Annotated in this window: 57 protein-coding genes (1 of these 57 only partly in view); 32 read left to right on the top strand and 25 right to left on the bottom strand. The window is 67.8% G+C overall.

The features are described from left to right. Both AC4BGB_RS14190 and AC4BGB_RS14195 read left to right on the top strand, forming a co-directional pair. Positions 1-507 carry the 3' portion of a GAF and ANTAR domain-containing protein gene (locus AC4BGB_RS14190; RefSeq protein WP_490547525.1) on the top strand. 213 nt of this gene lie to the left of the window's left edge, so the window shows 507 of its 720 coding nt (coding positions 214-720); its start codon lies off the left edge, out of view; the stop codon is at positions 505-507. A gap of 139 nt (positions 508-646) precedes the next feature. Then, a complete protein-coding gene (locus AC4BGB_RS14195; RefSeq protein ID WP_490547526.1) occupies positions 647-1354 on the top strand; it encodes a GAF and ANTAR domain-containing protein in 708 nt (235 codons plus the stop codon). Positions 1355-1374: 20 nt separating this feature from the next. On the opposite strand, the gene AC4BGB_RS14200 is transcribed toward AC4BGB_RS14195, so the two are convergent. Further along, positions 1375-2286 (bottom strand): SDR family oxidoreductase, encoded by a 912-nt coding sequence (locus AC4BGB_RS14200; protein ID WP_490547527.1) that lies wholly within the window; start codon positions 2284-2286, stop codon positions 1375-1377. 339 nt (positions 2287-2625) lie between these two features. Here AC4BGB_RS14200 and AC4BGB_RS14205 point away from each other — a divergent pair, with 339 nt between their 5' ends. Genes AC4BGB_RS14205 through AC4BGB_RS14215 form a run of 3 tightly spaced genes read left to right on the top strand, consistent with a single transcriptional unit; the run spans position 2626 to position 5500 of the window. Continuing rightward, positions 2626-4023, top strand: coding sequence for a rhodanese-like domain-containing protein (locus tag AC4BGB_RS14205; RefSeq protein WP_490547528.1), 1398 nt, complete (start codon positions 2626-2628; stop codon positions 4021-4023). Continuing rightward, positions 4020-4859, top strand: coding sequence for a sulfite exporter TauE/SafE family protein (locus AC4BGB_RS14210; protein WP_490547529.1), 840 nt, complete (start codon positions 4020-4022; stop codon positions 4857-4859). Before AC4BGB_RS14205 ends, AC4BGB_RS14210 begins: the two co-directional genes overlap by 4 nt. Before the next feature lie 23 nt (positions 4860-4882). Beyond that, positions 4883-5500, top strand: coding sequence for a rhodanese-like domain-containing protein (locus AC4BGB_RS14215; RefSeq protein WP_490547530.1), 618 nt, complete (start codon positions 4883-4885; stop codon positions 5498-5500). Positions 5501-5528: 28 nt separating this feature from the next. Here the strand turns inward: AC4BGB_RS14215 and AC4BGB_RS14220 are convergent, their stop codons facing one another. The 3 genes from AC4BGB_RS14220 to AC4BGB_RS14230 form a co-directional block, all read right to left on the bottom strand. Further along, positions 5529-6821 (bottom strand): hemolysin family protein, encoded by a 1293-nt coding sequence (locus tag AC4BGB_RS14220; protein ID WP_490547531.1) that lies wholly within the window; start codon positions 6819-6821, stop codon positions 5529-5531. A 213-nt stretch (positions 6822-7034) separates the two neighbouring features. Continuing rightward, on the bottom strand, positions 7035-7682 hold the full coding sequence (locus tag AC4BGB_RS14225) for a hypothetical protein (RefSeq protein WP_490547532.1): 648 nt from the start codon (positions 7680-7682) through the stop codon (positions 7035-7037). A gap of 8 nt (positions 7683-7690) precedes the next feature. Continuing rightward, positions 7691-8221, bottom strand: coding sequence for a hypothetical protein (locus AC4BGB_RS14230; RefSeq protein ID WP_490547533.1), 531 nt, complete (start codon positions 8219-8221; stop codon positions 7691-7693). Positions 8222-8359: 138 nt separating this feature from the next. On the opposite strand from AC4BGB_RS14230, the gene AC4BGB_RS14235 reads away from it, so the two are divergent. Beyond that, entirely contained in the window at positions 8360-9040 is a 681-nt protein-coding gene (locus AC4BGB_RS14235) for a hypothetical protein (protein WP_490547534.1), read from the top strand. A gap of 9 nt (positions 9041-9049) precedes the next feature. Here AC4BGB_RS14235 and AC4BGB_RS14240 read toward each other — a convergent pair whose 3' ends face one another. Further along, complete coding sequence (locus AC4BGB_RS14240) at positions 9050-9448, bottom strand: hypothetical protein (protein WP_490547535.1); 399 nt, start codon at positions 9446-9448, stop codon at positions 9050-9052. Between AC4BGB_RS14240 and AC4BGB_RS14245 the strand changes: the two genes are divergently transcribed. From AC4BGB_RS14245 to AC4BGB_RS14265, 5 genes are all read left to right on the top strand, one after another. After that, positions 9420-9989 (top strand): hypothetical protein, encoded by a 570-nt coding sequence (locus tag AC4BGB_RS14245; protein WP_490547536.1) that lies wholly within the window; start codon positions 9420-9422, stop codon positions 9987-9989. The genes AC4BGB_RS14240 and AC4BGB_RS14245 overlap by 29 nt on opposite strands. A 582-nt stretch (positions 9990-10571) precedes the next feature. Then, complete coding sequence (locus AC4BGB_RS14250; RefSeq protein ID WP_091731833.1) at positions 10572-10775, top strand: cold-shock protein; 204 nt, start codon at positions 10572-10574, stop codon at positions 10773-10775. Between the two features lie 192 nt (positions 10776-10967). Next, entirely contained in the window at positions 10968-11129 is a 162-nt protein-coding gene (locus tag AC4BGB_RS14255) for a hypothetical protein (RefSeq protein ID WP_490547537.1), read from the top strand. A 152-nt stretch (positions 11130-11281) separates the two neighbouring features. Beyond that, the gene (locus tag AC4BGB_RS14260; RefSeq protein ID WP_490547538.1) at positions 11282-11899 is read left to right on the top strand and encodes a DUF47 domain-containing protein; all 618 of its coding nucleotides are present in this window, start codon (positions 11282-11284) and stop codon (positions 11897-11899) included. Positions 11900-11902: 3 nt separating this feature from the next. After that, positions 11903-12904, top strand: a complete 1002-nt coding sequence (locus AC4BGB_RS14265; RefSeq protein WP_490547539.1) for an inorganic phosphate transporter — start codon at positions 11903-11905, stop codon at positions 12902-12904. 7 nt (positions 12905-12911) lie between these two features. Here AC4BGB_RS14265 and AC4BGB_RS14270 read toward each other — a convergent pair whose 3' ends face one another. From AC4BGB_RS14270 to AC4BGB_RS14295, 6 genes are all read right to left on the bottom strand, one after another. Beyond that, positions 12912-13859 carry a glycoside hydrolase family 16 protein gene (locus tag AC4BGB_RS14270; RefSeq protein ID WP_490547540.1) on the bottom strand — a complete coding sequence of 316 codons (948 nt, stop codon included), beginning with the start codon at positions 13857-13859 and terminating at the stop codon, positions 12912-12914. Positions 13860-13966: 107 nt separating this feature from the next. Next, positions 13967-14746 carry a phosphate ABC transporter ATP-binding protein PstB gene (gene pstB / locus AC4BGB_RS14275; protein WP_490547541.1) on the bottom strand — a complete coding sequence of 260 codons (780 nt, stop codon included), beginning with the start codon at positions 14744-14746 and terminating at the stop codon, positions 13967-13969. A gap of 18 nt (positions 14747-14764) precedes the next feature. Next, on the bottom strand, positions 14765-15862 hold the full coding sequence (pstA, locus tag AC4BGB_RS14280) for a phosphate ABC transporter permease PstA (protein WP_490547542.1): 1098 nt from the start codon (positions 15860-15862) through the stop codon (positions 14765-14767). Continuing rightward, a complete protein-coding gene (pstC, locus tag AC4BGB_RS14285) occupies positions 15859-16800 on the bottom strand; it encodes a phosphate ABC transporter permease subunit PstC (RefSeq protein WP_490547543.1) in 942 nt (313 codons plus the stop codon). Before pstC ends, pstA begins: the two co-directional genes overlap by 4 nt. Before the next feature lie 8 nt (positions 16801-16808). After that, a complete protein-coding gene (gene pstS, locus AC4BGB_RS14290; RefSeq protein WP_490547544.1) occupies positions 16809-17927 on the bottom strand; it encodes a phosphate ABC transporter substrate-binding protein PstS in 1119 nt (372 codons plus the stop codon). A 104-nt stretch (positions 17928-18031) separates the two neighbouring features. Then, on the bottom strand, positions 18032-18946 hold the full coding sequence (locus AC4BGB_RS14295; protein WP_490547545.1) for an NUDIX hydrolase: 915 nt from the start codon (positions 18944-18946) through the stop codon (positions 18032-18034). A 147-nt stretch (positions 18947-19093) separates the two neighbouring features. Between AC4BGB_RS14295 and AC4BGB_RS14300 the strand changes: the two genes are divergently transcribed. Next, the gene (locus AC4BGB_RS14300; RefSeq protein ID WP_490547546.1) at positions 19094-20143 is read left to right on the top strand and encodes a hypothetical protein; all 1050 of its coding nucleotides are present in this window, start codon (positions 19094-19096) and stop codon (positions 20141-20143) included. A gap of 233 nt (positions 20144-20376) precedes the next feature. Here the strand turns inward: AC4BGB_RS14300 and AC4BGB_RS14305 are convergent, their stop codons facing one another. Beyond that, on the bottom strand, positions 20377-20676 hold the full coding sequence (locus tag AC4BGB_RS14305; RefSeq protein ID WP_490547547.1) for a GIY-YIG nuclease family protein: 300 nt from the start codon (positions 20674-20676) through the stop codon (positions 20377-20379). Between the two features lie 227 nt (positions 20677-20903). Beyond that, entirely contained in the window at positions 20904-23015 is a 2112-nt protein-coding gene (locus AC4BGB_RS14310; protein ID WP_490548445.1) for an RNA degradosome polyphosphate kinase, read from the bottom strand. A gap of 145 nt (positions 23016-23160) precedes the next feature. Between AC4BGB_RS14310 and AC4BGB_RS14315 the strand changes: the two genes are divergently transcribed. After that, positions 23161-24210 (top strand): alpha/beta hydrolase, encoded by a 1050-nt coding sequence (locus AC4BGB_RS14315; protein WP_490547548.1) that lies wholly within the window; start codon positions 23161-23163, stop codon positions 24208-24210. A 478-nt stretch (positions 24211-24688) separates the two neighbouring features. Here AC4BGB_RS14315 and AC4BGB_RS14320 read toward each other — a convergent pair whose 3' ends face one another. Then, positions 24689-25105: a hypothetical protein gene (locus tag AC4BGB_RS14320; protein WP_490547549.1), complete on the bottom strand. Its 417-nt coding sequence runs from the start codon at positions 25103-25105 to the stop codon at positions 24689-24691. Between AC4BGB_RS14320 and AC4BGB_RS14325 the strand changes: the two genes are divergently transcribed. Both AC4BGB_RS14325 and AC4BGB_RS14330 read left to right on the top strand, forming a co-directional pair. Beyond that, the gene (locus tag AC4BGB_RS14325) at positions 25098-26483 is read left to right on the top strand and encodes a DUF1800 domain-containing protein (RefSeq protein WP_490547550.1); all 1386 of its coding nucleotides are present in this window, start codon (positions 25098-25100) and stop codon (positions 26481-26483) included. The genes AC4BGB_RS14320 and AC4BGB_RS14325 overlap by 8 nt on opposite strands. 8 nt (positions 26484-26491) lie before the next feature. After that, the gene (locus tag AC4BGB_RS14330; RefSeq protein ID WP_490547551.1) at positions 26492-27763 is read left to right on the top strand and encodes a DUF1501 domain-containing protein; all 1272 of its coding nucleotides are present in this window, start codon (positions 26492-26494) and stop codon (positions 27761-27763) included. A 3-nt stretch (positions 27764-27766) separates the two neighbouring features. Here the strand turns inward: AC4BGB_RS14330 and mshD are convergent, their stop codons facing one another. After that, positions 27767-28702, bottom strand: a complete 936-nt coding sequence (gene mshD / locus AC4BGB_RS14335; RefSeq protein ID WP_490547552.1) for a mycothiol synthase — start codon at positions 28700-28702, stop codon at positions 27767-27769. 254 nt (positions 28703-28956) lie between these two features. Continuing rightward, entirely contained in the window at positions 28957-29688 is a 732-nt protein-coding gene (locus AC4BGB_RS14340; RefSeq protein ID WP_490547553.1) for a winged helix-turn-helix transcriptional regulator, read from the bottom strand. 86 nt (positions 29689-29774) lie between these two features. Between AC4BGB_RS14340 and AC4BGB_RS14345 the strand changes: the two genes are divergently transcribed. Next, positions 29775-30074: a MoaD/ThiS family protein gene (locus AC4BGB_RS14345; protein ID WP_490547554.1), complete on the top strand. Its 300-nt coding sequence runs from the start codon at positions 29775-29777 to the stop codon at positions 30072-30074. 43 nt (positions 30075-30117) lie between these two features. Next, positions 30118-30576 (top strand): thioredoxin family protein, encoded by a 459-nt coding sequence (locus tag AC4BGB_RS14350; RefSeq protein WP_490547555.1) that lies wholly within the window; start codon positions 30118-30120, stop codon positions 30574-30576. 334 nt (positions 30577-30910) lie between these two features. On the opposite strand, the gene AC4BGB_RS14355 is transcribed toward AC4BGB_RS14350, so the two are convergent. Together AC4BGB_RS14355 and gmd (AC4BGB_RS14360) are read right to left on the bottom strand one after the other, a co-directional pair. Next, positions 30911-32299 carry an SDR family NAD(P)-dependent oxidoreductase gene (locus tag AC4BGB_RS14355; RefSeq protein ID WP_490547556.1) on the bottom strand — a complete coding sequence of 463 codons (1389 nt, stop codon included), beginning with the start codon at positions 32297-32299 and terminating at the stop codon, positions 30911-30913. Positions 32300-32349: 50 nt separating this feature from the next. Beyond that, positions 32350-33324, bottom strand: coding sequence for a GDP-mannose 4,6-dehydratase (gene gmd / locus AC4BGB_RS14360; protein ID WP_490547557.1), 975 nt, complete (start codon positions 33322-33324; stop codon positions 32350-32352). A 294-nt stretch (positions 33325-33618) separates the two neighbouring features. Here gmd (AC4BGB_RS14360) and AC4BGB_RS14365 point away from each other — a divergent pair, with 294 nt between their 5' ends. From AC4BGB_RS14365 to AC4BGB_RS14375, 3 genes are read left to right on the top strand one after another with little or no spacing between them, the layout of a single operon-like run. After that, entirely contained in the window at positions 33619-34125 is a 507-nt protein-coding gene (locus AC4BGB_RS14365; protein ID WP_490547558.1) for a DUF4395 domain-containing protein, read from the top strand. Next, positions 34122-34970 (top strand): sulfurtransferase, encoded by an 849-nt coding sequence (locus AC4BGB_RS14370; protein WP_490547559.1) that lies wholly within the window; start codon positions 34122-34124, stop codon positions 34968-34970. Before AC4BGB_RS14365 ends, AC4BGB_RS14370 begins: the two co-directional genes overlap by 4 nt. Beyond that, positions 34970-35278 (top strand): DUF1416 domain-containing protein, encoded by a 309-nt coding sequence (locus AC4BGB_RS14375; RefSeq protein WP_490547560.1) that lies wholly within the window; start codon positions 34970-34972, stop codon positions 35276-35278. Before AC4BGB_RS14370 ends, AC4BGB_RS14375 begins: the two co-directional genes overlap by 1 nt. Before the next feature lie 60 nt (positions 35279-35338). Here AC4BGB_RS14375 and AC4BGB_RS14380 read toward each other — a convergent pair whose 3' ends face one another. The 3 genes from AC4BGB_RS14380 to AC4BGB_RS14390 all read right to left on the bottom strand — a co-directional run bounded on the left by AC4BGB_RS14380 (position 35339) and on the right by AC4BGB_RS14390 (position 38587). Then, the gene (locus AC4BGB_RS14380; RefSeq protein ID WP_490547561.1) at positions 35339-36070 is read right to left on the bottom strand and encodes a GNAT family protein; all 732 of its coding nucleotides are present in this window, start codon (positions 36068-36070) and stop codon (positions 35339-35341) included. 62 nt (positions 36071-36132) lie between these two features. Further along, the gene (locus AC4BGB_RS14385; RefSeq protein ID WP_490547562.1) at positions 36133-37326 is read right to left on the bottom strand and encodes a glycosyltransferase; all 1194 of its coding nucleotides are present in this window, start codon (positions 37324-37326) and stop codon (positions 36133-36135) included. Between the two features lie 34 nt (positions 37327-37360). Then, positions 37361-38587, bottom strand: a complete 1227-nt coding sequence (locus AC4BGB_RS14390; RefSeq protein ID WP_490547563.1) for a hypothetical protein — start codon at positions 38585-38587, stop codon at positions 37361-37363. A gap of 370 nt (positions 38588-38957) precedes the next feature. On the opposite strand from AC4BGB_RS14390, the gene AC4BGB_RS14395 reads away from it, so the two are divergent. The 9 genes from AC4BGB_RS14395 (at position 38958) to AC4BGB_RS14435 (ending at position 49493) form a co-directional block, all read left to right on the top strand. Beyond that, the gene (locus AC4BGB_RS14395; RefSeq protein ID WP_490547564.1) at positions 38958-39887 is read left to right on the top strand and encodes a lysophospholipid acyltransferase family protein; all 930 of its coding nucleotides are present in this window, start codon (positions 38958-38960) and stop codon (positions 39885-39887) included. Between the two features lie 54 nt (positions 39888-39941). Further along, positions 39942-41066, top strand: coding sequence for a glycosyltransferase (locus AC4BGB_RS14400; protein ID WP_490547565.1), 1125 nt, complete (start codon positions 39942-39944; stop codon positions 41064-41066). 50 nt (positions 41067-41116) lie between these two features. Further along, entirely contained in the window at positions 41117-42169 is a 1053-nt protein-coding gene (locus AC4BGB_RS14405) for a glycosyltransferase family 4 protein (RefSeq protein WP_490547566.1), read from the top strand. Then, positions 42166-43377, top strand: a complete 1212-nt coding sequence (locus tag AC4BGB_RS14410) for a hypothetical protein (RefSeq protein ID WP_490547567.1) — start codon at positions 42166-42168, stop codon at positions 43375-43377. The genes AC4BGB_RS14405 and AC4BGB_RS14410 overlap by 4 nt, the downstream gene beginning before the upstream one ends. A 52-nt stretch (positions 43378-43429) precedes the next feature. Next, positions 43430-45445 carry a hypothetical protein gene (locus AC4BGB_RS14415; RefSeq protein WP_490547568.1) on the top strand — a complete coding sequence of 672 codons (2016 nt, stop codon included), beginning with the start codon at positions 43430-43432 and terminating at the stop codon, positions 45443-45445. Between the two features lie 66 nt (positions 45446-45511). After that, on the top strand, positions 45512-46693 hold the full coding sequence (locus tag AC4BGB_RS14420) for a CDP-glycerol glycerophosphotransferase family protein (RefSeq protein WP_490547569.1): 1182 nt from the start codon (positions 45512-45514) through the stop codon (positions 46691-46693). Between the two features lie 234 nt (positions 46694-46927). Then, positions 46928-47974 (top strand): GDP-mannose 4,6-dehydratase, encoded by a 1047-nt coding sequence (gene gmd, locus AC4BGB_RS14425; RefSeq protein ID WP_490547570.1) that lies wholly within the window; start codon positions 46928-46930, stop codon positions 47972-47974. Beyond that, on the top strand, positions 47971-48939 hold the full coding sequence (locus AC4BGB_RS14430; RefSeq protein WP_490547571.1) for a GDP-L-fucose synthase family protein: 969 nt from the start codon (positions 47971-47973) through the stop codon (positions 48937-48939). Before gmd (AC4BGB_RS14425) ends, AC4BGB_RS14430 begins: the two co-directional genes overlap by 4 nt. 104 nt (positions 48940-49043) lie before the next feature. Next, complete coding sequence (locus tag AC4BGB_RS14435) at positions 49044-49493, top strand: VanZ family protein (protein WP_490547572.1); 450 nt, start codon at positions 49044-49046, stop codon at positions 49491-49493. Here AC4BGB_RS14435 and dtd read toward each other — a convergent pair. Further along, positions 49471-49896, bottom strand: coding sequence for a D-aminoacyl-tRNA deacylase (dtd, locus tag AC4BGB_RS14440; protein ID WP_490547573.1), 426 nt, complete (start codon positions 49894-49896; stop codon positions 49471-49473). The two genes, AC4BGB_RS14435 and dtd, sit on opposite strands and share 23 nt — an antisense overlap. Before the next feature lie 542 nt (positions 49897-50438). Here dtd and AC4BGB_RS14445 point away from each other — a divergent pair. Both AC4BGB_RS14445 and AC4BGB_RS14450 read left to right on the top strand, forming a co-directional pair. After that, positions 50439-51230, top strand: coding sequence for a class I SAM-dependent methyltransferase (locus tag AC4BGB_RS14445; protein WP_490547574.1), 792 nt, complete (start codon positions 50439-50441; stop codon positions 51228-51230). A gap of 73 nt (positions 51231-51303) precedes the next feature. Beyond that, a complete protein-coding gene (locus tag AC4BGB_RS14450; RefSeq protein ID WP_490547575.1) occupies positions 51304-52107 on the top strand; it encodes an SGNH/GDSL hydrolase family protein in 804 nt (267 codons plus the stop codon). On the opposite strand, the gene AC4BGB_RS14455 is transcribed toward AC4BGB_RS14450, so the two are convergent. The 3 genes from AC4BGB_RS14455 to AC4BGB_RS14465 form a co-directional block, all read right to left on the bottom strand. After that, entirely contained in the window at positions 52092-52322 is a 231-nt protein-coding gene (locus AC4BGB_RS14455) for a hypothetical protein (protein WP_490547576.1), read from the bottom strand. The two genes, AC4BGB_RS14450 and AC4BGB_RS14455, sit on opposite strands and share 16 nt — an antisense overlap. 11 nt (positions 52323-52333) lie before the next feature. After that, on the bottom strand, positions 52334-52639 hold the full coding sequence (locus AC4BGB_RS14460; protein WP_490547577.1) for a hypothetical protein: 306 nt from the start codon (positions 52637-52639) through the stop codon (positions 52334-52336). Positions 52640-52809: 170 nt separating this feature from the next. Then, a complete protein-coding gene (locus AC4BGB_RS14465) occupies positions 52810-53340 on the bottom strand; it encodes a hypothetical protein (protein ID WP_490547578.1) in 531 nt (176 codons plus the stop codon). 585 nt (positions 53341-53925) lie between these two features. Between AC4BGB_RS14465 and AC4BGB_RS14470 the strand changes: the two genes are divergently transcribed. Then, positions 53926-54750: a beta-keto acid cleavage family enzyme gene (locus AC4BGB_RS14470; RefSeq protein WP_490547579.1), complete on the top strand. Its 825-nt coding sequence runs from the start codon at positions 53926-53928 to the stop codon at positions 54748-54750. The last annotated feature ends 97 nt before the right edge of the window (positions 54751-54847 follow it).

Raw genomic sequence — 54847 nt, forward strand, 5'->3', positions numbered from 1 at the left:
CAGGCCGAAGAAGGGCCGTGCCAGGACTGCTACCGCACGGGCGAGCCTGTGATCAACACCGACCTCGAGGTGGCCCACGACAGGTGGCCCACGTTCGCACCGTGGGCCGTCGCCGCCGGGTACCGGGCAGTCCACGCGTTCCCCATGCGACTACGGGGTCAGGTCATCGGGGCGTTGAACATGTTCGGTGACGACACCGGGTCGATGGAGCCGGCTGATGTCCGCGTGGTCCAGGCGCTGGCGGACATCGCGACCATCGGGCTCCTGCAGGAACGCGCCATTGCCCATGGCGAGCTCCTGACCGAGCAGCTGCAATCCGCCCTGAACAGCCGCATCGTGGTGGAGCAGGCCAAGGGTGCTCTTGCCCAGCTCCACGGTGGGACCACCGACGAGGCATTCACCAGGCTGCGCAACTACTGCCGTACGCACGGCCTGCGGCTGAGCAAAGTGGCCTACACGGTCACAAATGACCCGGGACTCCTGCCAGAGCTCACGCGCCCGCAGTGAGCTGAGCGCCCGGCCAGGTGGCTGCCCCGTGTCCACGTCGAGGCTGGGGCTCCACTTCGGCTCTTTCCTGTGGTTGACTGTGCTGACTGCCCCAGACCCGGTAGCGAATCTGACAGCTACCAGTACCCGGGGTCCAGCCATGAGCGTTTTCCTGCAGGAAGCTCCAGCGAGAGCAACGAGCAACGCGACCGTCGGCGACGCGCGGGAGCCACTGATCCTGACGCTGGACCTGGTGCGGCGCCTCCTGCCCGACTTCGACCAGGTGAGCGTCACGGTCATCCATGGCGCCGGAAGCCTCGCCACCTGCGCGCAGGCTGGGGATGTGGTGGCGGACCTGGATCGTCTCCAGTACGGCCTGAGCGAGGGGCCGTGCATCGACAGTCTTCGGGACGCTTCTCCGGTCGTCGCTCCCCACATCGAAGGTGACGCACGCTGGGACCGCTACGTCTCCTCGGCGACTGGTCTCGGGTTGAGGTCCCAGGTCGCGACACCGCTGCTGTGGCGCGAAGGCAACCTGCTGGGATCCTTGAACCTGTATTCGACGACCCACGCCGAGGTCGCCCACACGTCACCCGCGATCGCGAAGGCGCTCGCCGCGCAGATCGCCGGCATGCTGGCCAGTTCTCGACAGATCGAGCACCTCCACCGCGCACTGGTCACACGCAGGACCATCGGGATCGCGATGGGACTGCTGATGGCGCAGTATCAGCTGACCGAGACAGCCGCCTTCGCCGTGCTCCGACGACGATCCTCCTACTCCAACGTCAAGCTCCGCGACATCGCCGAGCAGATGGTGGCGCAACGCTCCGCGACCGGAGTCGAGCTGCCGCCACCTGCCGACTGCTGAGCAGGCGTCCTGGTGCTCGCTCAGATGGAGACGGGCATCCCGCCGGTCACTGCGATGACTTCGCCGGTGATGTAGCTCGACTCCGCCGAGGCCAGGAAAACGTACGCCGGAGCGACCTCGGCGGGCTGTCCGGCACGGCCCAGAGGGGTGTCGGCGCCGAAGGACTCCACCATGTCCTCGGGCATCGTCGCGGGGATCAGCGGCGTCCAGATCGGGCCTGGTGCGACGGCGTTGACCCGGACGCCCTGCTCGGCGGCGGTCGGCGCGAGCCCGCGGGTGAAGTTCACGATGCCGGCCTTGGTGGTCGCGTAGTCCAGCAGCTGTGGTCCCGGGCTGGAGGCCTGCACCGAGGAGGTGTTGATGATGCCGCCGCCGCGAGGCATGTGCGGGAGGGCCATCTTGGAGAGCCAGAACATCGCGTAGAGGTTGGTCTTCATCACCCGGTCGAACTGCTCGGTGGTGATGTCGGCGATGCCGCCGGGCTGCACCATCTGGTAGGCCGCGTTGTTCACCAGGAGATCGATGCGACCGAACTCGGAGACCGCACGGTCCACGAGCGCTCGGCAGGCCTCTTCGGTGGTGAGGTCGCCGGGGACCAGCACGGCCTTGCGTCCGGCCTCCTCGACGAGCTCCGCCGTACGCCGGCCGTCCTCGTCCTCCCCCTCGAGGTAGGCCAGGACGACATCGGCACCCTCGCGGGCGAAGGCCAACGCGACGGCGCGACCGATCCCCGAGTCACCGCCGGTGATGACGGCCACCCGGTCGGTGAGCTTGCCGGTGCCCCGATAGCTCGACTCGCCGTGGTCGGGCTCCTCGCCCATCTGCGGGGTGACCGACCCCGGTGACCCGGGGCCGGGGAGCTGCTCGCCCTCGGTGTCCGGCTGGGTGTGCTGCTCGGCCGGGTCGGTGGTCTCAGGTCGCTGGTCGCTCATGTGGTCTCCGAGAGTCGTGGGGACGGACGGCTCGACAGGTACCCGCAGAGGCCGATCGCAATCATCCGGAGGAGTCAGGTGCGGAGCACGAAGACCACCTCGGTGCCGGCGACAGGGCGGTCATGGCGACCACCACGAGCAAGGCCAGCGCCGTGCGCTCCCAGGCCAGCGTCGTTCGGTCGCCGAAGTCCCTGGGTACGCCGCGGCGGGAAACCCGGGTGGCTTCGCAGATACCCCTGGGGGTGTTATGGTCGATCCTGACAGATACCCCCTGGGGTATCTAGGAACGGCTCTCTCGGCGGGCCGCCAGTCGCCCTTGAACCTCCCGGAGGAGACCCGATGAACCGCACCACCGATGAGCTGACCATCGTTGCGATCGAGACCCCGACGCTGGGTGACCGCTCCTACCTGGTCCACGACGGCGAGCTCGCGTTCGTGATCGACCCGCAGCGCGACATCGACCGCGTCCTGGACCTGCTCGCCGAGCACGACGTCCGGCTCACGCACGTCTTCGAGACCCACATCCACAACGACTACGTGACCGGGGGGCTGGCCCTGGCGCGGCGTACGGGTGCGGCGTACCTGATCAACGCCGCCGACGAGGTCTCCTTCGAGCGCACCGGCATCGTCGACGAGCAGGTGATCGAGGTGGGCAGCCGGATGCGGGTGAGCGCGCTCGCCACCCCGGGCCACACCTTCACCCACCTGTCCTACGCGCTCGAGGACGCCTCCTCCGGCCAGCGGATCGGGGTGTTCACCGGCGGCTCGCTGCTCTTCGGCGCCACCGGTCGTCCCGACCTGCTGGGCAAGCAGCACACCGATGAGCTGGTCCGTGCGCAGCACGCCTCGGCGCACCGCCTGGCCGAGGTCCTGCCGGACGCGGCCGAGGTGTTCCCCACCCACGGCTTCGGCTCCTTCTGCTCGGCCACCCAGTCCGACGCGTCCGCCTCCACCATCGGGCAGGAGCGCACCTCCAACCCGGTGCTGACCCAGGACGAGGAGACCTACGTCCGCGACCTGCTCGCGGGCCTGACCGCCTACCCCGCCTACTACGCCCACATGGGACCGGCCAACGCCGCCGGGCCGGCCGAGCCGGACCTGTCCGCGCCCGACCGGGCCGAGCCCGCCGAGCTACGCCGCCGCATCGAGGCCGGCGAGTGGGTCGTCGACCTGCGCAACCGGACCCTGTTCGCGGCCGGGCACGTGCCCGGGTCGCTGAACTTCGGCATCGACGGCGGCTTCGCGACCTACCTCGGCTGGCTGATCGAGTGGGGTACGCCGCTGACCCTGCTCGGCGAGAGCGCCGAGCAGGTGGCCCAGGCCCAGCGCGAGCTGGTGCGGATCGGCATCGACCGGCCCGCGGCCGCATCCACCGGCACCCCGGCCGACTGGGTCGCGGGCACCGGGGTCGACCTCGCGTCCTTCGCCACCGCCAGCTTCGCCGACCTCGCCCAGGTCCGGCACCACCGCGAGGTCACCGTGCTGGACGTGCGCCGTGCCGACGAGTACGCCGCCGCCCGCATCGAGGGCGCGGTCAACATCCCGCTCCAGGAGATCCCCAAGCGCCTGGACGAGGTGCCGGAGGGCGAGGTGTGGGTGCACTGCGCCGGTGGCTACCGCGCCTCTGTCGCCGCGTCCTTCCTCTCGGCCGCCGGGCTGCGCCTGGTCGCCATCGACGACGCCTTCGCGAACGCCGAGGAGGTCGGGCTGCACCTGGTGGGCCCCGAGACCGCGTGACCCCGGCCCTGCTGCTCCTGGCCGCCGCCGCTGGGCTGCTCATCGGGCTCAGCCTCGGCGCGCTCGGCGGCGGCGGCTCGGTGCTGGCCGTTCCGGTGCTCGTCTACCTGCTCGGGCAGACGCCGGGCCAGGCCACCACCGGATCCCTGGTGGTGGTCGGCCTGACCTCGGTCATCGGAGCCGTCACCGCGAAGCGAGCAGGCAACCTGTTGCTGGCTCGTGGGGTCACCTTCGGGGTGGTCGCCATCGGCGGGGCCACTGTCGGCGCGAAGGCGTCGGCCCTGGTTCCGGGACCGGTGCTGATGGCTTCGTTCGCCGTGCTGCTGCTGGTGGTCGCGCTCGTGATGGTGGCGCGTCAGGTGAAGGCACACCGGGCGGCCGCGGGCGGCGGAGTGCCACCGGTCCGGACCCAGCTGGACGACCCGATCATCACGTTCAGCCCCCACTTCGCCTGCGCCTGTCCCAGGGCCCTGAAGGTGCTCGTGACCGCGACCGTCGTGGGCCTGCTCACCGGGTTCCTCGGCGTGGGCGGCGGGTTCCTCGTCGTACCTGCGCTGGTCCTGGCCCTCGCGCTCCCGATCGGGCTGGCCGCCGGCACCTCCTTGGTCGTCATCTCCATCACCTCGGCCGCAGCCCTGCTCGTCCGGGCCGGCGCCGCGGCCCAGCCCGACTGGGCGCTGGTCGGGTTCCTCACGGTCTTCGCCCTGATCGGCGGTCACCTCGGTGCCCGCCTGGCGTGCCGCATCTCCACCGGCAGGCTGCAGACCGCCTTCACGGCGTTGCTGCTGCTGGTCGCCGGTTACACCGGCCTCCAAGCGGTGCCCGCACTGTTCTGAACACCACCCCGAAAGGCATCACCATGACCACTCAGACCCAGCCCCAGACCCAGACCCAGACCCCGGCCACCCGAGCCGCGATCGACATCGCCGAGCTCCGCGAGCTCCTCGAGGGACCCCAGGCGCCGCGCCTGCTCGACGTCCGCACCCCCGCCGAGTTCGAGACCGCCCACATCGCTGGCTCCTACAACGTCCCGCTGGACCTGCTCCGCGAGCACCGGGCCGACCTCGCTCCCCACCTGGGACAGGAGACCGTGCTCGTGTGCCGTTCCGGCGCCCGCGCAACCCAGGCCGAGCAGGCGCTGACCACGACGGGCCGCCAGGGGCTGCGTGTCCTCGCGGGCGGCATCGTCGCGTGGGAGGCCGCCGGGGCCCCGGTCGTGCGTGGACGCGAGAACTGGGAGCTCGAGCGCCAGGTCCGCCTGGTCGCGGGCTCGATCGTTGCCGCCAGCGTGCTCGGCTCCACCGTCGCGCCGCGGCTGAAGTGGGTCGCCGGCGCCGTCGGGGCCGGCCTGAGCTTCGCCGCGCTCAGCAACACCTGTGCCATGGGGATGGTCCTGTCCCGGATGCCGTGGAACCGTGCCGCCGAGGAGGTCGAGATCGGCGACGTCCTCCTCGCTCTCGCCGGCGACCGCACCTGAGCCGCCCGGACGACCCCTCCACCCGGCGCTAGGCGGTCTCCGTGGGGGCCTCGGCCGCAGGGGGCCGCACCGGACGTACGGCGAGCTTGGTGATCCGGAGCCGGTCGACCTCGGTGACCACCAGCTGGTGGTCACCGACGGTCACCGTGTCCCCGACCTTGGCGAGCCGCCCGAGCGCGTTCAGGACGAAGCCGGCGGCGGTCTCGTAGGGGCCGTCGGCCAGCTCGACCCCGGTGCGTGCGGCGAAGTCCTCGATGCTGAGACCGGCATCGAGGCTCTCGTCGGTCTCGGCGAGGAGGTCCTCCACGTCGTACTCGTCGCGGATGTCGCCCACCAGCTCCTCGACGAGGTCCTCGAGGGTGACGATGCCGTCCGTCCCGCCGTACTCGTCGATGACCAGAGCCAGGTGGGCGCCCTCGGAGCGCATCGTCGCCAACGTCGGCAGCACCCGGTTCGTCGCCGGCAGGAACGGGATGGGGCGAGCCAGCTGGCTCAGGGGGGTGTCCCTTGACACGCCCAGCAGGTCGCGCACGTGGATGAACCCCGTGACGTCGTCGATGCCGGCCCGGTAGACGGGGTAGCGCGAGTACGGGCTCTCCTGGATGGTCGACATCACGTCGCCGACCGTGTCGGTGAGGGCCAGCGCGGCGATGTCCGCCCGGGGCCGCATCACCTCGGCCAGGGACCGGTCACCGGCGGCGAAGACGTCGCGCAGGATCGTCTTCTCGGCTGCGTCCAGGTTGGGGTTCTGCTCCACGAGGTAGCGCAGCTCCTCGTCGCTGACCTCCTCCGAGGTGGCGTCGGGGTCTCCGCGCAGCAGCCGCACCACCGCATCGGTGGACTTGGAGAGCAGCCAGATGATCGGGCGCATCAGCTGCGCGAACCGGTCCAGCGGCGGCCCGACCAGCAGTGCGAGTCCGGCCGACTTCTGCAGCGCGAGCCGCTTGGGGACCAGCTCGCCGAGCACGAGCGAGAGGTAGGCCACGAGCAGGGTGAGCACGACCACCGAGACGGTCTCGGCCGGCCTGTCCCCGAGCCCGATCCTGGTCAGGAGAGGGGCGAAGTCCGGTGCCAGCGTGGAGGCGCCGTACGCCGCTGAGAAGAACCCGGCGACCGTGACGCCGATCTGCACCGCGGCCAGGAAACGGTTCGGGTCGCGGGCCACGGCCGCCACCCGCGCCCCCCGCTTGGACTGCTTCTCCAGCTGGTCGATCTGGCTCTCGCGCAGCGACACCAGGGCGATCTCGGTGCCGGCGAACACGCCGCCGACCAGGACGAAGGCGAGGACGAGCAGCATGTTGAGCAGGGTCTGTTGGTCCACGGCCGAGGACCTTCCGACGAGAGACGGTGTTCCTCAAGCATCGCAGCCGCGACCACGCCCATTGTGGACACCGGTGCCCACGGCTGATTGAAATCTGTCGCCCCGGGCACTGCCCTGCTTAAGGGAGAGGACCTGCGGGTCCTCCACCACAGGTCCCGAGGTTCGAGATCACGGGTTTCGGGACCGCCCCAACCCTGGCGGCCCCGAAGCCGTTCAGCTCTTCGTGCGCTGCCGCTTCTTCGCCTCGGCGAGGTCGCCGAGGCGCTCGGCGTCGGCGCGGGCCTCGGCGGCGGACTGCTTGGTCTCCCGGGCCTCGGTGAGCTCTGCCTCGGCCTTGCGCCGGGCCGCCTGCTGCTTGGCCTCGGCGGCGCTCTCGACCCGCTCCTTGCGCTGCTCGACCGTGGCGGCCTGGTCGGCTGCTCGCTTCTCCGCTGCGGCCTTCTTCCCGGCCGCGGTCTTCGCTGCGCGTGCGGTGGCCTCCCGCTTGCCACGCGCCTCGGCGGCGTCCGCCTCCTCGAGCCCCGACTGGGCTCGCTTCTGGGCGCTCCTGCGCTTCTCCTGCGCCTGCTGGCGGGCCGTGGCTGCCTTCTCCTGGGCCTGTTCGCGGCGAGCTGCCGCCTCCTGCTCGAGCCGCGTCGCCTGCAGCAGCGTCTCGGATCGCTCGAGCCGGTCGGCGCCGCGCTGGGCGATGCCGCGGTTGCCCAGGAGGCTCCCGGCGAGCTTGTCGGCCGAGCCGATGGCCCGGTCCAGCGTGACCCGCGGCGCGGAGGTCTGCGGGAGTCTGGCTCCCAGGGTGTTGTCCACGACCACGAGCGGGAGTCGCGCGAGCTCGTAGGGCAGTGCGATGAGTGTGCTGATCATGGTGGTCCTCACTTCTCGGTCTCGGCGCGCAGCTGCGCGGCCTGCTGGTCGGCGACGGCGGCCTCGCGTTCGAGGCGGAGCCTCTCGGCGTTCGCCTGCCGTTCGGTGGCATCGGCGTCGTCCTCGAGTGCCTCGGCGTCCCGGAGTCGGGTCTCGGCGAGCTGGTCGGCCCGCCTCTCCGCGGCCTCCTGGCCGGCGGCCTCCTGGACCGCGGCCTGACGCTCGGCCGCTGCCTGCTCGCCCTCGCGGCGCTGCTCGACCACGGCTTCCTCGCGCGCGGCCTGGGCGCGGGCGGCACTGCGCTGCGCGGCCGTCTCGGCGGTGGTCTCCCGGACCTCCTCGGCGGCCTCCTGGCGCTTCGCGTCAGCGACGGCCTCCTCGGCCACGGCCTCCTTGCGGTTGCGTGCCTCGGCCTGCTGGAGCTGGCCCTCCTCCACGAGGTCGTCCTTGCCGGTCACCGCCCCGGCGACCTCCTTGGCCTTGCCGGCGACGCTGTCGAGGAGCCCTTCCCGGGCTTGTGATGCCTTGTCATTGCTCATGGTCGGGACCGTGCCCGTTCGGTGGCACCTGACACACATTGGACGGTGTGAGATGTCTGGCATCCCGAATGGGCGATAAGCAGGTGAGCGACGCCGCCAACGGGGAACGGGGGGGAGTCCGGCTCCGGAGGAGGTTCCATGGCACAGCGCCCAGAATTCGCGACCCGCGCCGTACGCGCCGGCTCGGCCGCAGGAGGTGCGGTGCTCGCCGCGGCGATCCGCTCGGTCTCCGCCCTGCGCCCTGCCGAGAAGCCGCTGCACCCCACCGGCGAGGTGATCACCGGCTCCTTGCGGCGTGAGGGGTCCCCGGCCCGGTCCGGGGTCGCCTGGCTCGACGAGCCCGGCACCGAAGAGGTCCTCGTCCGGATCTCCCGGGCGATCGGGCTTCCGGAGGCACTGCCCGACATCCACGGGCTCGCCCTGAGGAGGCAGGTCGACGGCGGGGTCGCCGACGTGCTGTTCGCCTCCACCGGCACCTCGCGCCTGGGACGGTTCCTGCTCACCTTCGGTCGGCGGCCGGGTTCACGTCCGCTGACGACCCTGTTGCCCTACCGCTCGCCCGTCGGTCCGCTGTGGCTGGCTGCGCGCGCCACCGGCCCCACCGGCTACGAGCTGGCCTGGGCGCGAACCGACGCCGACTGGCAGCGCTTCGCCACCCTGGAGCTCAGCTCCAGCTCGGCGCCGGACCAGGCGGTGTCCTTCGACCCGGTGCGCAACCCGGTCCCCGGCCTCGACCAGTACTCCTGGGTGGTGCGGCTGCGCGAGCCGGCCTACCTCGACGCCCGCAGGTCGCGGCGGGGGAACGGCCGGCCCGGCTGAGCGGACCGCTCAGTCGACCGGATCCTTGCTCCTGCCCCGCTCCTTCGCGTGGCTCCGGTGGTGCTCGACGATCTCGGTGAACTGCCGCACCTTGACCTGGCGGGCCCGGACGACGGCGACCGAGCCCTCGGGCGACTCGAAGGTGGACCGCCAGCTGGGGGACCGCGGCTCCTCGCCGAGCGTCACCTTCGTCCGCGGGTCGCGCAGGTCGAACTCGGCCGTGCTGTCGCGACCGGACACCTCGAGGACGCCGTCGCGGACGGAGACCACCTGCGGGCTCCAGTGCGTGAGCGCCCAGCCCGCGCCGGCTGCGATCAGGGCCAGGCAGGCCACCAGGACGAAGCCGCCCGGGTCCGGTTCCGCCAGCACCGGGAAGAGGGTGAGCACCGCGGCGATCGCGGCTGCCACGAACACGGCGCCGAGCACGTGGTTGGGCACCTCCGAGGGGGAGTACGACACGTTGGCCGGCACGGCAGCGGGCTCGGACTCGGGCTCGGGCTCGGGCTCGGGCTCCGGGTCTGGTTCGGGCTCGGGGTCGGGCTCGGGTTCCGGTTCGGGCGCCGCCTCGGCGGCCGGTTCGGGTTCGGGCTCGGGCTTCGGTTCGGGTTCCGGTTCGGGTTCGGGCTCGGGCTCCGGTTCGGGTTCGGGCTCGGGCTCCGGCTCCGGCTCCGGTTCGGGCTCCGGTTCGGGCTCGGGCTCCGGTTCGGGCTCGGGTTCTGGCTCGGGCTCGGGCTCGGGCTCGGGCTCGGGCTCTGGTTCCGGTTCGGGCTCGGGCTCTGGTTCCGGTTCGGGCTCGGGCTCGGGCTCCGGTTCGGGCTCGGGTTCGGGCTCTGGTTCCGGTTCGGGCTCGGGTTCTGGCTCGGGCTCGGGCTCCGGTTCGGGCTCGGGTCGGGGCGCCGGTTCCGGCTCCGCCTCGGTGACCGTGTCGCCGGTGCCGGTGTGCTGGTAGACCGTCCCGTCCTCGGCGACCATGGCGCCGTCGGCGAAGTGGTAGAGCCAGCCGTCGAAGCCGGACCCGTCCGCGGCCTCGTGCAGCACCCATCCCTCGTCGGCCTTCTCGGCCGAGTCGGGCGAGTCGGCGGCGGTGCCGGTCGCACCCGGTTTCAGCTCCGGACCCGGCTCCCGGCGGCGGATACGGGAGAGCAGACCGCGGCGCGGTTCCTCCTGGTCGGGATCGCTCACGGCTGCTCCTGTCAGATGACGGCTATCGGAACGTACGGCGACACACCCGGGCGGTCAATGGAGGCTGCCATGCGTCGCGATCGTGGGTTGCAGGGGGTGTTCCTGGTCACCGAGGTGGCGCGCCGAGAACCGCTTTCGCCGGGGGGTGGCGCGAAGTTGCCCAAGAGGTTGCTACGCTAGTGGAGCAGGGTGCAAGTTCCAGCGGTACTCAACGCTTGTTGGAGTTTGTGATCCAACGGCGTTTCTTCTCTTTGCTACACGGCTTGCGAGGCGGGACGGCGTATCACCCGCACTCTGCAGAGGCCGCCGAAGTGGCGGTCTCACGCCTCAGTAACAGGAGAAAAAGAGCATGGCACAAGGCACCGTGAAGTGGTTCAACGCCGAGAAGGGCTTCGGCTTCATCGCCCAGGAGAACGGCGGCGACGACGTCTTCGTTCACTACTCGGCCATCCAGTCGCAGGGCTACAAGTCCCTCGACGAGAACCAGAAGGTCGAGTTCGACGTCACGCAGGGCCCCAAGGGTCCGCAGGCCGAGAACGTTCGCGCCGTCTGACGCACGCTTAGACACCGGAGGGAGCTCCGACCCGAGAGGGTCGGGGCTCCTTTCGCAATTCAGGCCCGCGGTTACCGGTAGGTACCAGAAAACGCGGAGGCCCGCCGCGCTGCGCGGTTTTCACCACGCACGCCGGGGTAAGAGCAAGAGATAGCCAAGAAATGGCGCTGATCCGAATGGGAGGACGCTCGGGTGGACCCGTTCAACGTGCGTCTCGAGGACGACGAGCTCCTCAGTGAAGTCGAGCTGACGGCCAACCTGATCGTGGCGGCAAACCAGGCCGACGGGCACCTCTCGCTCAGCGAGATCGATCACATTCTCGGCGTGGTCCCACACCCGCGCACCGCTGACTGAGCCTCGCTGCGGGTCACTTGGGCACTGCCGTGTCATCGAGACGTCGTCGGGTGTAGTTCACTTGTCGTGCTACCGGTGCTCCGAGTTGCGCTGCCGGTGCGAGCACCTCTTAGCATGTGCAACGTTTTGACCACCCGACCAGGAGTTAACCCGTGGCTCTGAGATTCAAGCCAGTGGACAGCGTCTTCTACGAACTGCTCACCGACTCCGCGACGCACCTCGTCGACGGCGCCGCGATCCTCGCGGAGATGCTCGATGACTCCGCCGACCGCCCGGCCATCGCCGACCGCATGCGCGACGCCGAGCACGAGGCCGACGAGACCACGCACGAGATCGCCAAGCGGGTCAACGCGACCTTCGTGACGCCGTTCGACCGCGAGGACATCTACGCCCTCGCCTCGGGTCTCGACGACGTCATGGACTTCATGGAGGAGGCCGTCGACCTGACGGTGCTCTACGAGGTCGGTTCCCTGCCGGCCGAGCTGGCCGAGCAGGTCGACGTACTCCAGCGCTGCGCGGAGCTCACCGCCGAGGCGATGCCGCGGCTGAAGTCGATGAAGAACCTCGAAGAGTTCTGGATCGAGATCAACCGTCTCGAGAACACCGGGGACAAGAGCTACCGCCGGATCCTGGCCAAGCTGTTCAGCGGGCAGTACGACGCCCTCGACGTCTTGAAGCTCAAGGACATCGTCGACGCCCTCGAGCACGCGGTCGACGCCTTCGAGAAGGTCGCGAACATCATCGAGCAGATCCACGCCAAGGAGAACTGACCGGTGGAACTCGCGATCATCATCGCGGTCGTCGCAGTTGCTCTGATCTTCGATTACACCAACGGTTTCCACGACGCCGCGAACGCGATCGCCACCTCGGTCTCCACCCGGGCGTTGACCCCGCGGGTCGCGCTGCTGATGGCCGCGGTGATGAACTTCGTGGGCGCGTTCCTCGGCCAGAAGGTGGCCAGCACGGTCAGCGAGACCATCAGCCCGGGAACGGGCAGCCATGGCCTGGTGATCGTGATGGCCGGCCTGGTCGGCGCGATCACCTGGAACATGATCACGTGGTACTTCGGGCTGCCCTCGTCCTCCTCGCACGCGCTGATCGGTGGTCTCGTCGGGGCCGCCCTGACCGCCAGCGTGGCCGTGAACTGGGCCACCGTGGTGGAGAAGGTCGTCATCCCGATGGTGATCTCGCCGCTGGTGGCATTCACCCTCGGCTTCGGGATGATGCTGCTGATCATGTGGCTGTTCCGCAACCAGGCCCCGGGCAAGGTCGGGCGCGGCTTCCGCCTGGCCCAGTCCCTCTCCGCGGCCGCGATGGCGCTGGGTCACGGCCTGCAGGACGCGCAGAAGACGATGGGTGTGATCTTCCTGGCGCTGCTCGCCGGCGGGTACGTCGCCGAGGGGGACCCGTTGCCGCTGTGGGTGATCATCGCCGCGGCGACCGCGATCTCCCTGGGCACCTACTCCGGCGGCTGGCGGATCATGCGCACCCTGGGGCGCCGGATCATCCACCTCGACCCGCCGCAGGGCTTCGCCGCGGAGTCGGTGGCCGCGTCGGTGCTCTACAGCACGGCGTACGTCTTCGAGGCCCCGATCTCCACGACGCACACCATCACCAGCGCGGTGATGGGCGTGGGCGCCACCAAGCGGCTCTCGGCGGTGCGCTGGGGCGTCGCGCGCTCCATCCTGGTGGGCTGGCTGCTGACCTTCCCGGCCGCCGGCACCATGGCGGCGCTGACCTACCTCGTGCTGAAGTTCGTCTTCCAGCTCCCCTGAGGTCGGCTCAGCCGGCGATCCGCCAGAACCGCATCGAGTCGATCACCAGGTCCGAGCGGCGCCAGGAGTCGTCCACCGGTCCGGCGCTGCCGGTCCCGGGGCCGACCTGGAACGTGATCCGTGGATACCACCGGGTGTCCACCTCCCACATGGAGTCCCACTCCTCCCGGGAGACGTGGATGGTCTTGGGGCGCAGCGTCGCCACCAGCTCGTCGTCGACGTAGTAGCGCATCTCGCCGGGGACCTTCTCCACCGCCCACGTGTGCCGGCCCTCGGCCGCGGGGTCGTCGAACTCGTCCATGGTCACGGACTTCGACCGGATGAGGGTCGCGTCGCGGCCGTCGTTCGCCGTCCAGATCGCCGAGATCTGGCTCTCCCGCGGCAGCGGGTCCTTGCCCCAGAGCTCGTGCACGTCGATCTCGCCCTCCCCGGGGCCGTTGGGCCGGAACCACAGCGCGGCCGGCCAGAGCCCGGGCACGAGGGAGGAGACGCGCGCGGTGACCTCGGCGCGGAAGTAGTTCGGCAGCGCGAGGTCGAGCAGCTTCATGTCGACGCTGTAGATCGGCGCCGATTCCGACTCGCGCTCCGCGGTGACGGTGAGCGAGGTGCCCTGCGGTCCGGTCCCGAACCTCGCCTGCTCGGGTCGGCAGATGGAGGAGTCACGTCCCTGGTTGCCCAGGTTGTGAGTCCAGCCCTCGTCACGGCTGAGGTCCAGGTCGCGGATCAGCGCCCACTCGACCTTGGCGGCCCCGCCCGCGTCCGTACGACGATCTCCCGAGCCGTCGCGCGCCAGCAGCGTGGCGACCAGCGCGCACGCCAGGCCGACGCCGAGCAGCACCGCCGGGGACCGATGGCTCCCGTGAGGGGGAGAGGCGCGGCGCCCTCGCCGCCACAGCGCGAGGCCGCCCAGGAGGCAGGCCCCGGCGCAGATGGCGAGGATCGCGGCGAGAGGCATGGACGCACCCTAGGTGGGCGGACCCCGCCACGACCGCGCCGTGCCCGGGGGCCGGCACGGGGTCGGTCCGGTGTCCGGGATCCGGTCGGCGTACGGTGCGGGACGCCTCAGCCGAACCGGCCGGAGATGTAGGCCTCGGTGGCCCGCTCGTCCGGCACGCTGAAGATCTTCTTGGTGCTGTTCATCTCGATCAGCCGACCGGGCTTGCCGGCCCCCGCGATGTTGAAGAACGCGGTGTCCTCGGAGACCCGGGCCGCCTGCTGCATGTTGTGGGTGACGATCACGATCGTGTAGTCGGCCTTCAGTTGGTGGATCAGGTCCTCGATCGCCGAGGTGGAGATCGGGTCCAGCGCGGAGCAGGGCTCGTCCATCAGCAGGACCTGCGGCTCCACCGCGATGGCCCGGGCGATGCACAGGCGCTGCTGCTGGCCGCCGGAGAGGCCCATCCCCGGCTTGCTGAGCCGGTCCTTGACCTCCTCCCACAGGTTGGCGTGACGCAGCGACCGCTCGACCACGACGTCGGCCTCGGCCTTCTTGATCTTGGCGTTGTTCAGCCGCAGCCCGGCCAGGACGTTGTCGTAGATCGACATCGTGGGGAACGGGTTGGGCCGCTGGAAGACCATGCCGATCATCCGGCGTACCTCCACCGGGTCGACCGCGCTGTCGTAGAGCGACTGCCCGTCCACCACGATCTTGCCCTCGACGCGCGCGCCCGGGATCACCTCGTGCATCCGGTTCAGCGAACGCAGGAAGGTCGACTTCCCGCAGCCCGACGGGCCGATCAGTGCGGTCACCGACCGGGCCGGGATCGTGACGGTGACGTCCTCGACGGCGAGGAAGTCGCCGTAGTAGATGTTGAGGTCAGAGACATCGATGCTCTTGGCCATCAGGAACTTTCCTTCTCCTCAGTGCCCGGTCTTGGGGGCGAAGATCTTGCCGACGACGCGTGCCGTCAGGTTGAGCACCATCACGATCACGATCAGGACGAACGCACCGCCCCAGGCCATCTCGACACCGGCCGCGAGACCGCCGTCGGCCGGCGGGATGCCGGGGTTGGCGTTCTGGGTGTAGATCAGCACCGGCAGCGTGGTCATCCGGTCGGAGAACACGTTGAAGTTGGTGCGGGTGGTCAGGCCGGCGATCAGCAGCAGCGGGGCGGTCTCGCCGACCACGCGCGCGATCGCGAGCGTCACGCCGGTGACGATCCCGCCGAGCGCGGTCGGCAGCACGACCTTGACGATCGTGCGCCACTTCGGCACGCCCAGGGCGTACGCCGCCTCGCGCAGGTCCGAGGGCACCAGCCGGAGCATCTCCTCGGTGGAGCGCACGACGATCGGGATCATCAGCAGCGCCAGCGCGATCGAGCCACCGAGTCCCGCGCGCGCGGACGGCCCGAAGATCAGGATCCACAGCGAGAACGCGAACAGCCCGGCCACGATCGAAGGGATGCCGGTCATCACGTCGACCAGGAAGGTGATCGCCCGCGCGAGCCGGTTGCCCTTGCCGTACTCGACCAGGTAGATCGCGGCGAAGATGCCGACCGGCACCGAGATCAGCGCTGCGAACAGCGTGATCAGCAGGGTGCCGACCAGGGCGTGGTAGATCCCGACCGGCTGGGACAGGTCGGTGCGGAACATCGAGTAGGTCAGGAACGTGCTGGTGACCTGGGGGGCTCCGCGCGCGATCACGGTCCAGATCAGGGACAGCAGCGGGACCAGCGCGATCGCGAACGCGAACCACACCAGCGAGGTCATCAGCCGGTCGACCGCAGAGCGCTTGTTCTCGATCACGAGCGCCCAGGCGGGCAGCGAGACCACGTGCACCAGCGCCGCCACGACGACGATGCCGGCGAGGCCCCAGCCCAGGCTCAGCCCGAGCAGGAGCGACAGCGCGATGCTGATCGTGGCCACCAGCGCCGGGGCCCACCGGGGGAGCCGGGGCTTGCGCAGCGTGACCGGGGAGAGCTCGGCCGCGGTGGTCTGGGTCCGGGTGGTGGTGCTCAACGGTTCAGCCTCCGCTCGGAGCGGCCCACGAGCCAGCGTGCCGCGGCGTTGACCAGGAAGGTCACCAGGAACAGCACCAGGCCGGTCGCGACCAGGATGCTGACCTTGGCCGGGGTGCCCTCCTTGTAGTTGGAGGCGATGTTGGAGGCGATGCTCGCCGGGTTCGTGGAGGAGATCAGGTTGAGGCTGATCCCGCCGCCCACGGAGAGCACCATCGCCACGGCCATCGTCTCGCCGAGCGCGCGGCCCAGGCCGAGCATGGTCGCGGAGACCATCCCGGAGCGGGCGTAGGGGAAGACCGTCAGCCGGATCATCTCCCACCGGGTCGCGCCCAGGGCCAGCGCGGCCTCCTGGTGCAGCCGGGGGGTCTGGGCGAAGATCTCGCGGGAGATCGCGGTGATGATCGGCAGGATCATGATCGCCAGCACGATCCCGGCGGTCAGGATCGTGCGCCCGGTCGTCGAGGGCGGTCCGGCGAACAGCGGGATCCAGCCGAGGTTGTCGTAGAGCCAGGTGTAGATCGGGGTCACCTCGGAGGCCAGCACGCTGATCCCCCAGAGCCCGAAGACCACGCTGGGCACGGCCGCCAGCAGGTCGATCAGGTACGCCGCCGGCGTCGCGATAGACCTCGGGGCGTAGTGGCTGATCACCAGGGCGATGCCGAAGGAGAGCGGGGCCGCGATCGCCACCGCGATCACGGCCGCGAGCACGGTCCCGAACAGCAGCGGCCCGACGTAGCCCAGGAAGCTCTCGGCCCGGGGGCCGTAGAACCTGGCGGGCTGGGTGAGCCCGGGGACGCCCTCGATGAACAGGAAGAGGAACACCCCCGCCAGCGCGACCAGGATGGCGATCCCGGCCGCGCGGGCGAGGTTGGAGAAGACGCGGTCGCCGACTCGGCGTACGGCGCGTGGCTCCGGCGGTGCTTCGGTGCCGATCACGGTCGAGGTCAGCCCTTGGCGGTGATCTGCTCGAGGATGCCCTTGGCCTTGTCGGCGACCGAGGCGTCCAGGGGAGCGGAGCCGGCGTTCTTCGCGGCGGCCTCCTGGCCCTCAGTGGAGACGGTGTACTCGAGGTAGGACTTGACCAGCTCCGCCTCGTTCGCGTCGTCGTAGGTCTGGCAGGCGATCAGGTAGGACAGCAGCACGACCGGGTAGGCGCCGGACTCGGTGGTGGTCCGGTCGAGGTCGACGGCCATGTCCACGTCGGCGCGGCCCTCGGCGGCGGGGGAGACCGCCACCACCTTGGCAGCACCTTCGGCCGACGGCGCGACGTACTCGTCACCGACCTTGACCTTGACCTGGCCGAGCTTCCCGGCCTGGCTCTCGTCGGCGTACCCGATGGTCCCCTGGCCGTTGCTGACCGCGGAGATCACCCCGGACGTGCCCTCCGCCGCCTCGCCCTTGACCGGGAAGGCGTCCTCGGCCTCGTGCTTCCAGGCGCCCTCGCCTGCCTTGGCGAGGTAGTCGGTGAAGTTCTTCGTGGTGCCCGAGTCGTCGGAACGGTGCACCGGCGTGATCGCGGTGGCCGGCAGCTTCGCGTCGGGGTTCTCCGCGACGATCGCGGGGTCGTTCCACTCGGTGATCTTGTTCTCGAAGATCTGCGCGATCGTCTTCGCCGAGAGCTGGAGGGAGTCCACGCCCTCGAGGTTGTAGACGACCGCGATGGGCGAGACGTACGCCGGGACCTCGATCGGGTCCTCGCCGCCGCACCGCTCCTTGGCGGCGGCCAGCTCGCCCTCGTCGTCGCTGAGGTAGGAGTCGCTGCCGGCGAAGCTCACGCCCTTGGCGATGAACTGGGTGCGGCCGTCGCCGGACCCGACGGGGTCATAGGTGACGGTGACGCCGCTGTGGGCGCCCTGGAAGCCGGCGGCCCAGGCCTCCTGGGCCTTCTCCTGGGAGGAGGCGCCGGCGCCGGCGATCTGGCCGGAGAGAGTGGAGTCGGAGTCGGAGCCCGAGCCGGCCGCGGGGCTGGTCTCGTTCGCGGCTCCGCAGGCAGACAGGGTGATTCCGAGAGCGAGGGCCGCGATGCCGGGAGCGGCGATGCGGCGAAGGGAAGTGCGGTTCACTTCGTTCTCCTGGGAGTCATGTGGTTGATGACTCTGAACCTAGGAAGTGCAAGTGACCGGGTTCGGGTGCCTCGGTGAACGCAAGGTGAACGGTGACCGGCAGTTCAGCGGTCGGCGAGGACCGGCAGGTGCCTCTCGGTGGCCAGGACGGTGCCCTTGCGGTGGTGCAGGACGACCATCTCGGCGGGGGACAGCGGGTCGGGGTCGATCCCGAGCAGGTCGAACAGCTGCGGCAGCACCGGCCGGTGGCTGCACACGACGCTGGGGCCGGGGGTGGTGCGCAGGTGGTCCAGGAAGCCGGACGCGGCCTCGACGTCGAAGTCCTCCTCGGAGAGCGCGTCGGCCTCGTTGAGCCCCAGCACCTGCTCGGCGGCGTACGGCGCCACGGTCTGGACGCACCGGGTGCTCGATGAGGTCAGGACCCGGGAGACGCCGTACGCGTGCAGGAGCGGGACCAGCGCGTCGGCCTGCCGCTCGCCGAGCTCGTTGAGGGGCCGCAGCCGGTCCAGGCCGTCCCAGCTGGCCCGCTTGAGCGCCTTGGCGTGGCGCAGCACGATCAGTGCCGAGGTGTTGCGGCGCTGCTGGCGGAACTCCTCGAGCAGGTCGATGTCGTCGAGGTAGGTGAGCCGCTCCGCGGCGGCCGCGGCGGAGACCCACTCCAGGGCGTCCACCTCGTCGTTGATCACGTAGGAGGAGACGTCGTCGTCGCCGATGACGTGGCCCACCCAGTAGCGCACCTGCTTGGTGCGGCCGCCGCTGATCGAGTAGCGCTGCGAGCGCAGCGGCAGCCCGAGCCGGATCTCGACCCCGGTCTCCTCCAGCACCTCGCGCACCGCGGTGGCGGTCACGTGCTCCCCGGGGTCCTGCTTGCCCTTGGGGAAGGACCAGTCGTCGTACTTCGGCCGGTGCACGAGCAGCACCTCGCGGCCCTCGGGACCCCTGCGCGCGACCACCGCCCCGGCAGCCACCACGTCGGGGGCATCGCGATCGCCGGGGGCCGAGGTCGCCGTGGAGGCCATGTCCTGAATCCTGACACGCAACGGCCTCGCCGGGTACGGCTACCCTCGCCCGGTGCGCGGGTGATCCCAGGCCGCGCCACCACGACGACCCGGGGGGCAGGCATGGCGGTACGGCGCTGGTCTAGGCCCCTCCGCGGGCGCGTCCTGGTGGGTGCGTTGCTCGCGCTCGTGCTGGTCGTGGGACTGGTCGTGGTCGGCGCCGCGGCCTGGCAGCGGGCCAACCGCACCGACCTCCAGGAGGCGCTCGCCTCCGTCCCGTCCAGCACCCTGCGGGTCGGGTTCACCGACTGGTCGGCCGTGCGCAGCCGGCTGGACGCCGACCTCGGCGACGACCCGGACCGCGAGGCCGTGCAGGAGCTGATGGACCGGGCCTACGACAGCGACTACTCGGCCGTCTCCAGCATCGACGAGTCGGCCGCCGCGCTCCAGGAGACGTTCGGCTTCAGCCCGGCGACGGCCCAGTGGGAGGCGTTCGCCCAGGGTCGCAAGGGCGCCACGATGGTGCTCAAGGTGGCCGAGGGCAGTGACTTCGACGTGCTCGCGGGCAACCTGCGCCGAGCCGGGTACCGCGCGCCGAAGAAGGATGACGGGGCCTGGAAGGGCGGCTCGGACGTGACCGACCTCGACCCGACGATCAGCCCGGAGCTGAACCACATCGTGCTCCTCGAGGACCGCGGGGTCGTGGTCTCCAGCGATAACCCCGACTACGTGGTGGTCGCCGCGAAGGCCGCCTCCGGTGACGGCGACTCCTTCGCCCGCGTCGACGGGGTCCCCGACCTCGCGGACCGGCTCGCCGAGCCGGCCAACGCGATGGTGTGGGGCAAGGACTTCGCCTGCGAGGACCTGGCGATGTCCCAGGCCGACGAGAACGACCAGGCGGCGGCGGAGAGCGCCGTACGGGAGGCGGGCGGCGTCTCGCCCCTCGCCGGCCTGGCCATGGGGATGATGCCCAGCCGGACCCTGCGCGTGGTCGCGCACTTCGAGACCTCCGCCCGCGCCGAGCGCGACGTCCGGTCCCGCGCCAAGCTCGCCGTCGGCGACGCCATCGGACGCGGCGGCTCCTTCGCCGACGACCTCACCCTGACCTCCTCGAAGGTGATCGGCGAGACCATCCAGCTGGACCTCCGCCCGCGCACCCCCACCGGCTTCGTCCTCTCCTCCCTCAACGACGGCCCCCTCCTCTTCGCCTCCTGCTGACCAGGCGGGGTGGTCGAGCGGTCCCCAGGTGGTCGAGCAGCGAACGAAGTGAGCGGACAGTCGAGACCACGCCCCAGGTGGTCGAGCGGTCCCTAGGTGGTCGAGCAGCGAACGAAGTGAGCGGACAGTCGAGACCACGCCCCAGGTGGTCGAGCAGTCCCTAGGTGGTCGAGCAGCGAACGAAGTGAGCGGATAGTCGAGACCACGCCGGAACGACGTACGCCGGAACCCCCTCAGTCACTCCTGCGCATCCACCCCGTTCGACCACGGCTGAGCATCGACAGGTCCTCCATCCGTCCGTCGATCAGGGCCTCGCGTTTGGCCCGCGACCAGTTCTGGATCTGCTTCTCAGCAGCGAAAGCATCCGCCACGTTGTGGAACTCCATCGCCCAGACCAGGACGACGGGTCGACGCCGCGCGGTGTACTTCGCGCCACCGCCGTGGTTGTGCTGGGCGATCCGAGCTTCGAGGTCGATGGTGCTGCCCACGTAGTACGAGTCGTCAGCGCATCGAACGATGTAGACCCAAGCCATGGGCCAAGAGTCGCCGTGTGAGGCGCTGGGGTCCACGGCGAATGTGGAGCCTGTGGATCCGGTGGGCTCGGGGCGTACGCCGGGGTCTCGACTGATCGCTCACTTCGTTCGCTGCTCGACCACCTAGGGGGTGCTCGACCGTCTAGCCGGGGTCTCGACTGGTCGCTCACTGCGTTCGCTGCTCGACCGCCTAGGAGTGCTCGACCACCTGGGGGGTGCTCGACCGCCTAGATGCGGAGGCGGCGGCGGCGGTGGGTGGCGATCAGGGTCTCCTGGAGGTTGCGCAGGGGGCGGTCGTCGGGGGACTCGGCCTGGGTCCAGGTGCCGTCCTGGTGGAGCTCCCAGGCGGCGGTGTGGGGGTCGAAGGCGAGGTCCAGCAGGCGGGTGACCTCGTCGACTTCCTTGGTCGAGGGAAGCCTGACGAGCACCTCGACGCGGCGGTCGAGGTTGCGGTGCATCAGGTCCGAGGACCCGATCCAGCTGACCGGCTCACCGCCGTTCGCGAACCACATCACCCGGCTGTGCTCGAGGTAGCGACCCAGCACCGAGCGGACCCGGATCGTCTCGGAGAGCCCCTTCACCCCCGGGCGCACGGCGCAGATCCCGCGGACGAGCAGGTCGATCGGCACCCCCGCCCGCGAGGCGCGGTAGAGCTCGTCGATCAGCGCCTCGTCGACGATGGAGTTGGCCTTCATCCGGATGTGGGCGGGGCGCCCGGCCTCGTGGTGCTCGATCTCCTGGCCGATGGCCTCGAGCAGTCCGGTACGCACCGACTCGGGCGCCACCAGCAGCTGCGCGTAGGAGGCGTTGCGGGAGTAGCCACTGAGGTTGTTGAACAGGTGCGCGACGTCCTCGCCGATGACCTCGTCGGTGGTGAGCAGCCCGTAGTCCTCGTACATCCGCGCGGTCTTGGGGTTGTAGTTGCCGGTGCCGATGTGGGTGTAGCGGCGGATCCCCTCGGGCTCGTCGCGCACCACCATCGACAGCTTGCAGTGGGTCTTCAGCCCGACCAGGCCGTAGACCACGTGGCAGCCGGCCTGCTCGAGCTGTCGGGCCCAACGGATGTTGGCCTGCTCGTCGAAGCGGGCCTTGATCTCCACGATCACCAGCACCTGCTTGCCGGCCTCGGCGGCGTCGACCAGCGCGTCGATGATCGGGGAGTCGCCGGAGGTCCGGTACAGCGTCTGCTTGATCGCGAGCACCTGCGGGTCGGCCGCTGCCTGCTCGATGAACCGCTGGACCGACGTACTGAATGAGTCATAGGGGTGGTGCAGGAGTACGTCGGAACGCTGCAGCGCCTTGAACACGTCGACCGGCGAGGCCGACTCGACCGGGGCGAGCAGGGGATGGGTGGCGGGGATGAAGTTCGGATACTTCAGGTCCTCGCGGTCGAGGTCGGCGATGCCGTGCAGCCCGCGCAGGTCCAGCGGCCCCGGGAGCCGGAACACCTCGGAGTCGGTGACGCCGAGCTCGGTGGTGAGCAGCTCCAGCACGTGCGCGTCGATGTCCTCCTGCACCTCGAGGCGCACCGAGGGTCCGAACCGGCGGCGCAGCAGCTCCTTCTCCAGGGCCGCCAGGAGGTTCTCGGCGTCGTCCTCCTCGACCTCGAGGTCCTCGTTGCGGGTGACCCGGAAGGTGTTCACCTTGAGCACCTCCATGCCCGGGAACAGCCGCTTGAGGTGCTCGCCGATCACGTCCTCCAGCGGCACGAACCGCTGGTTGCCCAGGGACACGAACCGGCTGAAGATCGGCGGCACCTTCACCCGGGCGAAGTGCTCCTTGCCGGTCTTCGGGTTGCGCACCAGGATCGCGAGGTTCAGCGAGAGCCCGGAGATGTAGGGGAAGGGGTGGGCCGGGTCGACCGCAAGAGGGGTGAGGACCGGGAAGACCCGTTCCTTGAAGAACCGCTTGCAGTACTTCTGCTCGTCCCGGTCCAGGTCCTCCCAGCGAACGAGCTCGATCCCCTCGGAGGCCAGCTCGGGGATGATGTCCTCCCGGAAGACCCGCGCGTGCCGGGACATCAGCTCGGCGGTGGTGGACCAGATCTGCTCGAGGACCTCGCGGGGCATCATCCCGGAGGCGGCGCGTACGGCGACTCCGGCCGCGATACGGCGCTTCAGGCCGGCGACGCGGACCATGAAGAACTCGTCGAGGTTGCTGGCGAAGATGGCCAGGAAGCGCGCGCGTTCCAGCAGCGGGAGCGCCTCGTCCTCCGCGAGCTCGAGCACGCGCTGGTTGAACCGCAGCCAGGACAGCTCACGGTCCAGGAACCGGTTGGGGAACTCGCCGGGCGAGAACCCGTCGTCGGTGGGGCGGTAGGGCGGGTCCACGTCGAACATGTCAGCCGGTACGACACGCAGGCTGGGGTCGAGCGGACCCTCAGCGGTGTCGGAGCCGGTGGCCTGCGGGGAGCTCTCTGTGGACATGTACCGAAGTCTGACACCGCAGGGTGAACAACAGGGGGTCCTCGCTAGGTTGACCTCCATGACCGACCTGATGTTCCGCGTCCAGCAACAAGCGTTCAGGATGGCCCTCGGACTGCCGACCCGCGTCCAACGGCTGGTGGCGGGCAAGCCCGTCGTCGTCGACGGCCTCACGCTCTCGCTCGAGGTGCAGCTGATGCTGCGCCTGAAGCGGCTGGCGCGGGTGCCTGCAGCCGAGAACCTGCCGATCGCACAGGCCCGCGCGGAGCTCGAGCGGCAGCAGCGGATGGTGGGCGGTCACCAGCACGTCGGGGCGCTGCGTGACCTGGAGGTCGACGGCGCCGAGGGTCCGCTGCGGGCCCGGCTGTACACCCCGACCGAGCGGCTGGGCGCCGACCCGGCCCCCACACTGCTGTTCATCCACGGTGGCGGCTGGATCTACGGCGACCTGGAGAGCCACGACGCCTCGTGCCGGTTCCTGGCCGAGCGCTCCGGGGTCCAGCTGTTGGCCATCGACTACCGGCTCGCGCCGGAGCACAAGTTCCCCGCTGCGGTCGAGGACTGCCGAGCGGCGTACCGCTGGCTGGTGGAGCACGCCGACGAGGTCAACGCCGACCCACTTCGGCTCGCGGTCGGTGGCGACTCCGCCGGCGGCGCGCTGGCCACCTCGACGGCGATGTGGGCCGCCGAGCGGGGGCTGCCGCTCGCGTTCCAGCTGATGATCTACCCCGGCACGAACTGGATGGAGCGCACCAGGAGCCGGGACCTGTTCAGCGACGGCGGGTTCGTCCTCACCCAGCGGTTCATGGACAACGCCGAGGAGGGCTACTTCGAGCCGGGCGCCGACAAGTCGGTCCCCGACGCCTCGGCCCTGCGCCGCGTCGACTTCCCCGAGAAGATCGCCCCGGCTTACGTCGTCACGGCCGGCTTCGACCCCCTCCGCGACGAGGGCGAGGCCTACGCCGCGCTGCTGCAGAAGCAGGGCGTCGAGGTGGAGGTCAAGCGCTACCCCTCGATGTTCCACGGCTTCCTGCACCTGGTCGGCGTCGGCCGCGAGGCCAAGTCCTACGTCGCGGAGATCGCCGACCGGCTGCGGGCGGCCCTGGCATGACGGCTGGTCGTTTGGGCGCCCGGGTGTGGGGGATTCTCCTGCAATAGGAAATCTGTCCGCTCTGTACCGTCCGGTATTCGAAAGATGGCCTTGGCGGTAACCGGCCGGTTACAGACACCGCCTACGTTCGAGGGCATGGTCACTACGCGCGCCGCCGCCCCCGTCGCCTGGCTCGCTCAGCAAACCAAGCTGGGGGACGTCCGCCAGTTCCTGCAGCTGTGGAGCGGGGACTGGCTCGAGCATTAGCGTATGCAGGTCCGCTAGACGCACCGCCAAGTCGCGGAGCCCTTGGGTTCTGAAGGTTGGGTGTCTGGAGGATTGCGAGAGGGGTGGCTGGAGAACGCAACGGCCTACCTGTACTCGGGGCTGGGGCCTGCGGCGCTGGCCCATCATCGGCGGGCGCACAGCGATGAGCCCTACCATTTGAAGTTTGTCCGTTTTAGCCCGTTATGGTGATATTTCTGGGACCGTGTAGCTATCACAGCCACGGGTACAGGTAGGGGCAACCCAGGATGTCTATCCTCTTCAGCGGAAAGCGCAATAAGCGCAAGAAGCTAAAGAAGCGCCGCCGCGTTGCGAAACAGCGGAAACTCAAGGTGAGGGTGAAGCCCAAGCCCAAGCCCAAGCCCAAGCCCAAGCCCAAGCCCAAGCCCAAGCCCAAGCCCAAGCCCAAGCCCAAGCCGAAGCCCAAGCCAAAGCCCACGCCGAAGCCGTCTATGCCGAAGCCTTCTCCGTCCCAGCCGTCTACGCCGAAGCCTTCTCCGTCCCAGCCGACAACGCCGACGCCTTCTCCGCCGCAGCCGTCACCTTCCCAGCCCGAACCGACTCCGCCGTCCTCGGTGAACCCTGTGGCGGCGACTTCCCGCGAGCGGTTGTTCCTTAACCGCTTGGGCACTGGATTTTCCCAGGGGGCCCTCGCGCAGCTTCGTGCTGCAGGGACCCCGGAGTCGTGGCTGCGGGCGCAGCTATCTCCGGGTAGCCTCGTAGAGGCTCCCAAGGTCAGCCAGATCGACACCTGGTTCGCGCCGCTTCGGCGGCCTCCGGCGGAGCAGTTCGCCACCGATGCGAACAAGACCAAGCGGGCCTACGAGTACGCCCGCGACTTGGGTAGTTGGTCGATCCTGCGTCGGATCTACTCGAACCGCCCTGTGCTCGAGACGATGGTCGACTTCTGGTCGAACGCACTGCACGTCCCAGTGAGCACCGACTATGCCTGGGTCTACCGCTCCGACTACGACGCCACGATCCGCAAGCATGCGCTGGGTACCTTCGAGGACCTGCTCGTCGCGTGCTCATTGCACCCCGCCATGCGGACCTACCTGAGCAACTGGAAGTCCGTGAAGGACAAGCCCAACGAGAACCAGGGCCGTGAGCTCCTCGAGCTGCACACGGTCGGAAGAGAAGCTGGCTACACCGAGGCCATGGTCAAGGCGTCGGCGATCATTCTTTCGGGCTACACCGTCGACTGGGGAAAGACGTTCGAGCCCAGGTACCTCACCACTGCGCACACCACTGGACCCGTGCAGGTTCTGGGTTTCAGCAGTGCCAACGCTTCGCCCGACGGGCAAGCCGTGGCCCTCGCGTACTTGAAGTACCTGGCACGCCATCCGCAGACCGCCAGATCGATTGCGCGGAAGTTCGCCACGTACTTCGTCTCCGACCAGCCCTCAGCCGGGTTGGTGGAGTTCCTGGCAAAGGTCTACACAGAATCCGGCACGGACATTCGCGCTGTTCTGACGGCCCTGTCCACGCACCCCGAGTTCCTCACGTCTGAGGGTGGCAAGGTGCGGACACCGGTGGCGGACATGGTGGCGATGACGAAGGTTTTGGAGGTCGACGTCACCACGCCGACGACCACGTATGCCTTCGCGAACTGGGCCAACTTCGTCCACGGCGGTGACCTGCTGTTCAGCTGGCCGAGGCCGGACGGAGCGCCGATGACCGGCGAGGCCTACTCGTCGATCTCGCGCGTGTTTGCCAGTCTCCAGATGCACCTGAACGTCGCTGGGGGGTCGTGGCCCAACGAAGGGGTCACCTACCGCACCGGTGCTTCCTGGTTGCCCTCGGCAACGGTGCGGTTCGACGCCTTCGTCGATCACCTGTCTCGGGCGTGGCTGGGTCGGAGTGCGGACGCCCGGCTGCTGAACGCCGCCTCCCAGGCTGTCGGGGTGCCGCTGGGCACTCCCATCACCAGCACCCACCTTGTAGCCAAGTGGAACTTTCCGCGGCTGGCGATGACGATCTTCGACACCCCCGACCACATGACGACCTGAGGAAAGACATGAGCAAATCCGACTCTGAGGCCGAGTGCGGCTGCCGTGACTTCGCGATGTCTCGTCGCTCCATCCTGAAGGGGGCAGCCGGACTTGGAGCAAGTCTGGGGGTCACCCAGATGTTCGGCGACGCGATGATGCAGTCCAGCTTTGCCGGCACCGCGGGGGGAAACACCCTCGTCGTGCTCAGTCTTCGCGGTGGCATAGACGGAATGGGAGTCGTGGTTCCGCACGGCGACCAGGCCTATTACAAGGCTCGGCCCGGAACCGCAGTCCCAGTGTCATCGCTGCTGTGCAAGGACGAGTTGTTCGGCCTCCATCCAGGGATGGCGCCACTACAGCGGTTCTGGCAGTCCGGTGAGCTGGCTGCAATTCAGGCGACGGGCCTGGAGGTGCCGAACCGTTCGCACTTCTCCGCGATCGAGGCGGTCGAGGACGCGGCACCGGGCTCCTCGCTGCGCTCAGGTTGGGTAAATCGGATGGTGGGAATGAGCGCTCGTCCGCAACTGCTCGACGCCGTTCACGTCGGTTCCGGCTCGAGCTCGGCAGCCGTCAGCGGCCCTGCCCCTTCCGTAGCTACCCGCGATGTGACCGCCTTGCAGGTCCCGGGCCTCAACGGGTGGGTGAGCCAGCGGTACACCTCGCTGCAGACCGCCTGGGCTGGTTTCGGTGGCCCACTTGCCGCTGGCCTAGGGAATGCGATCACGGTGTCGAAGGGGCCTGGCCAACAGTTGGCCAACATGCCAGCGACTCAGGTGGCTTACCCGAGTGCGTCGAATGCGTCGGCCTTTGCTGCGCCGCTGAAGAGCGCGGCGCAACTGATCAGGGCCGATCTCGGTACTGATGTGATCGCCATCGATGCAGGAAGTTGGGATTTCCACACCAATTATGGCAATTTGTCGTATGGGTCGATGCAGAGCGCCGTCTCAGGGCTCGCGCAGTCAGTCGCAGCGTTCCTCGATGATCTAGGCGCAATGCGCAATCGGGTCACACTCGTCACGATTTCCGAGTTCGGTCGTCGAGTAGCTGAGAACGGTAGCCAAGGCTTTGACCACGGCTGGGGGAACATGATGTTGGTCATGGGCGCCGGTGTTAAGGGTGGCAAGTACTACGGCCAGTGGCCGGGTCTCGCGGGCAGCACCGGAAGCGACGGCGACCTGAAGGTGACCACGGACTATCGCAACGTGTTGGGCGAGATCGTCAGCCGGCGCTTTCCTGAACGCTCAGTTCCAGCTCTCTTTCCCGGTCTGGCTTACAGCCCGCTGGGCTTCATGGTCTGACCCTCAGCGGGAGAGCCCCGCGGAGGTCCCGCGGTACTGCACCTCGGTGCGCTCGACCTCGAAGCCCTGGCCGGTGTAGACGGCGATGGCGGGGGCGTTGTCGCCGTCCACGTAGAGGAGCACCGAGTCGAGGCCGCGGTCCTGCAGGTGCTTGAGGCCGATGGCGGTGAGGACGGTGCCGAGGCCGCGGCCGGCGGCCTTCGGGTTGACCGCGACGACATAGACCTCGCCGTAGGGCGGGTCGTCCTCGCGGTGCTCCTTGGTCCAGTGGAAGCCGAGCAGCGGCGGGTCCTCGGCTCCCGGGTCGGCGGGTACGGCGAGGAACAGGCCCGCCGGGTCGAACCAGGACTCGCTCATCCGCTCGCGGAGGTCCTCGATCGTCATGTTGCCCTGCTCGGGGTGGTGGGCGAACGCCGCGGCGTTGACCTCGAGGAACGCGCGCTCGTCACCCGGCTCGAAGGTGCGCACGCGTACGCCGTCGGGCACCATCACCTCGCCCAGCGAGTCGGCCAGCGACTTGCGCATGATCAGCAGCTCGCGCTCGCGCGGGACTCCGAACAGCTCCGCGAGCCGGGCTGCCCCGGGGTGGTCGCCGTGCGACCAGGCATCCACCTTCCTGCCCTCCGGTGCCGCTGCCGCGGCCAGGGCCGTGCCCACGCCCTGCCGGCGCGAGTCCGGGTGCACCGCGAGGTCGAGCACGTCCCCGTGCCGGAAGGCGAAGCCGCTGGCGTGCCCGCCCCCGTCGGTCGAGCTTGTCGAGACCCACAGCTCCGCGTCCCGCAGCCCGCGGTTCTTCAGCTGCAGCACCGCTTGCTCGTTCAGCGTGCTGGAGCCGTCGTGGGCCGTGGCCGCGCGGGCGATGCGGCGTACATCCGCCGCGACACCGTCCTCGCTGGACCAGTCGAAGTCCTCCGGGCTGACCTGAGCAATCTCCACCATGCCCAGGAGGCTAGCCCCCGGTGGGGACGTAGAGCGATCAGCCGAGACCCAGCCAGGTGGTCGGACCCCTGTAGGCGGTCGAGCAGCGAGCGAAGCGAGCGGTCAGTCGAGCCCCCGCCCACAGCCCGCCCTCCCAGCACGGAGAGCACCTCGACGGCCCACGGGGTACGGCGAGGCGGACTCCTCAGCCGCAAAAGTCGTCGGCTCGGCGCCAGCCACCATGCACTGGAGGCTAGCCCCCGGTGGGGACGTGGTCAGCGGACCGGCGATCCCGAGGGTGCGTCGACACGGTCCTTCGCGGTGTCCCGGGGCGGCAGCACGAACCGGTAGCCGACGTTGCGCACGGTCCCGATCAGCGCCTCGTGCTCGGTGCCGAGCTTGGCGCGCAGGCGACGTACGTGAACGTCGACCGTGCGCGTGCCCCCGAAGTAGTCGTAGCCCCAGACCTCCTGCAGCAGCTGGTCGCGCGTGAACACGCGGCCCGGGTGCTGGGCGAGGTACTTCAGCAGCTCGAACTCCTTGAAGGTCAGGTCGAGCACCCGGCCGCCGAGCTTGGCGGTGTACGTCGCCTCGTCGACCACGACCTCGCCGGAACGGATGATGTGCGCCTCGGGGGCGCCCTTGTCGTTGCGGGCGGCGAGCTTGCCGGCGGCGACCCGGATGCGGGCGTCGATCTCGGCCGGGCCAGCGGAATCCAGGATCACGTCGTCCATGCCCCAGTCGGCCGCGACGACGGCGAGGCCGCCCTCGGTGACGATCAGCAGCACCGGCTGGTCGGACCCGGTGGTGCGGATCAGGCGGCACAGGTCCCGGGACTGAGCCAGCTCACGACGGGCGTCGATCATCAGCAGGTCGTGGTCGGGAGCCTCCAGCAGGGCGCTGCCCTCGGCCGGAAGGATCTTGACCTGGTGGGGCAGCAGGGCGAGGCCGGGCAGCACCTCGGACGAGGCCTGTAGCGCCTTGGTGAGCAGGAGCACGGTGCCCATGGCACCTCCTGGGTGAGGTCCTTGCGTCGGCCGGTGGGTCATCTACGCTGATGAACTACCCACCACAGAGGCGCAAGGATATCCACGTGTCGACCAGCATGGACCCAGAGACCAATGAGAGTCCGATCACGATGCGCTACTGGGCCTCGGCCCGAGCCGCCGCCGGGATCGACTCAGACTCCCTCGACGTCACCGGACCGGTGTCCCTCGCCGACCTGGTCAGTCGCGTCAAGCAGGCCCACGGCGACTCCCGCCGGTTCTCCGATGTCCTCAACTGCTGCTCGGTGATGGTCGGCGACCGCCCGGTCACCACCGACGACCCAGCCGCGGTGATGGTTTTCCCGGGCTCCACGGTCGAGTTCCTCCCGCCCTTCGCCGGCGGCTGAGGCGCGAGGGGAAGCGTTTCCGCCCCACCGACGTTGACGGATCGTGAGCACAGAAGCCTGGGTCCTGGTCGTCGCCGTGGTCGGCGCGCTGTCGTTCGGCGGCTACCGCGCCCTGAGCGACGGTCGCTTCCGCGGCCCGCGCCAGGTGGCTGGCGCCGAGCCGACCGAGGACGACGCCGTACCTGCTGAGGAGTCCGTCCTCGCCGACACGCCCTGGGCCGACGAGCTCGGCGAGCAGGCCACGCTGCTGCAGTTCTCCTCGGCGTTCTGCGCTCCCTGCCGGGCGACGCGGCGCATCCTCACCGATGTCGCGAGCGCGACGCCGGGTGTCACGCACATCGAGGTGGACGCCGAGCACCACCTCGACGTCGTACGCCGCCTCGGGATCCTGCGAACCCCGACGACACTGGTGCTCGACGAGCACGGGGTCGAGCTGACCCGCGCGAGTGGGGCACCCACCAAGCAGCAGGTGCTCTCCGTGCTGGGGCAGCAGGTGGGCTGAGGGCGGGGTCTCGGCTCCCTGGCGGGGTCTCGACTGATCGCTCGCTGCTCGACCGCCTAGGTGGGGTCTCGGCCGCCTCCCCGGGGTCTCGGCTGATCGCTCGCTGCGCTCGCTGCTCGACCGCCTGGTGGGGTCTCGGCCGCCTGGCCGGGGTCTCGACTGACCGCTCGCTTCGCTCGCTGCTCGACCGCCTAGTGGGGGTCTCGGCTGCCTGGCCGGGGTCTCGGCTGATCGCTCGCTTCGCTCGCTGCTCGACCGCCTAGTGGGGGTCTCGGCTGATCGCTCGCTGCGCTCGCTGCTCGACCACCTACCCGGGGTCTCACTGATCGACCGCCTAGACGACGAGCGGGTCCACCCGGCGTACATCTACGACGTGGCCGGTCTCGGCGGAGATCAGGGTGTCCAGGGAGACCTTGGCTACGTCGGTCGACTTCAGCAGGGAGTCGGGCTCCTCCTCGCCGAAGGCCTTGGTGCGCATCGGGGTGCCGGTGCGCTCGGGGTTGATGCAGTTCACGCGCACTCCGGCGCCGCCCCACTCGTCGGCGAGGGCCTGGGTCAGGTTGACCACGGCCGCCTTCGCGGAGGAGTACAGGCTGTAGCCGCTGCGGCCGCGGGTGTAGGAGCTGGAGGTGAACAGCAGCAGGCTGCCCCGGCTCGCGGCGAGGTGCGGGTAGAACTCCTGGGCGATGAAGATCGGCGCCAGGTAGTTGACCTCCGTGGCGCTGTAGATCGTCTCCTCGGTCGTCTCCGTGAGCAGCCCCCGCGGGAGCACCCCGGCGGTGTTGACCACGAAGTCGATCCGGCCGCTGTGGGCGATGGCCTCGCGGGCAGCGGTGGCGACGTCCTCGCGACGCTCCACGTGCGTCCCGGTGCCCGACCGGCTGTAGGTGAGCACGGTGGCGCCGTAGCTCTCCGCGAGCGCGGCCAGGTCGGCGCCGATGCCGTAGCTGCCGCCGAAGACGACCATGGTCTTGCCCTCGAGCGCGGCGCGGTACTGCTCGTCGGTGCGCTGCGGGACCGCGTCGCTGCCGGAGAGCTGGAACAGCTTCTCGGCGATGTAGACGTCGATCGGCTCGGTGACCTTCATGTTGCGGTCGTCGCCGTCCACCACCCAGATCGGCACCTCGGGGGAGTAGCGCAGCACCACGGTGCAGTCGTCGGTGGCCACGAAGTCGCGGTCGCGGGAGGCCGCGGCGTATGCGCTCTTGATCACCGAGGCCCGGAACGCCTGCGGGGTCTGGCCCCGGCGCAGCATCGCGCGCGGCGGCACATCGCGGATCAGGTTGTCCTCGTCGACCTCGATGATCGTGTCGGCCGAGCGGATCGCGACGTCGACGGCGCCGTAGGTGTCCAGCGCCTCGAAGCAGTCGGTGATGATCCGGGCGCTCACCAGCGGCCGCACGGCGTCGTGGAAGAGGATCTTGGTGTCGTCGCCCGGGATCGCCTCGAGCGCCCGCTCGGTGGTGCCGTTGCGGGTCTCGGCGCCCTCGAGGATGGTCGTCACCTTGGGGTAGGCGCCCCCGCGGCAGATGTCGTGTACGGCGTCCAGGTGGCCCGGCGCCATCATCACGATGATCTCGTCGACCAGCTCGTGGCTGTCCAGCGCGGCCAGGGTGTGCTCGAGGATGGTCCGCCCGGCGATCTTGATCAGCTGCTTGGGGATGGTGAGCCCGACCCGCGCGCCCACGCCGCCGGCGAGGACGACTGCCACGTTCTGGGTCACTCCAACCCGCCCTCCGGTCGAAAACTCATCGGACCCTAGCAGCGGCGATCTCAGCGACCGAGGAAGCGCTTGATCTCTGCGACGTCCGCCTCGACCATCATCCGGGCCAGGTCGAGGGCCGTCGTACGCGCCTTCCAGCCCAGCTCCCGCTCGGCCCGGGAGGCGTCCCCGACCATCACGGCGACCTCGGCGGGACGCATGAAGTTGGGGTCGAACTGCACGTGCTCGCGCCAGTCGAGGCCGACGTGGGCGAAGGCTGCCGCGCAGAACTCCTGCACCGAGTGGCCCTGCCCGGTGGCCAGCACGTAGTCGGTGGGCTCGTCGCTCTGGAGCGAGAGCCACATCGCCTCGACGTACTCCGGGGCGTAGCCCCAGTCGCGCACGGCGTCGAGGTTGCCGAGCACGACGTGCTCCTGGATGCCCGCGTCGATCGCCGCGACGGCCTTGGTGATCTTGCGGGTCACGAAGTTCTCGCCGCGGCGCGGTGACTCGTGGTTGAACGCGATCCCGCACACCGCGAACAAGCCCTCGGTCTCGCGGAGCTTGGTGGTGGTCAGGTGCGACTCGAGCTTGGAGTCGCCGTAGGGGTTGCGCGGGTGGAAGGGGGAGTCCTCGTTGCGCGGCACGGGGGAGGAGCCGAAGATCTCCGAGGTCGAGGCCTGGTAGAACCGCGTCGGCAGCCGGGAGTCGACGATCGCCTGGAGCAGGCTGCGCGGGCCGCCGGCGTTGGTCGCGATGGTGTATTCCGGCATCTCGAAGGAGACCCCGACGTGGCTCATCGCCGCGAGGCTGTAGACCTCGTCGGGTCGGATCGTCTCGATCAGGTGGCTCAGGCTGCCGGCGTCGGTGAGGTCGCCGTAGTGCAGGCTCAGCCGCTCGTGGTCGTGGAGGTGGTCGATCCGGGACCGGCTCAGGGACGAGGAGCGCCGGACGAGTCCGTGGACGTCGTACCCCTTCTCCAGCAGGAGCTCCGCGAGGTAGGACCCATCCTGACCGGTGACTCCGGTGATGAACGCTGTCTGCACCCGCGGAGCGTAGCCCGTCCGACATGTGAACACGCTGACCGAATGGTGAGACGCGTTTTTCGGCCCAGGACGGGCACCTCCTAGTCTTGGGCCATGTTCTCGACCCTGCTGACCAAGCGCCGCGCGGTGGACCACTGCCGCATGCGCTCGTCACTGTGTCGAATGTCCTGACCGGCCGCATCCCGCCCGCTGTCCTCACGCCGACCCCTGGTCGCTGATCCGAGGACGCACGCCGTACGCCGGTCCAACGCCCGCCCGCTGTCGTCGGGCGCCCCAGGACATCCCAGGAGAACCATGACCACACCCAGCCCAGTCGAGATCGACCCTCGCGGCCCGCAGTTCAACGCGATCCTCACCAGCGTCGTGCTCGCGCTCACCCTGCTCGCCGCGCCGGGCACCGTCGCGATCGTGCTGCTCGCCGTCCAGGCGGTGCTGTTCGCGACCGCGGTGGCCTTCGGGGTGCAGCGCACCCCGGCGGCGTACCTGTTCAAGACCCTGGTCCGGCCGCGCCTCGCTGCCCCGACCCACCTCGAGGACCCGCGTCCGCCCCGGTTCGCCCAGGCGGTCGGCCTGGCCTTCACCGTGGTCGGACTGGCCGGCTACCTCTCCGGAGCGGACCTGGTCGGAGCGGTCGCCGTCGGCTTCGCCCTGGCCGCGGCCCTGCTCAACGCAGTCTTCGGATTCTGCCTGGGCTGCGAGATGTACCTGCTGATCCGCCGCACCATCCCCAACACCGTCACCGCATCAACTTCGGCTGGCATCCCAGCCGAGAACACCAAGGAAGAAGAGGCATTCGCATGAGCCGCGAAACCGCACTGGTCACCGCCGAGTGGGTCGAGGAGCACCTTGACGACCCCAGCATCGTGCTGGTCGAGGTCGACGAGGACACCACCTCCTACGACAAGGGCCACATCCGTGGGGCCGTGAAGCTGGACTGGACGACCGACCTGCAGGACCCGGTCCGTCGTGACTTCGTCAACAAGCAGCAGTTCGAGGAGCTCCTTTCCTCGCGCGGCATCGGCAACGACCACACCGTCGTGCTCTACGGCGGCAACAACAACTGGTTCGCCGCCTACGCCTACTGGTACTTCAAGCTCTACGGCCACCAGGACGTGAAGCTGATGGACGGCGGCCGCAAGAAGTGGGAGCTCGACAGCCGTGAGCTGACCGACGAGACCACCACCCGCGAGGCGACCACCTACACCGCCCAGGAGCAGGACTCCTCGATCCGCGCGTTCCGCGACGAGGCCGTCGCCGCGATCGGCGTGAAGAACCTGATCGACGTCCGCAGCCCCGACGAGTACGCCGGCCGCCTGCTCGCCCCGGCCCACCTCCCGCAGGAGCAGGCCCAGCGCGCCGGCCACATCCCCACGTCGCTGAACGTGCCGTGGAGCAAGAACTGCAACGACGACGGCACCTTCAAGTCCGACGAGGACCTGAAGAAGCTCTACGACGAGGTCGGGATCGACGGCTCCAAGGAGACCATCGCCCTGTGCCGCATCGGTGAGCGCTCCTCGCTGACCTGGTTCGTGCTCAAGGAGCTCCTCGGCCACGACAGCGTGAAGAACTACGACGGCTCCTGGACCGAGTACGGCTCCCTCGTCGGCGTCCCCGTCGCCGTCGGCGACGAGCCCGGTGACGCCTGATGTGCGGCGCGACTGAGGGCGGCCTCTCCCTGGACGGCATCAACGTCAAGAAGGAGGCCATCATCCAGGGCCAGGTCCTGCGTGCCGGCACCAACGGCACCGACCCCGTGGGCAACGCCTACGTCCGGCTGCTCGACCGCACCGGTGAGTTCACCGCGGAGGTCCCCACCTCCGCGACCGGGCACTTCCGGTTCTTCGCCGGCCCCGGTGAGTGGACGCTGCGCACCCTGGCCCCCAAGGCCGAGCCCGTGGACACCACGGTCAACGCCGAGGTCGGCGCGATCCGCGAGGTCGCCGTCACCGTCTGAGGCATCAACTGCGTCACGCTGACCCCTTGCCCCGTCGACGGGGCAAGGGGTCAGTCGGTTTCAGGCCAGCCGGACCCGGTGAATCCTGAATCCGACCATCCTTGCGAAGTGTCGCAACCCTGGTGGGAGACGAAACGGTGTGATGCCGTCGCACAGATACCGCACCTGCCGTTCAACCAGCCGTTCCGCAAGCACGTCGGTCATCAGATAGCGGGCGTCGCTTGCTGCTGTTGATCCGATGAGGGTCCGGAAATAACGCAGCAATGCCCATTCGCCGTCAATTGCTGTGACGGAGAGGAAGATCGGCTCTCCGTCGTGATATGCCGCCAACCAGAGGTCGATCTCGACCAAGTCATCATTGTGCGGGTTGTCATTGCGGTAGATGTCCCGACTGGCGTCCGTTTCTGATTTGTTGGCATGGGCCACCAGTTCCTCGCGTTCGGTGCTGTTTGTCACTGTTCGCCAAGTCACACCCTGTTTCTCGGCCTTTCTCATCTTCCGTCGCAAGGTCGCTCGGGCGCGTCCTTCGGAGTAGCTCCCGGGTTCGCTGGGGAGTCGTAGCAGCGCTGTGGCCTGGTGAGTCCGGGGCGTGAAGCCAAGGATTGTGTGCTTGAGCCAAGTTCGAATAATCCGACCTTCGCCTTGCTTCGAGACATTGCACGTGAGAACTGGAAGTTTGCCGAGCAGGCGAAACAACTTGAAAGCAACGAGCGGTTTGCGGGCCCAGGAAAACTGCGGATATCCATCCAAGATGGCAGATATTTCTGCCTCGGCGTCATCGACGGAATTCATCCTGTCCCCATGAAGTGAGGTCGTGCGAGTGGTCCGCAGAATCCTAATGGAGTTGAGCGTCGCTAGGAATAGTCCTCCCCAGGTGGGCGGCGGGCCGCTAGCTCGTCCGTCCCGCGGGAGGCTGCGCTCGCGGGGACGCGATTGCGTAGTGCGCCGACAAATGCGAGGAACTGGTCTGCGACTCGGTCAGGGTCCATCTCCTTGCTCGTCTCTCTTCCGCGCCGCACCATCTCGGCCCGCGCGGGCAGCGACATGAGGGAAGCGCTGCGCAGCGCGTCGACGAGCGAGCTCTGCGAGCCCATCTCGTAGGAAAGGCCGTTCACTCCGTCTTGGATCATCTCCGCCGGCCCACCCCTGTCGGGGGCCACGACCAGGCACCCTGCCGCCAGTGCTTCCGCGACGACCTGGCCGAAAGGTTCCGGGATGAGAGATGTGTGCACGAAGATTCCGAGACCTTGAAATTCGCGCAGTACGTCATCCACGTGTCCAGAGAACGAGACCTGGTCGGCAACGCCCAGCTCTCGAGCGCATGCCTTGAGCTCGGCGATACTGACGGCGTCGCTCCCCGAGGATTCTCCGACAATGCGGGCCTGCCTGCTTGTGCCCGCGAACACCTCAGCAAAGGCTTGCAGGAAGAGGCGGTGCCCCTTCCACTCGGCAAGGCGACCGATGATTCCGACGTCCGCCCGTGAGTCGGTGATGACCGGGGGGGACTCGAAGAACTCGCGGGCCAGTGGATCATGCATCACCAGGACTCGAGGATGCGAAGGAAGAGTTTCCGCGGTTGCCCGGGAATTGGCGATCACTCCAGCGGAGGTGAGTCTGAGCACAGTGCGAAACACGCTCCGGGGGATCCCGGAGACGTAGTCAGCAGACAGCCGGTCACGCGCCATCCAGATGAACGGGCGGCGAGCCAGCTTGGCGGCAGGGCCAGCCAAGACGCTGCCGCGGAGCGTGTTGCCGACCACGAAGTCCGGAGCTGCCCTCGTGATGACCAGATGCAGCTTGAAGGCCGCCGTAACGTAGCTGCCCACGCCTCGAAGACTCCCAGGGGTGAACTGACGACCTGCCGAGAGCGCATCGACGGACATCCCCAGCTCGATGACGCGGGCACCCGCCTCTTGGTACCGCTGGCTCATTGGGCCGTTCTCCAAGAGGACCACGGTGATCTTGGCTTTTCCCTGGAGTCCGGCGATCAGTCGAAGCAGCGCTATCTCGGCCCCCCAGGGCTGCGCGACTCCGCCGACGAACAGCATGTGGGGCAGAGGCGGGCGGCGAGGCGCCGACCGGTCAGGCATGTGTCGGCTCGGCCACGGCAGTGCGCGCCCGGTGCCGGGCGCGCCACATCAGAGCCAACAGCATGATGATGACGATTCCGTACACGGGAACCAAAGCTCCCAGAGGACCCCGGATCAGCCCAATCTGCGCGACTGCGAGGTAGGACGCCAGCATCACTCCGGGCGTCTTGGCCTGCCAGGCCTTGTCCAGGCGGCGCCAGGCGAACCCACCAACGAACGTCGCGATCGCCAGACCAGCCCAGCCAAGGTCGAGGAACAACTCGGCGGCGATGGGCAACGACAGGTTGGTGAACCAGTAACCGCGAGCGTCCGCAACTTCGAAGCTGGCCGGGATGGACTTGTTCGACCAGATGGTGCGGGGCACGAAGAAGAGCGCCGCCGACAGCGAATGCGCCCCGTCGGTGTGGCCTCGTGCCTCGACCAATGTCACGGTGTTGATCATCTGTTGAAAGCCGTCGAAGTCATTCGTTGCCAAGGTTGCGACGAGGTCCACCCGTTGACTTTCTCCCGCGCGGAAATAGTTGGCAGCGGGGTAGGCGAACAGAAACCCGACAAGGCAGATGAGCAGGGTCGCCATCGCTGTTCGCCAACCACGCGTCCAGAGGAGCATCAGCGCGACGGAGCCGAACGCGGCCAGGAAGATGAAGCGGGTCTGGGCCAACGGGTTGGCATATACGGCCAGAAGGAGGAGCGACGCGACGAGCTTGAACCGGAAGGTGCCTAGTTGCGCCGACGAGACATGCGGAGTCGACCGGATTGCGTGGAGGCAGACGAGGGCGGTCACGATGCACAGTTGGCCGGGAAGCAACTTGACCAGCGTGAAGATGCCGGAGTTCCCGGTGTAACCGGCGGTGGCGATGACGTCATTCAGCTCGCTTCGCGAGGTGAAAAGAGCCCCCATCCCTCCCACGATCGAGGCCACCACCGGAAGCAGGGCCGTTGCCGCCACCAGCGTCCAGGTCGACGCGCGTCGATAGATGGTCACCTGCGCAGAGGAAAGCTCGCTGGTCGGTGGTGGTGTGTGCCGACCTCGGCCGCCCAGCACATATCCGAGAAGCAAGAACAGTTGGCCGCACACGCAGATCAGCAGTGCAGTCTCGGTGGCGGCCACCTGGGCGGTGACGGTGTTGTCTCGCCACGCGGCAGTGCCGGAGGCGATCTGGTACGAGGCCGGAACGGCGAGCCAGCAATAGGGAAAGACCGACGACACGAGGATCATCGGGCGAAGACCATTGCAGGTGCCCAAGGCGGCACCAACGGCGCAGAGCCACACGAAAGTGGCAACGAGAGCTCGTCCGAGCCCGGTCGGGACCTGCTCCCACCATGCGATGAGCGGCAGACTTGCGAGGATGCCGAAGACCAATGCGTGGGCGAGCAGCCGTCCCGACCGCGACGGACTTGTGCTTCTGTGACCCTGATCGGCGGGGGACCCGTGCACACGGGCAGACGTCGGTGCCACGGCCGCAAGCACACCTCATTCGTCACTGGAAGAGACAGTCGCCGCCTCGCGACGGCCAGGTCTTCGCTCGGAGACTACCGGAACGCGCTACCTGCGGAATTGCCGTTCTACGTCTGATTCAATGCTGTCCGTGAGGTCGATCGCTTCTGGGCTGTTGTCAGCTGTCCGGGGTGTGATGCCACCCGCGCTGGTTTCGCTCGTGATTCGAGTCCTCGGTGTCATCCGACGCTGGCACCCGGGGCGTTGGGCCAGTGCCCAGGACGAGATGCGGTTCATCCTCGGGGACGTTTCGGAGGGGTCGGTGATCACAGCCGCGCGGGCGTACATCAAGCGGATGACCTGGCGAGGTGAGAGCCGCTGGCATCCCGAGATGATCACGCATCAGCGCATCGAAGGGCTCGAGCACCTCCGGTCCCTACAGGATCAGGGAACCGGCTTCATTCTCAGCTTTGTGCACCACGGCGACTGGGAAGGGATCTTCGGCTCACTGGCTCGACACGGGATTAGGACCCATCTCCTCGGCACCTCTGAATGGTTTCGGGAGGGGCAGGAGCCGTGGTTGCGTCAGCAACGGCGGGTGATCACGATGATCGACGGCGTGACGCTGGTCGACGTGTCCGTCGGGTCGGCTGGGTTGCGCGACCTGCTCGCGCACGGCAACGGCGTTGCCATCGCGTTGGACCCAGTCGGCCATACCCCCGTACGGTTCCTGGGTCAGGATCTCTTGCTCTCCTCGGGCGGAACCAGGGTCGCGAAGGAGCTCGACGTCCCGGTCGTGATGGTGACCTCGCATCCCGACCCCCGGAATCCACATGGGTGTTCGTGGATCAAGGTCAGCCCGCCAGTTCTGCCCAGCGCTTTCGAAACCCCGGAGACGCTCTTGGAGCGCCTGGTCAAGCACCAGGAGCAGGCTTTTCTCGCGTGGCCCGAGGCCGCAGACCAGCCGCTGCGCATGCTCAATCGCTCCTTGGCGCGGACGCCGACCTCCTTGCGGCCCTCGCCTAGGTACCCTGACGCGTCACCCGATGTTGATCCACCGACTTCTGGCGAGAATCAATGACCTGGCTGTTCGCACACGGTACGAGCTCGCTGAATCCTACGAGACTGGGGTGACATGACTAGCCTTTCGAGTCACCGAGGACTGATCGCCCACGAGTGGGTGGAGCCGATCGGTGGGTCGGAGAACGTGGTCGACGTCTTCGCCCGTCTTTGGCCGGACGCGGATCTCTACTCGCTCTGGCTCAATGCTCCGGAGCGGTACCCCCAGCTCCGTCACTTCGAGTCGGCGCTGGCGCGCTCTCCGCTGCGCGACCGCAAGGCCGCCGCGCTGCCGTTCATGTCGTCACAATGGCGCGCTGCGGACCTACGTGACTACGACTGGGCGCTGATCAGCAGTCATGCGTTCGCCCACCACATCGGGGCTGGGCCGCTGCAGGGACATCTGAAGCGGTTCGTCTACGTCCACACGCCGGCGCGCTACCTCTGGGCTGGTGACATCGACCCACGGGGGCGTCACCCTGTTGTCCGAGCGGTGGCGCCCCTCCTGCGGCGTCAGGATCGTCGCCACGTGCGACCGGGCGCGTTCGCAGCAAACTCGCGCTTCGTTCGCCAGCGAATCCGCCGCTCGTGGGGGGTGGACAGCGAGGTGATCTACCCGCCAGTTGCCGTGGCACAGATACAGAGCGTGGACCGGTGGGCCAGCACCCTCGACGAACGCGAACGATCCGTCCTGGATTCGCTGCCGGAGAACTACATAGTCGGCGCTTCTCGGTTCGTCGGCTACAAAGGCCTCGACAAGGTTCTCGAGTTCGCCGCAAAGAGTGGTCGGCCGGTGGTGGTGGCCGGGAGAGGTCCGCAGGAGGCTGCGCTACGGACGCAGGCTCGCGCCCTCGGCGTCGACGCTCATTTCGTTGTGTCTCCCAGCGACCGTCTCCTCCGGGCAGTCATCCAGGGCGCTGGAGCCTTCATCTATCCGCCCGTCGAGGACTTCGGGATCATTGCCGCAGAGGCGATCGCGCTGGGTACACCGGCCATCGTAAACGTCGTGGGCGGGGCCGGAGAGATCGTGGAGATGACAGGCGGCGGCATGTGCGTGGACTTCTCTCATTCCCAGGAATGGGTTGCCGCGCTTCGCTCGGTCGAGCATCTGTCGATGAGTGCGGCTTCAGCTCGGGCGTCAGCCTTCGGCGAAGAGGCCTTCGGGTCCACGATCCTGGACTGGATGGAGTCTCAATCATGACTCCACCTGCTCACCGCTCGTTCTCTTCGCTGCCAGGAGGAGACTGAGCGATGCGAATCCTTCACCTGGTCAACTGGATGAACAATTCTGGAAACGGTATAACCAACGTCGCGGTGGACCTGAGTTGGGCGCAGAAGAACGCCGGGGATGAAGTCCACATTGCCACGCTCGGCGGCGGGTTCCTGCCGATGCTGGAGGAGCATGGCATCCGCACCCACGAGTTGGACATGACCCAACGTAGCGCCGGCGGTGTCGCCCGTGAGTCGCGGCGGTTGTCGCAGCTGGTGCGCGCGCTCGATCCGGATGTGATTCATTCCCACGTCATCGCTGGGACGGTCCTGGCGCGAGTAGCCTCAAGGCGTCCCGTCGTGGCGACCGTGCACAACGAGTACCAGCGTGGGGTAGGGCTCATGGGGTTCGCGCACAGGGTCGTCGGCGTGAGTGAGGCTGTGACACAGTCGATGCGGCAGCGCAGAATTCCCGATCGGAAGCTCGCCACTGTCCGCAACGGTGTGGTCGGCTCGCCACGTCGCTTGGGCACGCGGGAGGCCGCGCGGGAGGAAGTCGTGTCGGGCCCGAAGATCATGACCCTCGGTGCGGTGAGCCACCGCAAGGGTTCCGACCTGATCGTGGACGCTCTGGAGCAAATCGTGGAGAAGGTGCCCGACGCACATCTCTACTTCGTGGGCAATCCCGACTGGCCAGACCTGGTGGACCGCGTGCGAGCCACGGAAATAGGCCAGAACGTGCACTTTCCGGGTTACCGGGACCATCCCGAGACACTCCTCCGGCACGCCGATGTATTCGTACTGCCGTCTAGGCGGGATCCGTATCCGTTGGCGCTCTTGGAGGCGATGGAATTGGGGCTCCCCATCGTCGCCGCGCGTGTCGATGGCATCCCGGAAGCGCTGGGCTTCGGGAAGTACGGCATCCTGACCGATCCTGAGGACGTCGAAGGCTTGGCCACGGCGGTCACCCAACTTCTGCAGAACGCGGAGCAGGCGCGGGAATACGCCGCGAGGGCGCAGTTGCGCGCTGAGGACTTCACCATCGAGAAGATGCGCCAGGGCTATCGTCAGGTCTACGAGCAGGTCACCGCTTGAGAGAGCACATCCGCCGCTTTACCGGGTTTTCTCTGCTGCCGGCGTTCTCCCTGCTGGCCAGCTTGGTGCTACTGCCATTGGTCAGCAGTGGTCACGGGGCGGCAGGGTTCGTCGCTCTGGCCATCGGCCAGAGCGTGGGCGCCATTGTGAGCGTGATCGCCTCATTGGCCTGGCCGGTGATCGGCGGTCATGCAGTGGCCGTGGCCAAGGAGTCGGAACTGCCGGAGATCTTCGGGCTAAGCCTGTACTCACGCATCTTCGTACTCCTGATTCTCCTTCCCGTCGGGGCCGGCGTCTGTCTTCTCCTGGTGCGGGACTTCCAAGTGGCCACATGCCTGTTCATGGTCGGCATAGCGTTCAACGCCCTGTCCGCAGGATGGTTCTACTCCGGCTTGGGAGAGCCCCGACGCCTCGTGGTGAACGAGGGGTTGGTGCGCTTGCTCGGTTACGCCATCGCCGTCGCAGCCCTGTCCCTCGGAGCGCCCCTGGTGACATACGCCGCGCTGACGGTCGCAGCGGGGATGCTCTCTTTGGGACTGAACTGGGTGCACATACTCGGATGGACGGTGCCAGCACGACGCGGGCTACTCGCACGGACGCTCCGCACGATTGCCGAGCACCGACTCGGGACGATGTCCCGTGTGCTCCAGTCGGGCTTCGCATTCGGTGGACCTTCGATCTATGCGTTCTTTTCCCCGGGGTCCGTCGCGCTGTACGCAGCCTTGGACCAGATGCAGAAGGCCACGGGGAACGCTGTTGCCGTGTTTCCCCAGACCTTCATTGCATGGGTGAGCCAGGACCCCGGGTCAACTCGCCGCCGCAGCCGCTCCGCATTCCTGGTGATGGTGTGTGCAGCAGTCTGTGTCGTCGTTGCCTGGGGGTTGTTGGGGCCCACGGTCACGTCCGTCCTGTTCTCCGGCGAAGTTGAGATAACCCGTCTCGGGTGTGCGCTGGTCGGGTTGTCAGTTGCCGCTGTGCTCCTGGCGAAGACCTACCAGCTCCTGGTGATGATTCCCATGGGAATGGAGCGAGAGGTCTTCCGGATCGATTCCGCGTTCTCGATCCTGGGATTGGCGGTTCTGGTAGGTACTTCCGCAAGCGGGCTGCCTTATCTGGCCATCTCCAGTTGGACAGTAGTGAGCCTCTTGATGCTCGGATGCCTAATGTATGCCGTGCGGGCGCATGTCCGAGAACGCGCATTAGCCTGAACGCGGACACCCGCGACACCCGAGGTCCACGATCGCTGGAAGGAGCATCTCCGTGTCCACGATCTCGTCCTTCGACGTATTCGACACGTTGCTCACTCGACGGGTCGGGTCTCCTGACGCAGTCTTTCCGATCCTGGCAGGTCGGCTGGCCGACGAAGGGTTGATCCCACTGTCAGTAGGGGGCTTCGCTGCAGCGCGTAAACGGCAGGACAGGAAGCTGACACGGCTGCTCGGGCGGCCTGCCACTCTGCGTGAGATCTACGCCGAGGTCGCCCGATTGCTGGCTGTCGACGTTACGGTTGCCGAGCGATGGGCCCTCGAAGAAGAGCAGGTGGAAAGGATGCTCACCACACCGACGCCAAGCGCTTCCAGACTTCTCCGCGACGCTCGCGCCAAGGCCAATCAGGTCATTTTCGTGTCGGACACCCCGCACACAGAGGTATTTCTGGGTGAGCTTCTCCGTGCACACGGACTCGCCGCGCCGGGGGAACGGATCTTCACCTCCGCAGAACGAGGAGCCAGCAAGTTCCAGGGCGGACTCTTCGACGCTGTAGCTCAGGCCATCGGAACGGGCTACGACTTCGAGCACGTAGGTGACAACCCCCGCAGCGATCTCGCCGCAGCGAGGGTCGAGGGTTGGCATAGCCGCCTGGAGAACAGTGCCCAGCTCAGCAAGTACGAGGAGATCCTCGAGCAATACTCCGAGGAGACCGCCTCATTCACGTCGTTCTTGGCGGGCGCCTCCCGGTTGGCCCGCCTCGAGGCGCGTGAACGAGGGGTTGCAGCCCCTCGAGCCGATGTGGCCAGCGGCTCAGTCGCACCGATGCTCGTGGGCTACGCGCTATGGGTGCTCGCCCAAGCACGCATGCGGGGCATCAAGCGCCTCTACTACGTGGCACGCGACGGCGAGATCATGCTCAGGGTCGCTGAACAGGTGATCGGACGACTCGCGCCAGATATCGAGCTCCGCTACCTCTACGGGTCCCGACAGCCCTGGACGTTCGGGGCAGCCGCGCTCTCCGACGACGTGCTCAGGAAGTGGGTGTCAATAAAACCTGACTTCAGTGCCCGCAGCGTCCTGGCCCGTGTCCATCTGACTCCGGAGCAGGTTTACGCGCTTACCGAGCTCCCCATGACCGCCCCGGGTCGCGCAGACGCCCCCCTGTCGGCAGCCGAACGCGAACTGTTGTCTTCTGCGCTTCAGACTGCACCGCTGGCCTCGCTGGTGCGCGAGGCTGCCGCGCAGTCTGCAGATCGCACGATGGCCTACTTCCGGCAGGAAGGCCTCATCGATGGTGTGCCATCGGCACTCGTAGATGCGGGTTGGACGGGCCGAACCGCCCGCGCCTTCGACCTGCTCGTGACAGCTGCTGGCGGCGCGCCAGTCACTCACCTGGTCATGGGCGTCATCGGTGCTCCCGCTGAGGTGGAGGGGCGGCTCGGAGTCGATTTTGTGCCTTGGCTCTTCGACCAGCAGACCCATCCCGCGTCGGTCAGCGGGCTGCAGTCCCCGAACGTCCTGGTGGAGATGTTTTGCGCGGGGTCCGTCGGCAGGACGGTGGACTACAGGCGAAACGGCGACGTGATGGAGCCTGTCCTGCAGGCTGAAAGCAATGCCCCCGTCATCGCGTGGGGACTACCGGAGGTGCATGACGTCGCCGTACGAGTGGCCGAGTTGGTGGCGCCCCATCTCCCGGCTGAAGCTGGCAGCACCGACTGCTCGGACTTCGTGTGGGAGGTCATGCGTGGCTTCTGGACGACGCCTACGCGTTCCGAGGTGGCGAGCTGGGGGGACTTCCCTTGGGAAGAGGAACTGTCAGACCCGTTCTTGCCGGTCGCCCAGCCGATCACCACGCGAACGGTACTGCGACGTCGGCTGAGAGGTGACCGAACCCTGCGTCGCAACAACTCCTGGCGTGCGGGCACTGCGCTCAGGAGCAGCCAGCCGTGGCGGGCCTTGCTCCAGCTTCGTGCTTGGCAGGACCAGAATCAGCAGCGACTCAACCGCATTCCACGACGGATCCGGCTCGAGGTCCGCATGCGTCGTCCACAGAAACGATCGCGGTGATCCCGGTAGGTTCGGAGCACGCACAATTTGACGAAGGCCGCCCCACGATGTCGCGAGGAGCTTGAAGTGACGGGATTGCGCAGGCGGAAACGACCGACCGTCCGATATCGCGTCAGTCGGCGCAAGGACCTGGTCGACCGGGCGATCCAGTTGCTCGACCATGTGGTGCCGGGTACGGACATGACAGTGCTGGTCTCTTTTCCAGATCTCGACGAGAACGTGATCGCCCTACTGCGTAGTCCGGCATGCCCAGCCAGCGTCTTCGTCCTGGCGAACGACCCAGCCCGAGCCAAGGCACGCGCCCAGGCGCTGAACGTGAAGGTGAAGTTGGTGCGCCGGATGAGCGCACGTGGGCTATGGCTCTACCTGCGTTCGCGGGTGTGTGTTTCTACACACGGAGTCTTCGGTAAACGACGTCGCGGATTCGGAAAATACAGCGTGACCACTTGGCACGGTGAGCTGGGGAAGACGTCCGGCATGGCTGCGGGCGAGCCTCGCGAGTACTACGACCGGATGTACGCAAGCAACTCGACGTCGCTTGCGTGGCGGGTGGCTGAGTCGGGAGTGCACCCCGAATCCGTGCGGATCACCGGCATGCCCCGGCATGAAATGCTCCTCAAGCCCTCAACTCGGCTGAGCGCCGCAAAGCGTCGCGTCGTGTGGGCACCAACCTACCGGGTGTCGCGGACCGGACTGAGTCGGTCGGAGGGCGATGAGGATCAGTTCGAGGACTTCGTCGGCAAGGCAGTCGACGCGCTGGTGCCGCTGCTGGAGGAGCATGATGCTGAGCTTTGGTTCCGCTTCCACCCAGCCGCACGCGGGACAATCACCCCGACAGATCGACTCATCTCGGCAACGGACGCAGCATTGGAGGGGCTCGGGCTGACGTTCTATGAGCTTCTGGCGTCTTCCGACTGCCTGATCACTGATTTCTCGGCGATCTGGATCGACTATCTGGTGGTGGACAAGCCCATGCTCGGGGCCGCTCCCGACGCGCTGCAGTACTTGTCGACCCGAAGCATGACGCTCGAACCTCACGAGCAGTGGTACCCGGGGCCGATCGCCAAGACCGGAGAGGAGCTGGAGCGCAATCTGCGCACAGTCCTCGAAGGCCAGGACACGAAACGGGAGCAGCGGGAGTTCCTGACCTCGGTCTTCCACCCGTTACGTGGCCAGGACGCCTCCGAGGCCGTCTGGAGGGACATCGTCACACTCGTCGAGGACCAAGAAGGCGGGGACACGACCTGAAGGGGCTGCGTCGGCTGGCGCGCACAAGGTGATGGCAATCCGAGCCTCGGCGTGGTGATGATGGCCGCACCGGCGGGAGCCATTGACGGCCTGCGAGCATCTGAGGTCAGGTGTGACGGCGGCAGTTCGCGTCGGACGTACCCGGAGGCTTCGCTCAGCGGTTACTGCAAGTAGGGGAGACTCGTCCCAGTCCGCCCGGGCGATCCACGGTGGCCATCTACGAACGGAGTCGCCATGACCAAGAGAGCCCTCATCACAGGGATCACTGGACAAGACGGGTCGTACCTCGCCGAGTTGCTGTTGGGCAAGGGGTACGAGGTGCACGGACTCATTCGACGCGCGTCCACGTTCAACACCGCGCGGATCGACCACCTCTACCTCGACCCCCACGAGCCAGGAAACCGACTTCACCTGCACTACGGCGACCTCTCCGACGGGGCCCGTCTGGTGACGTTGATGCATTCGATCGCTCCAGACGAGGTCTACAACCTCGCCGCTCAGTCTCACGTGAGGGTCAGTTTCGACGAACCTGAGCACACAGGTGACACCACGGGCATGGGGGCGATGCGGCTCCTCGAGGCAGTGCGCGTGGCCGGTGTGGAGTGCCGGTACTACCAAGCTTCGTCCTCTGAGATGTTTGGCGCCTCCCCTCCGCCGCAGAACGAGCAGACGCACTTCCACCCACGCTCTCCTTACGGTGCGGCCAAGGTCTACGCCCACTGGATGACGCGCAACTACCGTGAGGCCTACGGGTTGTTCGCGGTCAACGGCATCCTGTTCAACCACGAGTCGCCCCGGCGGGGGGAGACGTTCGTAACGCGGAAGATCACCCGAGCCGTCGCACGCATCCAGGCTGGAATCGAGGACGAGGTCTACCTCGGAAACCTGGACGCCATCAGGGACTGGGGTTACGCGCCTGAGTACGTCGAGGGCATGTGGCGGATGCTGCAGGCCGATGAGCCTGAGGACTTCGTCCTGGCGACGGGTGGAAGCTTCACCGTGCGTGACTTCATGGAGACCGCCTTCGAGCATGCCGGTCTCGACTGGGAGAAGCACGTGCGCTTCGACGATCGCTACCTGCGGCCGTCGGAAGTGGACGCGTTGATCGGAGATGCCAGCAAGGCACAGTCCAAACTGGGGTGGAAGGCACTGGTCGACACCGGGCAACTTGCGCGGATCATGGTCGACGCGGACATTGAGTCACTCGGTCACGAGGGCAGGGCCTGGATCGACCAGCCAATCGTGGCCGGTTGGCCAGTACTCGATCTCTCCCAGTCATGACGCAGGGCTCCCCACGCGGGCCACTGGACCGGGATTCGACGACGTACATCGCCGGACATCGGGGTCTGGTCGGATCGGCTATCTGGCGGCGGATGGAGGCCGAAGGTTTCACCAAACTGGTCGGGCGCTCCTCGACTGAACTGGACCTGAGACACCGCGAGGACGTTTTTTCGTTCTTCGCCGATAGCCGGCCCCGCTACGTGGTGCTCGCAGCAGCAAAGGTCGGCGGGATCTTGGTCAACAACACCTATCCGGTCGACTTCCTTTCGGAGAACCTGCAGATCCAAGTCAATGTCATGGACGCAGCACTGGCACATGGCACCGAGCGGTTGCTGTTCTTGGGTTCCTCGTGCATCTACCCGAAGCTGGCTCCCCAGCCCATCCGCGAGGAGTCGCTGCTAGCCGGGCACCTCGAGCCGACCAATGACGCCTACGCGATCGCCAAGATCGCTGGCATCATCCAAGTGCAGGCGGTGTGGCGGCAGTACGGGTTGCCGTGGATCTCAGCGATGCCAGCCAACCTCTACGGTCCGGGCGACAACTTCTCGGTCAAGGGGTCCCACGTCTTGCCGGCGCTGATCCGGCGCTACGACGAAGCCGTCCAGTCGGGGTCTGATCAGGTCACCAACTGGGGGACGGGGCACCCGAGACGGGAGTTTCTGCACGTGGACGACCTGGCGGTGGCCTGCCTTCACCTACTCGAAAACTACGACGGACCGGAACAGGTCAATGTCGGGACTGGCCGTGACGCCACCATCAAGGAGATCGCAGCACAGGTGGCGGATGTAGTGGGGTTCGGCGGCGAGACGCATTGGGACACGTCCAAGCCGGACGGAGTTGGGCAGAAGTTACTCGATGTGAGCAAGCTCAGGGACGCGGGCTGGACAGCCACCATCGATCTTCGCGAGGGTCTCGCCTCCACGGTGGAGTGGTACCGAGACAACGTCGCCCGCCCCAGCGAATAGGTGGTTCGAGCGACAGGCTTCCGAGTGGAGGGCGCACCAGGCGACAGCCGTGCACCTGCTCGTGGGACTAGCCTGTTCTACCGTCCCTGCGATGAGAACGGCGGATGACCTTGTCGGATCACGAAGCCCGATCCGGCCGCGGGTCTCACATCTGCCTGGTGGGTTACGCCTTGCTTCTGGCGGTGGCGCTCCTCGCCCCCACGTCGAGCGCCCAGGCAGCGGTCGTGACTGACGTGGGCCAAGTCCTCGGACACTTCCTGCCGGGCTCGTGGGTCACGTTCTCGCGCATCGAGGTGCTGATGAACGTGCTGCTGATCGCGCCACTGACGTTCCTCGGATCCATCGTCTGGCCGCGCTTGCGTTGGCAGGACTGGACGACGTACGGCCTCCTCGGCGCGATCTCGGTGGAGCTCCTGCAGGGATTGTTCCTGCCTGGCAGAGAGACCAGCTTCAGCGACATCGTCGCCAACGCGGTCGGGGCGGGCCTCGGCGCGGGGCTGCGATTCCTGATTGCCCGCCGGCGAACGGGGATCAGCTCTCCAGGATCATCGTGACCGGGCCGTCGTTGACCAGCTCGACGCTCATGTCGGCTCCGAAGACGCCTCGCTCGACGTGGGTGCCCTGCTCCTCGAGGCCGGCGCACACCTCCTCGTAGAGCGGTTCCGACACCTCCCCGGGAGCGGCCGCCAACCAGGTGGGACGCCGGCCCTTGCGGGCGTCGCCGTACAGCGTGAACTGGCTGATCACCAGCACGGGGGAGCCGAGCTCGGCCACCGAGCGCTCCTCGCGCATGATCCGCAGGTCGCGGATCTTGCGGACCATCCAGGCCACCTGCTCGGGGCCGTCGTCGTGGGTGACCCCGAGGAGTACGACGAGGCCGGGCTCCTCGATCCGGCCGACGACCTCGCCGGCCACGGTCACGGAGGCGGAGGTGGCTCGCTGGAGCACGGCACGCATGCGTCCGAGGATAGGTGGCCTCTTCCCGTTGCTTGGAGCCGACCTTTCTGGGTGGAGTGGGGCGGGTGCTGAGATCGTGACTGCCGATGAGTCCCCATCGAGTGCCCCGCTTGCGAAACGACCTTCGAGGCAGCACCGGGTGGAGACGGCGCCTTTTCGACGGGACCGGATGGGCGACTGCGGAGAGTGGCTCAACATCTAGCGACCGCATCTCGGGACGAGTTCGAGGAGCTACGGCGGGAGGTTGCCCGTATTGCAGACGCTCAAAGCGCGGTCGATGTTGCCCGCTCGGTGGGATGGCAGCCCACGCCGAAGGCGAAGAGTTCGCTGACCACGGGGAACGAAGCTCTCGACTTCGTCATCAAGCTGAGCATCGTCCTGGGGCTGCTCTTGAAAGGAAACGAATGGTCTGTCGAGACGATCCAACGCCTCCTGAGTCAACTGGGCGGGTAGAGCGAGCCAACCGGGGGTAGTTAACCGGTCGGGCATTTCTGAGACGCTCGGATGCGGGCGGACTACAAAAGCATTTATGGTCTGCGGGCATGACTGCTGTCGAGAAGTTCGCCTACGCCAGACGTGTTGCTGAGGTTGGTCGCCGAGACCCGCGCGAGTTCATCGACCGGCTTATGGGTCAGGTGGAGGTGCGGCGGGAGAGGCATCTGCCCCGTCCGCGTCTCAGCGACGACGGTCCGTGGCTCGAGCGGCTGCACGGACTCATGGGCTGGAGCATGAACTGCACCGAGTGCTCTGGGTTCCAGAGCGCATGGATGGCTGCCGAGGACGTGCTTCGGGAGTCGGGCCACGTCGCGGGCAAGGGGTACGACGGGGGTATGTCCCTTGCCTCGGCTGCCTACGCCGCTACCCGCCACATGAAGCCAGACGTTGTTGTCGAGACTGGGGTGGCTCGCGGGGTCACCTCGCGGATGATCCTTGTAGCCATGCGGGAGAACGGCGTCGGCCATCTACAGAGCGTGGATCTCCCGCCACTCGTGCAGGGATGGCACACCCAGTCGGCGATTGCCGTGACGGAGGATCTACGCGATCGCTGGACCTACGTTCGGGGTGCATCACGACGAGTGCTGGACCGGCTGCTGATCGGATCGGTGCCGCTCTTCATCCATGACAGCCTGCACACCTACAGGAACATGACCTGGGAACTAGAGACCGCTTGGCCAAAGCTCCGGCCGGGCGGTCTTCTCTTGTGCGACGACGTCGAGGACAACAAGGCTTTCGTCGACTTCACCGAACAGGTCGGGCAGCCGTGGATCGTAGCTCAAGAGGACCGACGGTCGGGCTTCATCGGGGCCATCCGGAAGCCGCTGGTCAGCCAATAACGAAAGTGGGTGGAGTGGTCGAGGCTGAGACAGACACTGTCACGGTGGCCTGGGCGGCCCTATGGTGTGCGCCGTGTCCTCGAGACGACGCGGCAATCTGCCTGAGCTCTCCCGCCAGCAGCAGTACCGGCTCGTGGCCGCATTGACCGTGCTCGCCCTGGTGCTGGTCATATACGCGATGAGACCGAAGGATCCACCGGCCACGGACGTGCCGCCAATGAAGGCCAACTCCATGACGATGGGTCAGCAGGAGGAGGAGTCGGCGCCGAAGACGAACCCGCTAAAGGTCCCTCGTGACGGCAAGGTGCTCGAGGCGATGTGGATCGGCGACTCGCTGACCAAGGGCGTCGGCGCCTCGGTTGAGGCGAACACCTACCAGAACCTGATGATCCGGAAGTTGCGGGCAGCCGGCCCGGTGGAGGTCGAGACGGCTGCGATCTCGGATGCGGCGCAGGGCCGGGTCATCGACTCCATCGAGTCGTTCCCCAGCGACCTGGGTCTGGTCGTCGTGGAGCTCGGAACGAACGACGCGACCCGCACGCCGCTGCCGGCGTTCGGGAGGCGCTACAACGAGTTGCTGGACCGGATGCGGGCGGCGTCACCGGACGCGGTGCTTCTCTGTGCCGGGACGTGGCGTCCGGCTCAGGAGGCCGCGCCCTATGACCCGGTGATCCAGCGTGAGTGCGTGGCGCACAAGGGTCGGTACGTGCCGCTCACCGACCTGTTCGACCGCGATGACACCAGGGGTCCGGCTGGCTTGCCGGTGTATCCGGGGGAGTCGGTCGACCCGAAGGCGAAGATCAGCGACCTGTTCCACCCGAACGACCTCGGGTACGAGCTGATCGCCGAGCGGCTGCTGGATCAGGTGTCAGGCTGATCCTCGGCCTGCGCGGCGGCGTACTGCTCGGCCACGGCCGCCATGTCGTCCTCTCCGAACGAGGTCTCCCCGAATTTGCGCCAACCCTTGCCCGCCACCGTGATTGGCTGGGCCGACACTTCCTCTGCTCCGTCGTCAGCGAGGACGACGAACACGGGCTGCACGACCACCTTGAGGAGTCGCACCTCGGCTGAGGTGGGGGGTTCGTTGGTCACTGGTTCTCCTGTCATGCCGCAAGGCCGAGAGTCATGAGCTTGGTGCGCAGGTCGTTGACCAGCGTCAGCGCGGTGGCGAGGTCGGTCGCTGCTGCCGGGGTCCCCGAGGGCTGCACGACCGGAGTCGCGTTGAAGAACCCGAGCTTCTGGCTGGTCGCAGTGCCGAACTTGGTCCCCGTGGTGGTGCCGAGGATGAAGTGACCGCCGTCGAGCGGTGTGATCGCGCCATGGGTGTGGTGAATCTGCAGAACGCTGCGCAGCGACGCACCCGAGTCGTCTAGTGCGCGAAGCAGGAGCGTCGAGAAAGACTGCTTCATCTGGAATCGACGGGCGTTGGCCGGGCCGGCGGTGTCGTAGAACTCGAGGAAGGCACCTGCGCCCTGCGCGGAGTACGCCGTCGCCTGTGCCGAACTGGTCGAGACGAACTTGCCCGTCTTGTCGAGTGTTGCGACCGTGCCGCTACCCGCTACCCGCTACCCGCTACCCGCTACCCGCTACCCGCTACGCGCCACTCCTGAAGGTTCGCGGTCTGGCCGGGTAGGCCTACGACGAGGAGCGGGATGCCGCCAGTCGTCTCGGGCTGGAACGACGCGCCACCCTGCCAGACGAACGCACCGGAGAAGGCGTCCACGTAGCCGAGCAGGGTGTCATCGGTGGTGGTGCGGGTGGTGCGGAACGTGACGAGTTTCTGCCCGCTGGGGGGGACGACGTTGGCGGTGAAGCGGGCGACCTCGGCGGTGCCCGTTCCTGAGCCGATCCCGAACCACGCCGCGACAGCACCAGGAGAGGACTGGTTGACGCGCATCCCGTGGTGCTGGGGGTTGGTGATCCCGGCACGCTGGGTGATCTTGAGGCCGACGCCTCCGCCGTTGTCGTCCCGGTTGTGGATGAACAGGCCGGTGCGCCCGGAGTCCACGCCGAGCGCGATCAGGGAGGGAGCATCCGACGGGGAGGTCGTGGGGCCAGAGGTCAGGTGGAGCAGGTTGCCGACCGTGCCGTCGTGGTACCACTCGACCACGGACTGGGATGGTTTCGTGGGCCAGGGCTTCGTGTCGTCCTTGACGAGGGCCTGGAGGCCGAACCCGGTCGGGGAGCCCGTGATCGGGTCCGGGCCGAAGTAGAGCGGGCCACGGAACTGCTGCGCACCGGCAAAGACGTTGCCGCCCGCGAGACCCGCATAGGCGGCAGAAAGGTCCTACGTCGAAGGGCGCCGGAGAGGGGCAGAGGTGGTTGGAGGACTAGGAAGGCTCGGATGACAAAGCGAATCCCTCCAGACATCGCAGCCAGTTCCGCGACGATAGGTCAATCTCCCGAGGACCAGCCGTGAGCCGCAGTGCGAGATCTGGAAGGGCGGAAACTGCTCGTGGGCCCGGGTGCTGAGGTCCGTCATCGTGTCCTGAACTTCGTATCTAGGGTCAACCCTAGATACGTTTCTGAACTTGGCGAGGTAAGTTCGGCAATAGGCACGCGGATTGGGCTGTGCAGCCGTTGGTCCATGCATGCAACTACGCGCGAAAGACCCTGCAAGGTTTGTGCTGAACGCTCGGGCGTAGCGGTAGCCGGCGGCGGTAGCCCGGGGGGCAGACCGGTAGGTTCGTCGACCATGGGAGACCTGCTGATCACGGTGGCGCCGACGGGCGCGGAGACGACCAAGGCTGACTGTCCTGCGCTGCCCACGACGCTCGAGGAGCTGGTGGCCACCGCGGTGCGGTGTGAGGGGGCCGGGGCCGCGATGATCCACGTGCACATCCGCGACGACGAGCACCGCCCCACGTTGGACTCGGTCCGGCTGCAGGAGACCGTGGCCGCCCTGCGCTCGGAGACCACGCTCGTCGTACAGCTCTCCACGGGCGGGTCCGTGCACGACCCGCTCGAGGACCGGCTCAAGGTGCTCGACGCGCAACCCGACTCCTGCAGCCTGACGATGGGCACCACCAACTTCGGCGACGACGTGTTCCTCAACCCGTGGCCGTTCGTGCGTGAGCTCTACCAGCTGAGCCAGGAGCGTCGCATCGTACCCGAGTTCGAGGTGTTCGACCTCGGGCAGGTCGCCGCGCTGCGCCGGTTGCTCGACCTGCACGGCCTGCCGTACGGCGGGAAGGTGCACGTCGACCTCGTCATGGGCGTGCCCGGCGGGATGCCCGGCACCACCGACGCCCTCGTCGCGGCCGTGGCGGCCCTGCCCCCGGAGACCACGAGCTGGTCCGCGACCGGGATCGGCCGCTCCACCCTGGCGGTGGGTCTGGCCGCGCTCTCCAAGGGCGGTCATCTCCGCGTCGGGATGGAGGACGTGCTGACGCTCGCGCGGGGAGTGCCGGTCGAGCACAACGAGCAGCTGGTCGCCCGTGCGGTCGAGATGGGACGGCTCGCCCAGCGGACTCCGATGAGTTCTTCTGAGGCCCGGGAATTGATTGGCGCGGACAGTTAGCGAAAGTCAACTATTTCGTATTGCGAGATGCGGACCAGTCACTTTGTGGACGATTTTGGCATTAATAGACCAGCACGTTCCCACAGGGGCGAAGAAC

The organism is Nocardioides sp. Z30_9, from assembly GCF_058215735.1.

What these genes read in the sequence shown, in the direction of transcription:
- AC4BGB_RS14390 (WP_490547563.1), bottom strand. Translation starts at nt 38,587, where the DNA reads ATGATCCTCGTGTCGTCGGTCTTTCCCTATTGCTGGCTCGCCGTTCCG.
- AC4BGB_RS14225 (WP_490547532.1), bottom strand. Translation starts at nt 7,682, where the DNA reads ATGATCAGCACACTCATCGCACTGCCCTACGAGCTCGCGCGACTCCCG.
- AC4BGB_RS14315 (WP_490547548.1), top strand. Translation starts at nt 23,161, where the DNA reads ATGACCGACCTGATGTTCCGCGTCCAGCAACAAGCGTTCAGGATGGCC.
- AC4BGB_RS14405 (WP_490547566.1), top strand. Translation starts at nt 41,117, where the DNA reads ATGCGAATCCTTCACCTGGTCAACTGGATGAACAATTCTGGAAACGGT.
- AC4BGB_RS14305 (WP_490547547.1), bottom strand. Translation starts at nt 20,676, where the DNA reads ATGGCTTGGGTCTACATCGTTCGATGCGCTGACGACTCGTACTACGTG.
- AC4BGB_RS14205 (WP_490547528.1), top strand. Translation starts at nt 2,626, where the DNA reads ATGAACCGCACCACCGATGAGCTGACCATCGTTGCGATCGAGACCCCG.
- AC4BGB_RS14375 (WP_490547560.1), top strand. Translation starts at nt 34,970, where the DNA reads ATGTGCGGCGCGACTGAGGGCGGCCTCTCCCTGGACGGCATCAACGTC.
- AC4BGB_RS14365 (WP_490547558.1), top strand. Translation starts at nt 33,619, where the DNA reads ATGACCACACCCAGCCCAGTCGAGATCGACCCTCGCGGCCCGCAGTTC.
- AC4BGB_RS14330 (WP_490547551.1), top strand. Translation starts at nt 26,492, where the DNA reads ATGAGCAAATCCGACTCTGAGGCCGAGTGCGGCTGCCGTGACTTCGCG.
- AC4BGB_RS14435 (WP_490547572.1), top strand. Translation starts at nt 49,044, where the DNA reads ATGACCTTGTCGGATCACGAAGCCCGATCCGGCCGCGGGTCTCACATC.
- AC4BGB_RS14340 (WP_490547553.1), bottom strand. Translation starts at nt 29,688, where the DNA reads ATGGGCACCGTGCTCCTGCTCACCAAGGCGCTACAGGCCTCGTCCGAG.
- AC4BGB_RS14370 (WP_490547559.1), top strand. Translation starts at nt 34,122, where the DNA reads ATGAGCCGCGAAACCGCACTGGTCACCGCCGAGTGGGTCGAGGAGCAC.
- AC4BGB_RS14230 (WP_490547533.1), bottom strand. Translation starts at nt 8,221, where the DNA reads ATGAGCAATGACAAGGCATCACAAGCCCGGGAAGGGCTCCTCGACAGC.
- AC4BGB_RS14200 (WP_490547527.1), bottom strand. Translation starts at nt 2,286, where the DNA reads ATGAGCGACCAGCGACCTGAGACCACCGACCCGGCCGAGCAGCACACC.
- AC4BGB_RS14470 (WP_490547579.1), top strand. Translation starts at nt 53,926, where the DNA reads ATGGGAGACCTGCTGATCACGGTGGCGCCGACGGGCGCGGAGACGACC.
- AC4BGB_RS14295 (WP_490547545.1), bottom strand. Translation starts at nt 18,946, where the DNA reads ATGGCCTCCACGGCGACCTCGGCCCCCGGCGATCGCGATGCCCCCGAC.
- gmd (WP_490547570.1), top strand. Translation starts at nt 46,928, where the DNA reads ATGACCAAGAGAGCCCTCATCACAGGGATCACTGGACAAGACGGGTCG.
- AC4BGB_RS14460 (WP_490547577.1), bottom strand. Translation starts at nt 52,639, where the DNA reads ATGAAGCAGTCTTTCTCGACGCTCCTGCTTCGCGCACTAGACGACTCG.
- AC4BGB_RS14270 (WP_490547540.1), bottom strand. Translation starts at nt 13,859, where the DNA reads ATGCCTCTCGCCGCGATCCTCGCCATCTGCGCCGGGGCCTGCCTCCTG.
- AC4BGB_RS14400 (WP_490547565.1), top strand. Translation starts at nt 39,942, where the DNA reads ATGACTAGCCTTTCGAGTCACCGAGGACTGATCGCCCACGAGTGGGTG.
- AC4BGB_RS14380 (WP_490547561.1), bottom strand. Translation starts at nt 36,070, where the DNA reads ATGAATTCCGTCGATGACGCCGAGGCAGAAATATCTGCCATCTTGGAT.
- pstB (WP_490547541.1), bottom strand. Translation starts at nt 14,746, where the DNA reads ATGGCCAAGAGCATCGATGTCTCTGACCTCAACATCTACTACGGCGAC.
- mshD (WP_490547552.1), bottom strand. Translation starts at nt 28,702, where the DNA reads ATGGTGGAGATTGCTCAGGTCAGCCCGGAGGACTTCGACTGGTCCAGC.
- AC4BGB_RS14385 (WP_490547562.1), bottom strand. Translation starts at nt 37,326, where the DNA reads ATGCTGTTCGTCGGCGGAGTCGCGCAGCCCTGGGGGGCCGAGATAGCG.
- AC4BGB_RS14215 (WP_490547530.1), top strand. Translation starts at nt 4,883, where the DNA reads ATGACCACTCAGACCCAGCCCCAGACCCAGACCCAGACCCCGGCCACC.
- dtd (WP_490547573.1), bottom strand. Translation starts at nt 49,896, where the DNA reads ATGCGTGCCGTGCTCCAGCGAGCCACCTCCGCCTCCGTGACCGTGGCC.
- AC4BGB_RS14250 (WP_091731833.1), top strand. Translation starts at nt 10,572, where the DNA reads ATGGCACAAGGCACCGTGAAGTGGTTCAACGCCGAGAAGGGCTTCGGC.
- AC4BGB_RS14430 (WP_490547571.1), top strand. Translation starts at nt 47,971, where the DNA reads ATGACGCAGGGCTCCCCACGCGGGCCACTGGACCGGGATTCGACGACG.
- AC4BGB_RS14235 (WP_490547534.1), top strand. Translation starts at nt 8,360, where the DNA reads ATGGCACAGCGCCCAGAATTCGCGACCCGCGCCGTACGCGCCGGCTCG.
- AC4BGB_RS14445 (WP_490547574.1), top strand. Translation starts at nt 50,439, where the DNA reads ATGACTGCTGTCGAGAAGTTCGCCTACGCCAGACGTGTTGCTGAGGTT.
- AC4BGB_RS14310 (WP_490548445.1), bottom strand. Translation starts at nt 23,015, where the DNA reads ATGTTCGACGTGGACCCGCCCTACCGCCCCACCGACGACGGGTTCTCG.
- AC4BGB_RS14195 (WP_490547526.1), top strand. Translation starts at nt 647, where the DNA reads ATGAGCGTTTTCCTGCAGGAAGCTCCAGCGAGAGCAACGAGCAACGCG.